This window comes from Gammaproteobacteria bacterium (assembly GCA_029882975.1).
Taxonomy (GTDB): Bacteria; Pseudomonadota; Gammaproteobacteria; order SZUA-152; family SZUA-152; genus JAJDNG01.
On record JAOUJW010000044.1, the window covers coordinates 1 to 40,647 of the forward strand.

Genomic DNA, 40,647 nt, shown 5'->3' on the forward strand with positions numbered 1-40,647 from the left:
AGCGGAGGTAGAAGCGGAGGTAGAAGCGGAGGTAGAAGCGGAGGTAGAAGCGGAGGTAGAAGCGGAGGTAGAAGCGGAGGTAGAAGCGGAGGTAGAAGCCGAGGTAGAAGCGGAGGTAGAAGCCGAGGTAGAAGCAGATACCGAAGCGGAAGTTGTCGCTGAGATTGAAACGGAAGTAGAAGTTGCAATGGATGCCCAGACAGAAGTGGAATCTGAGACAGATCTCATTGATGTGGGCCTGGAAAATCCGATCGAAACAACACACAAAACGGATTTCCTGGATGAAGAACCGGAAAAACCTCTAACAGTCTACAAAAAGGATGTTTTCTCCGTGTATCCTGCGGCTCCAGCAGAATCTCGAGGGATGGAAAAGTCAGAGGAACCGCTATCCACCGAAATCCCATCAATACCGGATTCACTCAAATACACGGTATTTGGCACGGAAGCGGTCAGGGAAGCCTTGTCCCAGGCTGAGGTGGCCTTCACCCAAGCACCGGCTCCCCTGGAGCTTGAACCACAGGAACCGGTTTTAGAACCAGAGCAATCCAACTCGTCGGTAACAGAAGTGCCAACTGTCCCGGAACCACAGAGTAAGCAGCCAAGCATTCCGGATTGGGGGCAAAACAAGTTTCAGTGTCTCAGCTTCGATGTAGGAGGAACCACCATGGCGGCTCCCTTAGATCAATTGGACAGCGTGGTGACATGTAAAGGCAAGGTTCATTTTGTTCCGGGTCAGTCTCACTGGTTTCGAGGAATGTACCGTAATCGGGGTCTTACCGTGCGTATTATTGATTTGGATCTTTTGATTAATCCCGAGGCTCAAGTTGATGAAAATATTAGATTTATAATGCTATTTGACCGGGGTCGCTGGGGTTTTGTATGTAACTCGGTGGATAGCATCTTTTCGTTGGAACCCGGCCAGGTTCGTTGGCAGCGTTCGACTCAAGTTCCTTGTATTTTGGGGACGGTGGTGGATCTGATGTGTCCCTTGCTGTGCCCGGACGAGCTGCGGCGAATGTTGGATTGATTCTTAGTGGTATGGATTGTGCAGCTTTTAAACTTGGAAATTCTTGTTCGATCTGACTTTGGTAAGGAATTATGGAAAATTCAGCGCAAAATTTTGCCGAAAACCCCATGGTCCGGTGGGTAACCTTCCACCTGGAAAATGAAAAATACGGCATAAATGTGATGCAGGTACAGGAAGTGTTGCGGGTGACGGAAATCGCACCTGTTCCCGGTGCCCCCGACTATGTTCTGGGGATTATCAATCTACGCGGTAATGTGGTCACGGTAATTGACTCGCGAAAACGTTTTGCCCTACCGGAAAAAGAGTCAGATGACGCAACTCGCATTGTGATTGTGGAAGTGGGCGAACAAGTGGTGGGGATTTTGGTTGACAGTGTTGCTGAGGTCGTGGAGCTGCGGCTGTCGGAGATTGAAACCGCACCCAATGTGGGTACGGAAGAAAGTGCCAAGTTCATCCAAGGTGTTGCCAGTGTGGATAGTGAGCTGCTCATCATTATTGATTTGAACAAGCTGCTAACTGACGAACAATGGATGGAAATGCTGGCCCTTTAGTTTTTCAAAGGCTTTAGGCGTAAGTGAGTGAAGTATGATGGAAATCGGGAAAGTAGACACAGGCTTAATCGTTCACAAAGTCGATCCTAAAATCAAACCGGATAACGAACGAAAGGAAAACAACAAACGGCAACAACCTCGAAAGAGGGATAAAGAGCCCTCAGCGGGAGTAGAGCCCTCAGCGGGAGTAGAGCCCTCAGCGGGAGTAGAGCCCTCAGCGGGAGTAGAGCCCTCAGCGGGAGTAGAGCCCTCAGCGGATAAAGCCCCTTCTGAAAACGGCGATACTCCGCACATCGATGATTATGTATAGGTGGTGATATGACAAATGTAGCTGCATCAGTACCCATTGGATTTCTGACAACCATCATGATTGTATTTTGCGTGCTATCGGTGGGCGCATTCAGTACGCTTATTTTTGTGTACTTGCGATTTCAGAAATTCGCCATGGAACAAGAGGCGGTAATCAATCGCCTTCACGATGATTTCAACGCCATGTGCGCGGCTGCAGTTGGGGTAGACAGTCACTTGGCGCGTCTGGAGGAACGAACCCGAACCCTATTACAACGCCAGGATCAACTGGAAATGCAAGAACCGGTGGGTGACAACTATCAGCACGCCATCAGTTTGGTCCGGAACGGCGCTGGTATTGACCAATTAATGAGTGATTGTGGTTTGGCTCGAGGCGAGGCTGAGTTATTGCTGTTGGCCGGTAGCATGGATCGGGTGAATTAAATCAAACAGTATTCATTACCGTCATACCAGAAAAAAAGTAATGCCAGAAAAAAAATGGTATACCCGGCGGGGCCGGGAAATTCGGGGTCCGTATCCGGAAGCGGAAATTCAACGCTTTCTGCTATTGGGAAGAATAACCCCTGAAGACAACATTAGCGTGGACCAATTCAATTGGCGCACCGTGGCGGATTTACCGCACCTGATTCCCGAAGAGCTGACACTGGACCTTAGTGTGGCGGAGAACCGCGAGCGTCTGGAAGCCCGTCGCAGAAAAGCCGATGAACGAGCAGTGGATCGACGCCAACAATATCGAGACCCCATAGCCGATCGTCGAACTGAAACCCCATCCCCCTCTCCAACAACCTTAATGGGGAAAAATTCTCCATCCCGCGAGCTGGTTATTTTCCGGTCTTTGTTTACCTTGTTACTACTGGGGGTTGGGGTGTATGCCGGCTTGGTGCTTACCGGAGCAGAGTCGCCTCAACCCGCTGATTGTTTTGTCCCTGCAGCTCCTGGTGTGAATTGGAGCTATTGTGTGATGGATTCTTTGCAATTAGATCATCGCAATTTACAGGGAATGCGCTTGGACCATGGTGTGTTCCGTAATGCGGATTTCTCCGGTGCGGATCTAAACGGAGCTGATTTGTCTCATAGCCACTTCACTGCGGTGAATTTTAATCTGGCCAATTTGAATCGGGTTCGATTGGCCGCTACTGTTTTAACCGCAGCAGATCTCTCCGGGGCAGATTTAAGAGCTGTGGATTTGTCCGGTGCCGTGTTACCGCAGGCGAATTTACGTCAGGCGGATTTGCGTGGTGCCGATCTGCGTGGGGCAATTTTGACGGGCGCGAAAATGGAATCGACTCTCCTGGATGGAGCGAAGCTGGACGGGGCAGTGTGGGTGGATAAGCGAGTCTGTGGCCCGAACTCAGTAGGAATTTGCCGGCTCATACCTGATGGTTGAAACTTAGAAAGATTCGGTCGTGTATCTGGACACCTGTATTTGTTTGGACCAGTAGTTGTCACTTAGACCGGCTTTGCGTTTTAAATGGATCCAGAATTGGCTTTTCTCAGGCAGTTGTTCCCAAACCGAGGGTAAAAATGTAGCTCGGTGACCGCCTGCCTCCAGGATTAAACCATCCTCTCCGGGATTTATTATTTCCAACAACTCTTGTTCCGAAGTAAACCGTAAGGCACAAGGCGGATTAAGGACCGAAATTTTTATGTGCAACAAGTCTCTTTCCGTTTGAGTCAGGGGAGGGAAGCGCGGATCCTTGAACGCCGCGCTGTGTGCATTATAAGCCACATCCAGAACCAAAGGTTGTCGGGCTTCCAATGTACCCATGCAACCGCGCAACTGTTGCTCGATTGTCAGGGTAACAAAACTGGCTCGGTGCTGTTGTAACGTTGGGTTGAAAGCGTTTAAATCCAGGTCGATACGGTGTTTGTGCCGCGATGCTAAACCGTAATCAATGGCGGCTGCGGCGGTGTGGAGTAAGTTTTCCCGGTCCTCTTTATCCACGATCTTTTTAACTCCACTCTATTGTGCTTCGACCACAAATGCTGCGTAACCCACCACCTCATGGCGTGGGCCGGCCGTATCACCGGAGTTTCGACAATCCACCAAAGTGGCTTTGAGCGATTTGCGTTTCAACAAGCACAGCAGTCCTTTCAGTGGAACCGCGCCGCAGGCATGTTGGGAATCAATCTTGTTTATGTCAAGGGACTCAATGGCTTGGCAAGTCACCGCATCCAACCGTTTGGCGGTTTCGTAGTCATGGTAATGGCTCAAATCAGAACTGATGACTATCAATGTTTCTTCTCCACCCCAAAGTTGCTCCAGCAGTATAGCCACTTGATCTTGAGGGCAGTCGCCCACTACGATGGGTACCAGACTGAAACGATCCAATGCCATTTGTAAAAAAGGTAAATGTACTTCAAGACTGTGTTCCAAGCTATGTGCTTGATCCATCACTTTCACAAAGGGTAGAGTCGTCGCGGATTCGATGGCCGCTTGATCCAGGGGGATGTCTCCCAGTGGTGTGGCAAACGCCGTTGCACCACTGCAAGCGCAGCCAAAAAGGGGGACGCGATGTGACGGGCCCAGCAACACCACCCGGGTAATGCTGGAGCGTACCGTCTCCAGACGTCGGTAGGCACTGGCGGCTACCGGTCCGGAATAAATATAACCGGCATGAGGGGCTATGATCGCCTTGGGAGCAACACTTTGCATCGATACCGGCTGCAACAGAGTTTGCAATGTCTGCCGTAATTGTTGCGGATCACCAGGATAAAACATGTTAGAAACAGCAGCTTGGCGTATCATCTTGGGTATCCCGGTGCATGTCGATTTTTAAGTAAGCTGTTGATGGAGAAATACTAAAAAAAGGTCGCAAAACCCATTATATTTAAAGTATAGGCAATTGTTACAACATAATGTTACAACAGGCGCGCATGCACAGTCATCACACAGTACCAACTCAATATTGGCATAAACTGGAGCAGGGGGATCGAGTCCAGTGCGATCTTTGCCCACGTTATTGCACACTCCACGAAGGCCAGCAGGGCTTGTGTTTCATTCGTGCCTGTCAAGACCAGAAAATTGTACTCACCAGCTATGGCCGCTCCAGCGGTTTTTGTGTTGACCCCATAGAAAAGAAGCCCTTAAACCATTTTTATCCCGGTACATCGGTGTTGTCATTCGGTACTGCCGGATGCAATCTCGCCTGCAAATTTTGCCAAAACTGGGACATGAGCAAATCTCGGGAAATGGATACTCTGGCAGGGACGGCCACTCCGGAGCAATTGGCACGAGCGGCACAGACACTGCGTTGTAAAAGTGTTGCTTACACGTACAACGACCCGGTTATATTTTTGGAGTACGCGGTCGATGTGGCACAAGCCTGCCATGAGGTGGGTGTTAAGTCCGTTGCCGTTTCCGCAGGTTATATTTGTGAAAAACCGCGGGAGCTTTTTTTCAAACATATGGACGCAGCTAATATTGACCTGAAAGCCTTCACTGAGCGTTTCTATTACAAACTTACCGGTGCCCACATGCAAAATGTGTTGGATACCCTGTTGTACATCAAACACCACACGCAAGTGTGGCTGGAAATCACCACCTTGTTAATACTCGGAGAAAACGACTCCGATAAAGAACTCCATGAACTTAGCAACTGGGTCCGTGAAAACCTGGGCTCGGAAGTCCCGCTGCACTTCACCGCGTTTCATCCCGACTGGAAAATGAAAGACCACCCGTCAACACCGGCCGCCACATTACTTAAAGCGCGAAACATCGCCTTGGAAAACGGCTTGCAGCATGTTTATGTGGGTAATGTCCACGCCGAGGCCGCCGACAGCACCTACTGCACAAACTGCGGCCACAAGGTCATTGGGCGGGATTGGTATGAATTGAAAGCCTGGCATCTCGACGTCAAAGGCTGTTGTGACAAGTGCGGCCATGTCCTGGCAGGACATTTTGACCCACAGCCGGGGGAGTGGGGGGCAAAGCGATTACCAGTGAGGATGGAGGATTTTGTGTAGGGGGTGCATGTTTTGTGCTCACTTGGGTGCTGAAGGTTAATTCGATGCTGGATTGGTACTTAATCAAAATTATTCCGCCCCCAAACCCAAACCCAAACCCAAACTTGATACTATCCCCCCCAACCCGGATAATCCCCCCTTAACCATCAAACCCTCTGGATACTACGTGTTTTTCGAAAAAGTCCTCAATTGCCTGCAAATCAACGACCCCCAACAAAAAACCCAAACTTGTGAGCAATTATGGCGGGAGTGGCAGTCAGGTCACTTTGGGAAGACCGATTTCCATCAACCTTTGGAACACAGCGAATATGAGGTAGGACACCCGCAAAAACCCCGCTTGGTTCATCCGCGCGAATTACCCAAGCGCAGTGTGCATACCCCACAGGGTATTGCCACCATGGTGCATGCATTTGCTCACATTGAATTCAATGCGATCAATTTGGCATTAGATGCGGTTTATCGATTTCGTGGCTTGCCCGCGCAGTATTATGATGATTGGCTCAGAATTGCTGCAGAGGAGGCTTATCATTTCAAATTACTGCAAGGAGCGTTGCATACTCGCGGATTCCATTACGGTGATTTTGATGCTCACAACGGTTTGTGGGATATGGCGATGCGTACAGCTCATGATCCTCTGGTACGCATGGCAGTGATTCCAAGGGGCTTAGAGGCTCGTGGTCTGGATGTTACTCCGGCGATTTTGGAAAAATTTCGTGCCGTGCAGGAGAATGACCTGGTGCAGATTCTGGAGATTATTTTGCGTGATGAAATCGGTCATGTACATTGCGGTACATATTGGTTCAATTACCTTTGCGAGCGAGATGGTGTGTCATCACAAGAGACCTTTGAGCGATTGGTGAGACAATACGGCAAGGAAGGGGTAAAATCCCCCTTACATCGGCAAGCCAGGATACAGGCCGGGTTTAGCGAAGCGGAGTTGCTTTTTTTGGAAGGGTTAGAAGGATTGGAATGAGTCAGCAAATACTAGAAACACAGCATAGATACAGCGGGTCCGGTTTAACTCACTGCACGGGTGCTACCTTGTTGTCGAGTGTGTTATTACTCGGTACGTTGCTACAAGGCTGCGGTACGGCAGGCACCAGGCAGGCCGAATCACCAAAGAACGAAGTGGCGGTGTTACGCTATGAGGTTCGAGAGCCTGGGCGGGATAAGGCGTATGTGAGCGAGATTTTGGTAAGCAAAACCCGAATGGTGATGTGGGAGCCGGGAAATGCCAAGGATTTCCTTATGTTTGACCGGCAAAGCCAAACCATTTACAGCGTGACATCGGATGACCAGACGGTGTTTGTCATAAAAGCCAAACCCGTGGCAGGGGAGCCGCCCATGGCACTGGAAAATGTGGAAGTCTCTCAGCCCAGTTCCGCCATGCCAAAAATACAAAATATGCCGGCCACCCACTATCGCTACGATGTCAATGGTAAACATTGCTACGATGTGGTGAGTTTACCTGAGAATTTTTTGCCTGACGTACGACAGGCGTTGGTAGAATACCGTACCGTGTTGGCAGGGGAACACGCAGCCGGTCTCGCAAACTCACCTAAAGATCAGTTGCAGGCCTGTGATTTGTCGATCAATATTTTTCATCCGGTCAAGCATTTACAGCACGGTGTTCCCATCCGGGAATGGGATCGCAAGGGCAAGCAGCGATTTATGGTGGATTTCCGTGAAAAATGGTTGGCCGATATGAGCCGCTTTGATCTGCCGCAGGGCTATCAACACTATTCGATCTATTAAAATCCTATTCGATTCGGCTGACATCAAGCCGACATGGGGACAGTCAGTAGTTCGCAGCCTAACTCATTACAGCGTAATACGCTGCCCTGGTGGTACCAGTCGCCCAGGACGATGCGTTGTACGGTTTTTGATTCGATGTGGAAACTGTGCACGCCAGGGCGATGGGTATGGCCATGGATGAGACGTGTAGCTTGGTATTGTTGCATGGTTTGCTTCACACAGTGTTGATTGACGTCCATAATGTCTTCGGTTTTATAGCGGTTCGCTTCGCTGCTTTGTTGACGCAACGATCCCGCGATTTGCAATCGTTCCTCCACCGTTTTGGATAACAACATGCGTTGAGTGTTGGGATCGCGAAACTGTTGCCGTAGTTTCATATATTCCACATCATCTATGCACATGGAATCCCCGTGCATTAACAATGTGGTTTCTCCCCAAAGCTGAATGACACTGGGGTCGTCGATAAGACGGCAGCCGCTGAGCTTTTCAAACTGAGAACCCAGGAGAAAGTCCCGGTTACCGTGCATGACGTCTACCGGACAGAGTGCACTGAATTGATTTAATGCCTGTAAGACTTTCTCCAAACCGGGTTCGATATAGTCATCGCCGATCCAGTACTCAAACAAGTCCCCTAATATGTACAGATGTTCTGTGTGTGCTGCCTGGTCCTGCAGAAACCGGCAAAACAAGTCGATCGTACCGGCTTGCTTGGCAGTCAAATGCAGATCGGAAATAAACAGAGTCGTCATGTCAAAAGGGGCAGATTATTTGCCTGCCCCAGGTAGTGAGTCGTGGGAATGGGCAATCTCGTTAACTACTGTTAGAGCATTTCCGCTTTTTCTATAACGATATCATCTACCGGTACGTCCTGATGGCCCATTTTGCTGGTGGTAGACTGGCCTTTGATGTTGTTGACGACATCCATACCATCCACTACTTTACCAAACACGCAATAGCCCCAGCCGTGCGTATCCTCAGAGGTGAAATTGAGGAAGTCATTTTTGGCTACATTAATAAAAAATTGAGAGCTGGCGGAATGGGGGTCGTTAGTGCGCGCCATGGCGATGGTACCTACTTCGTTAGTCAGGCCATTGTTTGCTTCGTTTTTGATGGGGTCATGGGTAGCCTTAGGTTGCATGCCCGCTTCCATGCCACCTCCCTGAATCATAAAACCGTCGATGACTCGGTGAAACAGCGTGCCATCGTAAAATCCTTCACTGACATAGCGCTCAAAATTCTTCGCGGTTACGGGCGCTTTGTCGTGGTCCACTTCAATGTCGATGTTTCCAAAGTTGGTTTGTAGTCTAATCATGAGTCGTCCTGTCAAAATGTTTATGGTTTTGCCGCGGGTTCGTCCGCCAGAATAGTGGCATTCAGAATGACTACCGGCGTATTGGGCACGTCTCGGAAAGGGCCTTGCATGCCTGTGGGGGTTTTTCGGATACGGTCTACCACATCCATACCGGATGCTACTCGACCGAATACGGTATATCCCCAACCACGAATACTCTCAGAACGATAGTTTAAAAATTCGTTGTTTACCACATTAATAAAAAACTGAGCGGTGGCAGAATGGGGTTGATTGGTGCGAGCCATGGCAACGGTGCCGCGTTCGTTTTTAAGGCCATTATTAGCTTCGTTACGAATCGGGTTATGGGTGGGTTTTTGTTGCATGTCTTCGGTAAAACCGCCACCCTGAACCATAAAGCCATCAATCACCCTGTGGAAAATAGTGCCATTGTAAAACCCATTTTTCACATAGGCCAAAAAGTTTTGAACCGTCATGGGTGCCCGGGTGGCATTGAGTTCCAGAACAATATTACCCATGGAGGTTTCCAGCTGAACTTTATACAGTTTATCAGCGGCCAATGCGGTGGTGCTGATGATACTGAAACACAACAGAGCCAGACCTGCAGCGGAGGTTTTCAAAGTTTTCATGTTCAGGGTTCCCCAAAAAATTGAACGTGGGGCAATAATACACTTTTTCCCCGGTGGGTCACAGTGGAAGTCCATGATTTTGTCTGGCTTTTCACGTCACCTAATTAATCGATGGGTGAGTCGGTATGGGAATGGAGTTGTTAACATCCAGGCAATGTAGCAATTGAAAATTGCAGTTATTATTAATGCCATTCACGGAATTAATCGGAGCTTCCCTAGGGTTTTCTCCCGGTAAATTTGTTACTATTCGCGAAAAATGAACTCATTATTTAACGACCAATCAAAAGGCTATAAGCGGACCATGTTGCACATCTATAACAATTTGAGCAAACAGAAAGAACCCTTTACTCCCATTGATCCGCAACGGGTGCGCATGTATGTGTGCGGTATGACCGTGTACGATTTGTGCCATGTGGGACATGCTCGTGCATTGGTGGTGTTCGACTTGGTGTATCGCTATTTGTGCCGCCTCTATGGTGCGGATCATGTGTCCTACGTTCGCAATATTACCGATATTGATGACAAGATCATCAAGCGTGCCGCTGAAAACGGCGAGCCGGTCGATCAGTTAACTCAGCGCTATATCGAGGAAATGGACCGGGATGCGGATGCCTTGCGGGTTTTGCGACCCAATGAGGAGCCGCGAGCCACCCACTATATGGACCAGATCATCGCCATGATTAAGGTGCTGGAACAAAAAGGCTTTGCTTATGCTGCAGCCAATGGCGATGTGTATTACTCGGTAAGCAAATTTGCCCACTACGGTCAGTTGTCGGGGAGGCAATTACAGGATTTACGCGCTGGGGAGCGTGTGGATGTGGATGAAGCCAAGGTCGATGCCCTGGATTTTGTCTTATGGAAAAGTGCCAAACCCGGTGAACCCAGTTGGGAGTCACCTTGGGGGTCAGGCCGTCCCGGTTGGCATATCGAATGCTCTGCCATGTCGACCCAGTGCCTGGGGGACCATTTCGATATTCACGGCGGTGGTTTGGATTTACAGTTTCCCCATCATGAAAATGAAATCGCCCAGAGTGAGGCGGCCACCGGTCGAAAGTTTGCCAACGTCTGGATGCACAATGGCCATGTGCGCGTGGATAACGAAAAAATGTCCAAGTCATTGGGTAACTTTTTCACTATCCGTGAAGTATTGCAGCAATACGATGCGGAAGTGATGCGATTTTTTATTCTCAATAGTCATTACCGCAGTCCTTTGAATTATTCCGATCAACATTTGGATCAGGCCAAGGAATCCTTGCGAACCCTGTATCAGACCTTGCGAGGCATCAGTCCGGAAGGGAGCATGAAGAGGGTGCAGGGAATGGACATTGCAACGGAAAGCCCATACGCACAGCGCTTTTACGCCGCCTTGGACGACGATTTCAATACGCCTAAGGCTTTTTCCGTTCTATTCGATTTGTCTCGAGAGCTTAATCGGGTGCGCGAAACGGACACGCAGCAGGCCAAAGCTCTGGGTGGAGAATTATTGGCCCTAGGGGGGTTGTTGGGTTTATTGCAGCAAGACCCGGAGCAGTATCTTCAAGGCGGGGAACATGCCGGAGGCCTGGACAACGAAGCGGTGGATCAGTTAATTCAGCACCGAAATGAAGCCAGGGCTACCAAAAACTGGGCCGAATCCGACCGCATCCGTGACTTGCTGGCAGCCGACGGCATCGTTTTGGAAGACGCAGCGGAGGGCACTCGCTGGCGCCGCGAGTAGATTCTACCAACGGTTCATGCTGCGAGATGGGCTGTTGGGACGGTTGGAGGACGTTGCACTCATCCAACCTACAATCGAGCCAATAGCAGTGGGCGAAAGGTGGAGTTTGCTTATGATCGGCGTCACCGCACCCGCAGCCACCTTATCTTATAGTCGGGTGTTGCTGTTCTGCCGCTTCCAGAGTGTTCTGTAACAGCGTAGCCACAGTCATAGGACCCACGCCACCGGGCACCGGGGTAATCCAAGCCGCTTTTTGGCTGGCGGCCTGAAAATCCAGATCACCCACCAGTTTGCCTTCGGCGTTGCGGTTGGTGCCCACGTCGATGACGATAGCGCCTTCCTTAATCCAGTCGGCATCGACAATGCCCGGTTTGCCCACGGCCACCACCAATATTTCGGCTCGACGAACGTGTTGTTCCAAATTTTTGGTGAAGCGGTGACAAGTCGTGACGGTACAACCGGCCAACAAAAGCTCCAGAGACATGGGTCGACCAACAATATTGGAAGCGCCCACCACCACCGCTTCTGCACCTTTGAAGTTTACCCCCGTGTGTTCCAGCAGGGTGATAATTCCTTTGGGGGTGCAGGGTCTGAGAATGGGTTGGCGTAAGGCCAGGCTGCCCACATTGTAGGGGTGGAAGCCGTCCACATCCTTATGGGCATCAATGCTGGCGATTATGGAACCAGAATCAATATGCTCCGGTAAGGGAAGTTGGACCAATATACCATCCACGTCGGGATTCCGGTTTAATTGATCCACCAGATTCAATAATGTTTCCTGACTGGTTCCTTCCGGCAAGTCATAGGCCAGAGAATGAAACCCTGCCTCCTCACAAGCCCGGCGTTTGCTGCCTACATAGACCTGGGAGGCGGGATCCGCTCCCACCAGTACGACGGCTAATCCGGGCGGGCGCAAGCCTTGGGTTTGGCGTTGCTGAACTTCTGCCCGGATCTGATTTCGAATCTCTTGGGCAATGGCTTTGCCGTCAATGATGTTTGCGCTCATGAAAAGTTGCTTCGGTGGTCAGTTTAGGAGTGCACATTATAAACCTTGGTTTTGTCGAAACAAGGATTTAGCTCAAATTCCGCAAGGTGAATCGGGGGATTCAGGTAATGGCTTATTTTTACTTGATAATTGCTCGCAACATCCGTAATATTCGCCACTCGTTGGCGGATTGACCATAGCGCATTCCCTATGGGGAAGTTATAATTGCCGCACCGGGGTATAGCGCAGTCTGGTAGCGCGCCTGCTTTGGGAGCAGGATGTCGGGAGTTCGAATCTCTCTACCCCGACCAAATTACTGCTAAAGTGCCACCTAAAATCGGTATGCACTGATGTATAAAGGTAACCCTTGCGCCCGTAGCTCATCTGGATAGAGCATCGGCCTTCTAAGCCGAGGGTAGCAGGTTCGAGTCCTGCCGGGCGTACCAAATAAGAGACCGGTGGGATAGATATTAGAACCGGTTGGTCAGTTTGGCCGGAGGCCAATTGGCCTTGTTGAAAGTTCGTTAACAATGTTAATTTGTTAATGCTGGTTTATTAACACTATTTTTTAACAATATAAAGTTAATGGTGGGCGTAGCTCAGTTGGTAGAGTCCCGGATTGTGATTCCGGTTGTCGTGGGTTCGAGCCCCATCGTCCACCCCATTTTATGACGAGTGGCACAGGCCTGTGTAACCCGTTCTTGGGCCATTAGCTCAATTGGTAGAGCAGTTGACTCTTAATCAATTGGTTGTAGGTTCGAGTCCTACATGGCCCACCATGCGTCAGCAGTCGAATTCCTCGAATTCGATTGAAGTAAATCGCTTTGATAACCAACAGTGCCACCTGTTTGTGTGACTACAAAGCACCACAAAAGCCCGACTCATGGGCTTTTTTTATTTTTTGTTCTGTTCGGCTGTTATACAATGGCCGATTCGGCGAAAGTGGCGGAATTGGTAGACGCGCTGGATTTAGGTTCCAGTGGGGTAACCCGTGAGAGTTCGAGTCTCTCCTTTCGCACCATATTATTAGAACCTATCTCAAAATTAAGATGCGTTTAGACGAGGGCTCACAGCGCAGGCTGGAGAGTGTTCCTAAAAACAAAGTTTACTCGCGATTTGTCGTTTTTACGTGGTTTTTGAGAATGGCAATAACGAAGTATGTATGTAAAAAATTGATTTTGAGATAGGTTCTAGAATCCCACATTTGAGTACTATGGAGATAAACCATGCAAGTTTCTGTTGAGACAACCTCTGGTCTGGAGCGTCGAATGACGGTAGAGATTCCCAAGGCGGATATCGATCAGGAGGTGCAAAAGCGATTAAAGTCCTTGGCTGGGAAAGCCCGGTTGTCTGGATTTCGACCAGGTAAAGTACCCTTCAGCGTGATTCAAAAACGTTATGGTGGCCAAGTACAGCAGGAAGTCATTGGTGATGTCATGCAATCCAGTTTTTATGAAGCGCTGACTCAAGAGAAACTGATTCCGGCAGGACGCCCTCAAATTGAACCAACGGAACAATCCGAAGAAAGCGATTTGCAATACATCGCAACTTTTGAAGTTTTACCCGAAATCTCCGTATCGGTAGACAGCATTGCAGTAGAAGAACCTCAGGTGGAAATATCCGATGAAGATATCGATAAAATGATCGAGGTGATTCGAAAACAGCAAAATGAATGGGAACCGGTGGAGCGTGAAGCCCAAGATGGCGATCAGGTTACCATCGACTTTACCGGCAAGATCGATGGTGAGGTCTTTCCAGGCGGTAGCGGCGAAGGAATGTCGGTGGTTATCGGTTCAGGGCGGATGATTAAAGGATTCGAAGAGGGTTTGGCGGGATGCAAAACCGATGAACAGAAAACCCTGTCGCTGCAATTTCCAGAGCAATACCATGCCGCCGATCTGGCTGGAAAGCCGGTGGAATTTGATATCACCGTGAAGAAAGTGGAACAAGCTGTGCTACCTGAAATAAATGATGAATTTGCAGCCAAAATGGGTGTCACAGAAGGTGGGTTGGTGGTGTTTCGCGAACAGGTCAAGGCGAATATGCAGCGGGAACTGGATCAGAATAAGCGCAGTAAACTCAAGCAACAGGTAATGGACGGCCTATACGAACACAATAAATTCGATGTCCCCAAGGTTATGGTGGAGAACGAAATCCAAGCTTTAATGCAACAAGCCGGACAACAAGCGCCGGGAATGGAGCTAAAAAGTGAAAACTTTGAAGAACAAGCTAGACGCCGGGTCGCAATCGGTCTAATTTTATCTGAGGTTGTTAAACAACATAATATCAAAGTGTCACCCACGAAAGTTCGGGAAATGGTTGAAAATTTAGCCGCAGGCTACGAAATGCCGGATGAAGTCGTAAAATATTACTATAGTAATAAAGAGAGACTGCAAGAAGTTGAGAATTTCGCCTTGGAAGACGAAATTGTGAATTGGGTCATGTCACAAGCTAAAGTGTCTCCCAAATCCAGCAGTTTTGACGAATTTATGAATCCCGGCAGGTAAAAAAGCCTGTTTCGGGTCGCAGTCGTGGGTATTTGTTAATTAATTGTAACTAAGGGAAAGGATTTTACACCTATGAACAATGGCCAATTCAATACGACGGTCGGATTAAACTTAATACCCATGGTTGTGGAGCAATCCGCCCGCGGTGAGCGTTCCTACGACATATATTCCCGCCTGCTGAAAGAGCGAGTGGTTTTTCTGGTGGGGCCCGTGGATGATCACACGGCCAATATTATTGTGGCGCAGCTGTTATTTCTGGAATCGGAAAACCCGGATAAAGATATTAGTTTTTATATTAACTCCCCCGGTGGGTCCGTAACCGCTGGGTTGTCTATCTATGACACAATGCAATTTATCAATTGTGATGTAAGTACCATGTGTATTGGTCAGGCTGCGAGCATGGGAGCTTTGTTGTTAACCGGCGGTACTAAAGGTAAACGCTTTTGCTTGCCACACTCACGTATGATGATTCATCAACCGCTGGGTGGGGTACAAGGGCAAGCCACGGATATTGAAATTCATGCCCGGGAAATCCTCAAAGTCAGAGATCGTCTGAATCAGATCATGTCACATCATACCGGCAAACCCATTGATAAGATTTCCGTCGACACAGACCGGGATAACTTCATGAGTGGGCAGGAATCGGTTGAGTACGGTTTAATTGACAAAGTATTACACACTCGGGAGACCATGGGCTCAGAGTGACGTTTGTAACTTATTGAATTAAAAAGGGAAGAAAAATCGCAGTTGCTATCCGAGCGCGTTTACAGTTAAAGTAAAGCTCGTTGTTAGACGATAACATTTTTAACTTCGCTGGGGGTACTGAGGGGTGTCCCTGCAATTTCTAAGTTTAAGAGGTCGGGTATGAGCGATGATAAACACAATAAGGGTGATGATAGCGGGAAATTGCTGTATTGCTCTTTCTGTGGCAAGAGTCAGCATGAAGTTAGAAAACTAATTGCTGGACCCTCAGTATTTGTCTGTGACGAGTGCGTCGAGCTTTGCAACGACATTATTCGCGAAGAAGTTGAAGACAAATCCTCTAACTTGGGTGGCAGTAAACTTCCCACGCCTAGAGAAATCAACGAAATACTGGACGAATATGTTATCGGCCAGCCCCGAGCCAAGAAAATTCTTTCCGTAGCCGTTTACAATCATTACAAACGATTGGAAGCCGGCCAGAAAAAAGACGATGTGGAACTGGCCAAAAGCAATATTTTGCTCATTGGTCCTACCGGTAGTGGTAAAACCCTGCTGGCGGAGACTTTGGCACGATTGTTAAATGTTCCTTTTACCATCGCTGATGCCACCACACTCACCGAAGCGGGTTACGTGGGTGAGGATGTGGAAAACATCATTCAGAAGTTGCTGCAAAAATGTGACTATGACGTGGAAAAAGCCCAAACCGGTATTGTCTATATCGATGAAATCGACAAGATTTCCAGAAAATCCGACAATCCCTCCATTACCAGAGACGTTTCCGGCGAAGGCGTACAGCAAGCTCTACTGAAACTCATTGAAGGTACCATTGCTTCCGTGCCGCCTCAGGGTGGGCGTAAACATCCACAGCAGGAGTTTCTCCAGGTCAATACGGCCAATATCCTGTTTATTTGCGGCGGTGCATTTGACGGTCTGGACCGTGTTATTCGCGATCGTTCCGAAAAGAGCGGTATCGGATTCTCAGCACAAGTGCAAAGCAAAGAAGATAAGAAAAGTATCGGCGAAGTACTGGAAAATGTCGCTCCTGAGGATTTGACCAAATACGGTTTGATTCCCGAATTCGTAGGTCGGTTACCGGTTTTGGCCACTTTAAAAGAGTTGGACGAAGATGCGCTGGTACGAATTCTTACCGAACCCAAAAACGCCATTACCAAGCAATACGGCAAGTTGTTTGAAATGGAAAGCTGCGAGCTGGAATTTCGCACTGAAGGCTTATACGCCGTGGCCCGAAAGGCTATGGAACGTAAGACCGGTGCTCGTGGTTTACGTTCCATCCTGGAAAGCGTGCTTCTGGATACCATGTACGATCTTCCGTCTATGGAAGGTTTGTGCAAAGTAGTTATCGACGAAGATGTTATCGAGAACAAATCCAAGCCGTTGTTGATGTTTGAAGGCGAGCAAAGCCGGGCTGCATCCGATTAAGCAGACAACTCTTCTTAAAACGAGGTAGATTTCCCATTAACATCAAGGGTTATCGGTTCCATCAATCTTCACACTTCCCCTTGAAGTTAGGTATGTGTGTCCACACATTAATTAACACGGTAGTAAACCGGAGCTTCGCGATTGGCTGAAAACTCCGGTTACAGTTCACTTAAAGGGGAAACGAATGTCTGATCAGGGTGCTATTTCCAATGTGATTAACGACCAAATGCAGGTAATGCCTGTGTTGCCCCTAAGGGATGTGGTCGTGTACCCCTACATGGTTATTCCGCTATTTGTGGGTAGAGACAAATCCATCCTGGCTTTGGAAACGGCCATGGATGAAGACAAGCAAATCTTATTAGTGGCACAAAAAAATGCCTCTCAGGACGAGCCCGAAGTGGATGATTTATACCGCATCGGTACCGTTGCTAATATTCTTCAATTGTTGAAACTGCCTGATGGCACTATCAAAGTCCTGGTTGAAGGCAACCAACGAGCAAAAATCCTCAATATTCTAAGCTCTGAAGAGTATTTCAGTGCCCAAATTTCTCTGTTTGATGTCCAGGATGACGAACAGCTGGATGAGCGCGAATGCGAGGTGTTGATGCGCTCCGTGCTGGCGCAGTTTGATCAGTACGTTAAATTAAGCAAAAAAGTACCCCCTGAAATACTCAGCTCTTTAAGCAGTATTGAAGAGCCGGGCCGCTTGGCTGACACCATCGCTGCGCATATGTCCTTAAAAATTGACGAAAAGCAAAAAATTCTTGAGATGGCCGATTTGCGCGAACGGTTGGAGCATCTCATTGGTTTGATGGAAGCAGAAATTGATTTGTTACAAGTTGAGAAGCGCATTCGTGGCCGCGTCAAACGTCAGATGGAAAAGAGTCAGCGCGAGTATTATCTTAATGAGCAAATGAAGGCCATCCAGAAAGAACTGGGTGACTTGGATGAAGGTCATAACGAATTGGACGATTTGGCCAGGAAAATCGAAAAAGCCGGTATGTCCAAAGAAGCTCAGACCAAAGCGGAGTCTGAATTAAACAAACTCAAAATGATGTCACCCATGTCTGCAGAAGCGACAGTGGTTAGAAATTATATCGATTGGATTGTTAATGTACCGTGGAAAAAACGTTCCAAAGTACGCCACAATCTGGTGGAAGCCGAAGATGTGCTTGAGGCGGATCACTACGGATTAGAGAAAGTTAAGGAACGCATTTTGGAATATTTGGCCGTGCAGCAAAGAGCCAAAAAGGTTAAAGGTCCTATTTTGTGTCTGGTTGGACCTCCCGGCGTGGGTAAAACCTCCCTGGGTAAGTCCATTGCTCGAGCCACTAATCGCAAGTTTATTCGCATGGCATTGGGTGGCGTGCGTGACGAAGCGGAAATCCGCGGTCATCGTCGTACCTATATTGGTTCCATGCCTGGTAAGATTATTCAAAACCTGTCTAAAGTGGAAACACGTAACCCACTGTTTTTGCTGGATGAAATTGATAAGATGGCAATGGATTTTCGCGGTGATCCGGCTTCGGCTTTGCTGGAGGTTTTGGACCCGGAGCAAAATCACACCTTTAACGATCATTACCTGGAAGTGGACTACGATTTGTCCGATGTCATGTTTGTTGCTACGGCTAATACCATGAACATTCCGGGGCCCTTGTTGGATCGAATGGAAGTCATTCGATTATCCGGTTATACCGAAGACGAGAAGGTGAACATTGCAATTCGCTATTTGGTGCCCAAACAACGCAAGTCCAACGGCTTGAAAAAAGAGGAAATCGAAATTTCCGAGGCAGCCATCCGTGACATTATTCGTTATTACACCCGCGAAGCCGGAGTGCGTAATCTGGAGCGGGAAATTTCCAAACTTTGCCGTAAGGTCGTTAAGGAAATTCTGTTGCAGGAGAAAAGTGGGGCCGAGGTTGCACAAATCAGTATTGATATCGATGGTTTGGAGCACTATTTGGGTGTGAAACGCCATCGATTCGGGTTGGCCGAAGAAAAGGATCAACTGGGTCAGGTTACCGGTTTGGCTTGGACAGAAGTGGGTGGGGATTTGCTCACCATCGAAGCGGTGATGCTGCAGGGTAAAGGCAAACATGTGATTACCGGCCAATTGGGCGACGTCATGAAGGAATCGGTTCAAGCCGCCATGAGTGTGGTGCGTAGTCGTGCGAAAATGCTGGGTATTAAATCTCCGGACTTTTATGAGACCAACGATATCCATATCCATGTGCCCGAGGGCGCAGTACCCAAAGACGGTCCCAGCGCCGGTGTGGGCATGTGCACGGCCATTGTGTCAGTGTTAACCGGTATCCCGGTTAGGGCAGACGTAGCCATGACGGGCGAAATCACCTTACGGGGTGAGGTGCTTCCCATCGGCGGATTGAAGGAAAAACTGTTGGCTGCCCACCGGGGTGGAATTAAAACGGTATTAATTCCCGAAGAAAACGGTAGGGATCTAGCTGAGATTCCCGACAACATAAAAGAAAGTTTGGATATTCGTACTGTTAAATGGATAGATCAAGTATTGGAACTGGCTTTAACAGCCCAACCCAAGCCGCTGGAGGATGAAGTCCCTTTGGAAAAGTCCTCCGGTCCGGAAGAAGAAAGTAATAGTTTACAAAGGCATTGATAATACTTGCCTGCCGTAGCAGGCAAGTAACAGCAAATGCCTCTCTCGGCCGGTCGCTATCGGCATCCGTGCCTGTCGCGACACTATCTCATCCGTGAGCGTCGTCCGCGGCCTTTGAGGCATAATGCCATCCATGGCAAAAAAAAGAGAGAGGGATGGGGGGTGGGGGTGCAGAGGCGGTTTTCTTGAGATTATCGAGTGACTCCTTGTTAACTTTTGGTTATTTCCTTGACAGATATTCACAGCCATTGGTATAAAGGCCTCCCGGTTTTGTTAGGTTGGAGCTTCGGGCTAACTATACTGTCCTCTGCGGATAGTACGGAGATTAGGCTCAACGACGCGAAGCTCGTGCCAGCGTTTTAAGAACCACCAGGGTAGGGGAAAGGGCTTGGATGCTTGTCGCTCACGTAAGCTACTCTTAATAAACTGTAAAAAAAGAGAGAGGTAACTATTTTGAATAAAGCTCAATTGGTCGATGCAGTTGCTGAAAGCGCAGATATTTCTAAAGCGGCTGCAAACCGTGCAGTGGATGGAATGATTGCCGCTATCTCCGGTGCTCTTAGTGGCGGCGAACAAGTTTCATTAGTAGGATTTGGTACATTTTTAGTACGTGAAAGAGCGGCCCGAACTGGTCGAAATCCAGCCACTGGCGAACCAATTTCTATCAAAGCGTCAAAAAATCCTGCATTTAAGGCTGGTAAAGCTCTCAAGGATGCCGTAAACTAGCGCGCTTTCAACGGTAGGGGGTGCTTAGCTCAGTTGGTAGAGCGTCGCCCTTACAAGGCGAATGTCGGGGGTTCAAGTCCCTCAGCACCCACCAAGTTAGGAGTGGTAGTTCAGTTGGTTAGAATACCGGCCTGTCACGCCGGGGGTCGCGGGTTCGAGTCCCGTCCACTCCGCCAAACTAAGAAGGCGTTCTGAAGCAGTTTGGAACGCCTTTTTATTTGAATAAATCTTTTATTAAAGATATTGGCTAAAGATCCTATTTTAAACTAAACGGTGAATCAGGCTTATGTTGTACGTCATTCGGGAACGCATGCAAGGTTGGATCGCTTGGGCGATTGTTATCATACTGATAGTACCGTTTGCATTGTGGGGTATACAAGAGTACTTCAATGAAGGTGGTCCCCAAGTGGTGGCCAACATCAATGGCGAAGAAATCAAACAGAGTGCCTATACCGAGGCTTTAAGCCAGGAACGCGGCCTGATGCAGCAACAATTGCAGCAGATGCGCCAGATTTTCGGTGAACAATACGAAATGCCCCTGTCGGATGAAGATATCAAGAAGCAGGCGATGGAAAAGCTGATCAACAGCGAACTGTTGCTGCAAAACGCCTCTGATATGGGTTTGCGAATTTCCGATGTTATGGTGGCCGGTCGAATTCGCTCCTTTGAAGCTTTCCAAGAAGACGGTAAATTTTCTCCTGAATTGTTTAAGAATTTCGCCTCTCGGCAGAATGGTGATTTCGGCCAGCTGGTGGCTAGGGATATGTTGACGCAGCAAATGCGTAACGCCGTAATGAACAGCGCCCTGGCGACCCCCAAAGACGTGGATCTCATGTTGCGTTTACAAGAACAAAAACGCGACGTAGAGTACTTCACACTCACAGCTGCCAAACACAAGCAAGATTCCGATGCCACTGACGAGGCAGTAAAGGCTTATTACGAAGCGCATAAAACAGAATTCATGAATCCTGAAAAGGTTAGCGTGGAATATGTGGAGCTGTCCGTTGCTGACCTGGGGCAGGCAGTGGAACCCAACGAAGAGGACTTGCGTGGTTATTACAAAGATCGCATGGGGCAATACCATGTGCCACCGGAAAGACGGACCAGTCATATCCTGATTTCTGTGGATGAAGGTGCTGATGAAGCCAAAATCAAAGCCGCAAAGGTTAAAGCGGAAGACATTCGCAAGCAATTACTAAATGGTGCTAAGTTCGAAGATCTGGCGAAAAAACATTCTGACGATCCCGGTTCTTCAAAGCTGGGTGGTGATATAGGTTTTTTTGGTAAAGGCAACCTGGACCCCAATTACGAAAAAGTCATGTTCGAAATGAAAAAAGGCGATCTGAGTGAGCCGGTGTTGAGTTCCTTCGGTTTCCATATCATCAAGTTGACGGATGTTCGTGAAGAACAAACCAAACCATTTGAAGCCGTTAAAGCCGAATTGGCCGCAGAATACAAAAAAGATCAAGCCAATAAAAAATACTTTGAAATGACTGATAAGCTCACCACTTTGGCTTACGAGGTGAATGATTCCTTGCAGGACGCCGCCGCCGCGGTCGGCTTGCCAATTAAAGAAAGCCCATTGTTTACTCGAAGCGGTATTCCATCCGATAAAATATTTTCCCATCCCAAAGTACTCAAAGCTGCATTTCAGGATGAGGTGTTAACACAACGTTATAACAGCGATCCTGTAGAAATCGGTGAGCATCATGTGGTTGTGTTGCGAATCAAGGCGCACGAGGAGAAAAGCCAACGTTCTTATGAAGAAGCCAAAGCCAGTGCAAAGCAAAAATTGCTGGTGGAGAAATCCAAACAAAACGCCAAAGAAAAGGGCGAAGCCGCCATTAAGAAATTGTTAGCCGGTGAAACCATGGATGCCATGGCAAAAATTCTGTCTTCGGAGGTTAAAAAAGAAGTTGGCCTGAAACGTACCGACCGTAAAATCGACATGAATATCGTTAAGCAAGCATTCAAACTCATAAAACCGCAGGCAGACAAAAAGTCCTACGACGGCTTAGTTCTTCCTAACGGCGACTATGTGGTCATGGCTGTTACTAAAGTTGAAGAAGCCGACCTGACAGCAATGGATGCAGCCAAGAAAACCAATACCCGACGTAGTTTGACTAATGTTGCCGGCGATACGGAGTTTGGTACGGTACTCACCAGTTTGAAGGATCGCGCTCGCATCCTAATCCTGGAAGAAAACTTATAAGCTTTGTAGAGTAGGGTGGGCAAGCTTTTCATGCCCACGCGGGCGAAAGGTGAGGTTACCCTTACCGTCTGGTTTTTATCGCTTCCTATGGAATCCCGATCAGTCTGCTCGGTGGAATACGTAAACTTTTCCACCTTACACAAACAATCGTGCCAATAGCAAAATTTACAGGGTCGGGAGGGTTTTTTGGGGAAGCGTTATGCCCATTCGCCCTGCATGTCGGCGAAAAACAAAAATGGCTGCTCGGTTCCCCCGGCAGCCATTTCGCATAACAGCCTTAAAAAAGCAAAATGAAACAGCTTATCCGAGCTGTCCCATACCCGTAATATTGTAACCACCATCCACGTACATAATTTCACCGGAAATCCCGGATGCCAGATCCGAACACAGGAATGCCGCGGCGTTACCTACTTCCTCTATGGTGACGTTACGTCGCAATGGGGTATTTTGCTCATTGTAATCCAGCATGGCGCGAAAATTCTTAATGCCGGAGGCGGCAAGGGTGCGAATGGGGCCGGCGGAGATGGCATTAACGCGAGTGCCTTCGGGACCGAGGCTGGCAGCCATGTAACGTACATTGGCTTCCAGGCTGGCTTTAGCCAATCCCATGACATTGTAGCCGGGCAGAACTCGTTCTGCACCCAGATAGCTCAGGGTGAGCAGTGAGCCGTTTTGGCCTCGCATCATTTCCCGACCGCCCTTGGCCAGTGCCGAAAAGCTGTATGAACTGATATCATGTGCAGTTTTGAAGCCTTCTCGGGTCACGTTGTCCAGATAGTTACCTTCCAGTTCTTCTCTAGGCGCAAAGGCTACAGAGTGTACAATAATATCCAACTTGTCCCAGTGTTTATTCAAACCTTCGAAGACCCCTTGGATTTCTTCGTCACTGACGACGTCACAAGGTAATGCGATTTGAGAGCCGCACTCTTCAGCCATTTTTTCCACTCTGGGTTTTAATTTGTCGTTTTGATAGGTGAAGGCTAAATTGGCACCTTCACGCTGCATCGCCTGGGCAATTCCCCAAGCTATTGAACGGTTACTGGCTAACCCTACAATCAGAGCTCGCTTGCCTTGCATAAAACCCATAGCTACTATCCTTCCTGTTAAGTGACAGGGGGCTAATTATACGCAAAGCGGGAGAAAAACTGTAGATGGGGTGCTGTGTTTGTCCCCATCGGCCGCAAGCCGGTCTATAATTACTGCCTATGGTGTTTACAGACCAATTACAAAAAAAATACTTAAGGGTTACGTCCGTGTTCCGTTGGCTTCAGTGCGTAGTTTTTGCACTAATGACTCTATTGCTTGGTTCCTGTACCGATCGTGCCTGGAACAATCCCTATCCTGGTGCCGACGACCGGGCCAATATTATGTACTCCTCATTTGCCAGCCGCCCCAAGCATCTGGATCCGGCTCAGTCCTATAGTTCCAATGAAATTACCTTTACCGGGCAGATTTATGAGCCGCCGTTACAATATCATTTTCTGAAGCGTCCTTATGAATTGATTCCCTTGACTGTGACACAAATGCCGCAGGTACATTATGAGGACAAAGACGGCAAGACGGTGTCAGAGAATTCCAAGAGCCTGGCTTACAGTGTTTATGAAATAAATATTCAAGCCGGAATTCAGTATCAACCGCACCCGGCTTTTGCCATTGATGAACAAGGTCAGGCGCGCTATTTCAAGGTGAGCAGGAAACAATTGGATTCCTTGCATACCATTTCGGACTTTCAGCATACGGGTTCCAAAGAATTGACGGCGGATGATTATATTTATCAGATAAAGCGACTGGCTCATCCCCGACTGCATTCCCCCATTTACGGTTTGATGACGGAATATATTGTGGGCTTAAAGGAGTTGGGGCAAACCTTAAAAGCGGCGAACACAGAGTTGGTAAAAGCACAGGGAGAATCGGCCTTTCTGGATTTAAATGCTTTTGATCTCGGCGGTGTGCAGCGAGTGGATCGATATACTTACCGAATTAAAGTATTCGGTAAGTATCCACAGTTTTTGTTTTGGCTGGCCATGCCTTTCTTTGCACCAGTACCTCAGGAGGTTGACCGGTTTTATTCTCAAAAAGGATTTAAGGAAAAAAATTTAACACTGGACTGGTATCCCGTGGGTACCGGACCCTACATGCTCACGGTGAACAATCCCAATTTGATAATGGTGATGCAAAAGAATCCCAATTTTCACGGAGAGCGTTATCCCAGCCAGGGAGAAGTCACTGATGCGGAACTGGGGTTTCTCAATGATGCAGACAAGCCGCTGCCCTTTATCGACAAGGTGGTCTACAGTCTGGAAAAAGAAAGCATCCCCAGTTGGAATAAATTTCTGCAGGGTTACTACGACGCCAGCGGTATTAATTCAGACAGCTTCGATCAGGCGGTACGCTTCAATAGCCAGGGGGAAGCGGGGCTGAGCGACGATATGAAGCAAAAAGGTATTCGTCTCATTACGGGCGTGGGGACATCCACTTACTACATGGGATTTAACATGCTCGATGAGGTGGTGGGTGGTTTGTCCGAGCAAAAACGCTATTTACGTCAGGCCATTGCAATAGTGATGGACTACGAGGAGTATATTTCCATTTTTGCCAATGGCCGTGGTATCCCGGCGCAAGGACCATTGCCCCCCGGTATATTCGGTTATCGGTCTGGTACGGAAGGAATGAATCCCTATGTGTATGAAGCCACGGAACAAGGCGCGATTCGGAGAAAAGCGGTTGACGAGGCCAAGCGGCTGTTAGCTTTGGCCGGTTATCCGGGTGGGCGCGATGCCAAAACCGGTAAGCCTTTAATCATTTATTTCGATACCACTGCAACAGGACCGGACGATAAAGCCCTATTGGATTGGTACCGCAAACAGTTCAATAAGATTGACGTACAACTGGTGGTACGTCCCACGGATTACAATCGATTTCAGGATAAAATGCGCAAGGGTACAGCGCAATTGTTTCGCTGGGGTTGGAATGCTGATTATCCGGATCCGGAAAACTTTCTGTTCTTATTGTACGGTCCCAATGGAATGAAACAAACCAGTGGCGAGAATGCAGCAAATTACAACAATCCGGAATTTGATCGTTTGTTTGAGCAAATGAAAACCATGGATAACACGCCGCAACGTCAGGCGATCATTGATAGAATGGTGGACATTGTTCGCAAAGACAGCCCCTGGATTTGGGGCTTGCATCCAAAAAATTTCAGTTTGTATCACCAGTGGTTCAGTAACGCCAAACCCAATTTGATGGCAAATAACACTCTTAAATACAAACGTATTGACGCGCAAACCAGATCCGGGCTGCGAAGTCAGTGGAATCGTCCTGTGTTATGGCCGGTGTGGCTGAGTTTTTTGTTGTTAATCGTGAGTTTGTTACCGGCACTGACTATTTACCGGCAACGGGTCAGGGCGACCGGGGTTTCGTCCACAGGGGATAGACAATGATTGCATATATTGTGCGGCGTATCCTCTATGCCATTCCCATTTTGATTGGGGTGAATGTATTAACCTTCCTGCTATTTTTTGTAGTGAATTCGCCGGATAATATGGCACGCATGCATTTGGGCGTAAAACGGGTCACGCCGGAAGCCATAGAGCGCTGGAAGCAGGATCACGGCTACGATAAACCGCTATTCTATAACAGTGCTCCGACGGATGGCGGAGTGTTTACCGATACCATTTTTTTCGAGAAATCGGTGAAGTTGTTTGCGTTTGAATTTGGTAATGCCGATGATGGCCGGAACATCGGTTACGATATCCGTCAGCGTATGTGGCCCAGCCTGGCCATTGCCGTACCGGTGCTTATATTTGGCTTGTTCCTGAACATTAGTTTTGCGTTGATCATTGCCTTTTTCCGGGCGACGTATTTTGATTATACCGCCGTGGTTTTGTGTGTTGTGCTGATGTCCATCTCCAGTTTGTTTTACATCATTGGCGGCCAGTTTCTTATCAGCAAGTTGTTGCATTTGGTGCCCATATCCGGTTTTGATCCTTCAGGGGTAAATGCTATCAAGTTCCTCATACTGCCGGTACTTATATCCGTGGCCGGCGGGGTGGGTTCCGGCACCAGATGGTATCGCACCATATTTCTGGAAGAAATCAACAAAGACTATGTACGCACTGCCAGGGCCAAGGGTTTAAGTGAGACCGTGGTGCTGTTTAAGCATGTATTGAAAAATGCATTGATCCCTATTTTGACCGGTGTGGTCGTAGTGCTGCCGTTACTGTTTATGGGAAGCCTGATACTGGAATCTTTTTTTGGTATCCCCGGCCTGGGGAGCTACACCATCGATGCAATTCAACAGCAGGATTTTGCCATTGTCCGGGCCATGGTGTTCTTGGGCGCGGTTTTGTACATCATCGGATTAATCCTCACGGATATTTCCTATACGCTGGTGGATCCTCGGATTCGCCTGGGGGCCGGGTAATGGGATTTAAACTGATACCGTTGTGGACGGATGTACTCGTGTACGTGCTCTTGGCTACTATAGCCGCGTTTGCCTACCAGGCTCGCCACAAAGAACATTTACGCGCTCCCTGGCGTCACGTTGCACGACGCAAGCTGGCCATGAGTGCCATGGTGGTGTTGCTGGTTTATGTTGCCATTGGAATCTTGGATTCCATCCATTTCAAGTTACCTTTACAACAGCAGCAGAATAACCTCTCGGGGGAAGTGCATTATGGCCCGGAGTTGAGTGTATTTGATTTACTCTGCGGTCCGCTGCGTACCCAAACAGAGAAAACCTACTCCGAACCTTTTGCCACCCGCTTGTTTGCCAAAGAGAACATAGAAACCCCATCAGGGCAGATTCGTGATTATCCAAGGCTACGTTTTGGCGGTGCGCATCTTAATAGTGAACAGGACAAGGCCCAGGATATTGTCTTGGGTGTATTATTTGCCTTTATTCTCGCCTTGCTGTCTGTGCTGATTATAAGCGCAGCCTTAAGCGCCTGGCTGGTATGGCGTCAACAAAGTTTGAAACAGAATTTTAATCAACAGTTCCTTTGCGTGCTCCAGGGTAAAACCGAAATCCCGTGGCAATCCATGTTGTTGACGTTGGGCGGGTTGTTGTTGGTTTTTTTCACTATCGTGGTCTTTGCCGGCAAGTATCATATATTGGGAACGGACAAAGTAGGGCAGGATGTGCTGTATTTGACTCTCAAGAGCATACGCACGGGTTTGCTGATTGGCACGCTCACAACACTGATTATGTTGCCCTTCGCTATTATGATGGGGATTATGGCGGGTTATTTTCGTGGTTGGGTGGATGATGTGGTGCAGTACATTTATACCACTTTAAACGCCATACCCGGTGTTTTACTCATTGCCGCGGCAATTTTATCACTGCAGGTATATATGGCCAATAATCCCGAGCTGTTTGACAGTGTGTCATCGCGAGCTGACATGCGCTTAGTGTTTCTATGTGCCATTTTGGGTGTGACCAGTTGGACCGGGTTGTGTCGGCTGCTGCGCGGAGAAACTCTGAAGTTATCTCAGGTGGACTATATTGAAGCGGCCCATGCTTTCGGAGTGGGCCACTTCAAATTGATGACCCGGCATATATTGCCCAATGTGATGCACATTGTGCTCATTGCCGTGGTTTTGGATTTTAGCGGTCTGGTGTTAGCCGAGGCAGTATTGTCCTATGTGGGGGTCGGGGTGGACCCGTCAATGATCAGCTGGGGCAATATGATTAACAGTGCCCGCTTGGAACTGGCACGGGAGCCGGTAGTTTGGTGGTCCTTGATTGCTGCATTTATTTTTATGTTTGTATTGGTGTTAGCGGCCAACTTGTTTTCCGATGCGGTGCGTGATGCATTTGATCCCAGAGTGAATCGGGCCACATGATATGAGCGAAATGTTATTAAGTGTCAATCAGCTCCGCACGGAATTTGAAAGTGGTCACCAACGTGCCAGGGTGGTGGATGGTATCAGTTTTAACATCCGCAAGGGCGAGACCTTTGCCTTGGTCGGCGAATCGGGTTGCGGTAAATCCATGACGTCCTTGTCCATCATGCGTTTGGTGCCGGAACCGGCCGGTCGCATTGCCTCCGGTCAAGTGTTATTAGACGATACGGACTTACTGCAATTACCTGAAACGGCGATGCGCGATATACGCGGTCGGCGTATTGCCATGATATTTCAAGAACCCATGACCAGTTTAAACCCTGTTTTGAGCGTTGGCACTCAAATCGAGGAATCGGTGCTGCGGCACAATAGTGTCAAACAAGGTCAGACTGCTCAAGAAAAAACCTTGGAGTTGTTGCAAGCAGTTGGTATTCCAGACCCGCAACTGCGTTACAAGGAGTATCCGCACCAGTTGTCCGGTGGTATGAAACAACGGGTTATGATAGCTATTGCGCTGGCGGGAGATCCCGATTTACTCATAGCGGACGAACCCACCACGGCCTTGGATGTGACTATACAGGCGCAGGTATTGGGTCTGTTAAAGCAAATTCAGGTGGATCGAGGCATGGCGGTATTGTTGATTACCCATGATTTAGGGGTAGTGGCCGGTATGGCAGATCGCGTGGCGGTAATGTATGCGGGGCAAATAGTGGAGATGGCGCATCGGGACGCTTTTTTTAGTCAGCCGAAACACCCATATTCAAGGAAATTATTCGATTCTTTACCCTCCTTGGATAAACGCCGGCATAACCTGGCGGTTATCAAAGGCTTTGTACCTTCGTTGAGCACACCGTTCAAAGGGTGTCGGTTTGAACCCCGATGTGACAGTGCTTGGGAGTTGTGTGCGCAGCAGGTACCCCACTGGTTGGAGTTAGATGAAACAACCGGGGTTCGCTGTCACTTACACGACAGTTCACTTGCCGGTCAAGAGACAAAAACTTCTTCCAAGGCTACCAAGGCTGACGTGGATTCATCTGATGTACAGCAGATCACGCAAACAAGCCCCAAAGCCTTGTTGTCAGTGCAGGGACTCAAGGTGCATTTTCCCATTCGCAAAGGTTTGTTTCAGCGTGTGGTGGGACAGGTGCGCGCTGTAGATGGTGTATCCATGGAAATTCGGGAAGGGCAAACCCTGGCTTTGGTAGGCGAATCCGGTTGCGGAAAGACTACGGCAGGTAAAGGTATTCTGCAGTTGTTGCGAACCACAGCAGGTTGCATTAACTTGGACAATGTGGATTTGGGTACCTTATCAAAGACGCAAATGCGGCAAAAACGCAAAGACATACAAATTATTTTTCAGGACCCATTTTCCTCTATGAACCCCAGAATGATGGTGGGGGATATAATCGAAGAGGGCATGATCGCCCAAAACGTCGGAGGTAATGAGGAGCAACGCAAACGTAAAGTGGAGGAGTTGCTGTCTCAGGTGGGATTGTCAGCCGAGATTAAATACCGTTATCCTCATGAGTTCTCGGGGGGTCAGCGTCAACGTATCTGTATTGCTCGGGCTTTGGCATTGGAACCAAAATTGATCGTTTGTGATGAACCCACCAGTGCGTTGGATGTTTCGGTACAAGCGCAAATTCTCAATTTGTTAAGACGCTTACAACAACAATATGGTCTGGCCTATTTGTTTATCACCCATGATTTATCCGTGGTGGAATATTTAGCTCACGAGGTGGCGGTGATGTATCTGGGACGCATAGTAGAGCAAGGAACGGTGCAGGAAGTTTTACGGGAGCCGTTACACCCCTATACCCGGGCGTTGTTGTCGGCCGTTCCCAGTACGGATGTCCATGCGTCTCGGGAATTGGTCTCGCTGCGGGGAGAGCTGCCATCGCCATCCAGTCCGCCTGTGGGTTGTCATTTCAATCCTCGCTGCAAACACGCTTTTCAACAATGTCGTAATGCGTATCCGCAGACTCGGCACATGAGTGAAAGCCATCGGGTCAATTGCTTTCTCTATGACGAATAACGGTGACTGCTACTATTTAATGACCATTTGATGTGCCACACCTATGGCGATGTTGATTTCACTTTTGGTTTCAAGCGTGTTGGGGTCGATTACCCATATCTTAGGTTTGAGGGTTACGCGAAAAATTTTTCCAACACTATATTTTTTCAGAAAAACGAGTGACATCCACAAACAAAGTCAGGTTCTGGCCCGGCTGTAAATAGTCGGTTCCGGATAAGGAATTCCATTTGCGCACATCTTTTATGTTGACCCGGAATACCTGGGAAATTCTACTAAGAGAGTCTCCCGATTTGACCCGATATTTGATTTTGCGTTTGGTGGCTTTGCTGGGTGGGGCCACGATTTTGGTGCGCTGTATGGGGGCACCGTTTTGGCCGTACATGGAATAATTGTTAGGGCGCAGTAATAGGGTTTCACCCGGCACAATGGTATCGTCAGGAAGGACGCCGTTCCACTTGGTAATGTCTCTGACCGTCACATCGAATTTATTGGCGATGGCCAGTAAAGTATCACCGGTTTGAACTTTATATTTAACTTTGCTGCGTTTACTTAAGGCCATATGTTGTCCGGCACGGGTACCAAAACGCTGAAATTTCTTCGCGGCAATAGGAATCACCAAGCTGTCACCACTGCGAATCTGGGCGCCAATATTATTGGTTTTCTCTATGGCCTCAACCGAAGCGTTGTATTTGGCTGCGATACTGCTCAGCGTGTCTCCTGCCTGAATTTTATGCCGCTTCCACTGTACCCGTTGTTGGGTGTTGAGCGTGACCAAGTTGCGCTGAAACTGTTGGGCACGATTGATGGGTATAAGCAAGTAGTGAGGGCCTTCCGGTGCCGTGGCCCAACGATTGAATGCCGGATTCAGAGAATACAGTTCCTGTACTTTCATACCGGCCAAGTCGGCAGCCAAGGCCAGGTCCAACTGGGTTTTGGTGGGTACGCGGGTAAAATAAGGCTTGTCCGGTATGGGCTTGAGTTTTATGTTATAGGAAGCCGGGTCGTCCACTAAGGCCGCAATACCCAATAACTTGGGGACGTAGTCGCGGGTTTCCCGCGGCAGTTTTAGAGACCAGAAATCCGTAGGACGACCGGCCTGGAGATTTTTACGAATGGCTTTTCTGACGGTGCCTTGACCGGAGTTGTAAGCCGCCAATGCCAGCAACCAGTCATTGTCAAACTGGTCGTGCAGGTCAATTAAGAATTCCAACGCTGCCTGGGTCGCCAAATAAACGTCTCGACGTCCGTCATACCACCAATTGAGTTTCAGTCCGTATTGTTTACCGGTAGGGGCGATAAACTGCCATAGCCCTGCGGCTGAACCGGGTGAGTAAGCAAAAGGCTGAAATGCGCTCTCCACCACCGGGAGTAGAGCGATTTCCGCAGGCATATTGCGTTTTTCAACTTCTTCAAGTATGTAATGCAAAAATGGAGTAGCTCGGTTGGCAACACGATTAATGTAGTTGGGGTGTTTTCGATACCAGTTGAGTTGAGCTTCTACTTTTGCTTGTTCGTAGCCGGACAGTTGAAATGAAGACCGTAAGCGGTCCCAGATGTTTTTGGTTCCCTGAACGAATTCTTCGTCCTTGGGTTGGAACTCATCAAAAGCGGAGGCTGCGTCACTGCCAGTGTTTAAAGGCGTCAGTTTCACCCACGGTGCAACGGAAGACTCATCATCTATGAGGGATTTATCTTTGGCCCAGGAAGGAGAACACACGGCCAAAATCAATAGAAATGGCAGTAAATGTGTTTTTTTACGGTACGAAAGCTCGACCGGTTGGGTCATTATCGTGACGCCCCTCGGATATTTAAAAATTCAGCAAGTTAACATACTGAATATTTTGTGTTTTTTCTTCATCTCTAACCGATTCCCTGGTGAAACAAGCCCCCTGGCTATTAAACTATTTTAGCGAATATATCCACGCGAGTTCAACGACCTTTGGCAATGATTATCAGTTTAGTTACAGAATATGTAAGCACTTATTATTCGGTTCTTGGATAAACGGGGGTGTAAAAGGATATACTAGGATTCTCTGGATCATATGAACGGCATTTATGACATGAAGCGTCAATTGCTATATGTTTTACCGGCTCTTTGAATTCTTCAGAGGTTCCTAAAAAATGACTAAGGGAATGGGTTAGCGGCAACTAATGTCTATTTTTAGTAAATCCAAAATGAGTTGGTCCCTCTGTGAAGGCGATACGGAAAAACAGCTGCGTCAGTGGTATGGGCAGTTTCCGGGGAAATGGTTGGTAAAACGCGAACGTCAAGTATTGGAAAGCGTGCTTGGGGATTTGTTTGGCTATTATCTGATGCATGTGGGTAATAACGATCGCTTGGATTACCTGGATTGCAGTCGAATTTCCTTGCGCATCATTATGAGTTCAAGTGTCGAAGATGTCGCTTTGGCATCCGAAAGCAGAGATCATTGTGTGGCTCTGACGGCAGAACCGGAGTTTTTGCCCGTTACCGCTGACAGTCTGGATGTTCTCATCCTAAACCACACCCTGGAATTTTCCAACAATCCGCACCAGGTGTTACGAGAAACGGACCGGGTATTAATTCCGGAGGGACATGTTATCATTCTCGGGTTTAATCCCTGGGGATTATGGATGTTATGGCGTTTGGCGTTTGGTTGGCGCAAAAAGCCGCCCTGGTGTGGTCGGTTTGTGCGAATAGCCCGCTTGAAAGACTGGCTGGAGCTATTGGGTTTCGACATTGTACGTACGCAAGTCTATTTTTTTCGACCACCCTTGGCCAGTCGTAAAGTGATGCAAAAATTGCGTTTCGTCGAGAAACTGGGGCAACGTTTCCAATTGTTTTTTGGTGCTGCTTATATGGTGGTGGCAAAAAAACGAGTAGCGACATTAACACCCATAAAACCACGCTGGCGTCCGCGTCGAGGGCGACTCGGGGAACCGGAGCTGGCCGGTAACTCGTCCGTGAGTAGTCGGCAAAAACATAGTGCAAATAATGCAAATGGCATAAAAGAAAGAAAAAACAATAAAGATGGATAAAACAGTGGAGCTATTTACCGACGGTGCCTGTCGCGGCAACCCTGGACCCGGGGGGTGGGGTGTGTTATTGCGCTACAAAAACACGGAAAAAACCTTACGTGGGGCAGAAGCCGATACCACCAACAATCGTATGGAGCTTACGGCTGCCATCAAAGGCTTGGAAGCTCTAAAATCGCGCTGTCGTGTGGATATAACCACCGATTCTCAATACGTAAAAAACGGTATCACTCAGTGGATCAATAATTGGAAGCGTAATTCCTGGAAAACCGCTGCCAAGAAACCGGTGAAGAACGAGGACTTGTGGCGACAATTGGATAGTTTGGTGCAGCAACATGAGGTTCGTTGGCATTGGGTCAAGGGGCATGCGGGACATGCAGAGAATGAGTTGGCGGACCAGTTGGCCAATCAAGCCATAGATGCGATGTTGGAGGGATAACGCGAATGCGGCAAATCGTGTTGGATACGGAAACAACGGGTTTGGAAACGGCTCAAGATCATCGAATTATAGAAATTGGTTGCGTCGAGTTACTCAATCGCCGCTTGACGGGCAATCATTTCCACCAATATTTGCAACCGGATCGGGAGATTGATGAAGGCGCTATTGAGGTTCACGGAATCAGTAATGAGTTCCTGATCGATAAACCGCGGTTTGAAGATGTGGTACAGGACTTTCTGGACTACATCCGGGGAGCTGAGTTAATCATTCATAACGCCCCTTTCGATGTTGGGTTTATCAATCATGAACTGCAACGCTGGCATCCAGGGTGCGAACCTCTGGAGAGTTTCTGTACCATTACCGATACACTTGCTATGGCCAGGCAGTTACATCCCGGACAGAAGAATAACCTGGATGCCTTATGCAAGCGATATGATGTAAACAACGCTCACCGGGAATTACACGGCGCACTGCTTGATGCGGAGATCTTGGCCGATGTCTACTTGCGTATTACCGGGGGCCAGGTTACGTTATTGTTGGATGGGCAGGCAGAAAATACCGAGGTTGGCGCTGAGCAGGGACTTCGACGGATTGTGTCGGATCGGCCGGCGTTAAGGGTAATACCGGCTTCTGAAGAGGAATTACACTCGCATCAACAAAGGTTGGAAGCAATTAACAAAAGCAGTGGCGGGGGTTGTGTTTGGTTGCTGCCCGATGAAGTGGCAGACGCGGCACTTGTTGATGCTTGAAACACTTTACGATCGAGTCGGGATCCTTTAGAGTCGGCCCCGGCTAACCGGCCCGCACAATGGGTTTGTACCCCCAGGGGGAGTTCAAAATCCATTGTTTTAATTCCTTGGCTTTTAAAGGTTTGCACATATAGTGGCCTTGGGCGACATCACAACCCAGTTCCAACAGCATTTCCCAAACGGTTTTGTTATCCACGCCTTCGGCAATGACGCTCAGTCCCATGTTGTGGGCTAAATCAATGGTAGATCGGACAATAACGGCATCACTGCCATCTTTGTGCATATCCATAACAAACGATTTGTCGATTTTAATATCCGATACCGGCAGTTTCTTCAAATAGGCCAGAGACGAGTATCCGGTGCCAAAATCGTCCACGGATATTCTTACACCTTGGTGGTGCAATTTTGTCAGCATCTCCATGGCATGGTCCGGGTTCGCCATGACCGCACTTTCTGTCAGCTCCAGCGATAACCATTCCGGTCCAATACCTGTTTGCGCCAATGTATTACTGACCGCATCCAGAATGGTGCTGTCTCCCAGACTGCGGGCGGAGAGATTAATTGCTACATGGATTTCGATACTTTCGCTGTGCCAGAGGGCGCAGTCAGCCAAGGCCTGTTCCAAGACCCAACAGGTCATGGCTTGTACCGCTCCTGTCTGTTCCGCCATGGGTACAAATTCATCTGGCGTTAAATAACCGCGTTGGGGATGGTCCCAGCGTATGAGTGCTTCCACTCCGGTGGTACGGCCGCTGCGTGTATCAATCTTGGGTTGATATAGCAGTTCCAGTTGATTTTTTTCAATGGCTTCGTATAGGTCTGCTTCCAAATTCAACTGAATCAGACTGTGCTTGTCCAAATAGCTTTCGTAGAATGTGTAACCTTCTCGGTTGTGTTTTGCATGGTACATAGCCATATCGGCTCTTTGCATGAGTTGGTGATTATCGGTGCCGTCATGTGGGCAACGAACAATTCCGATGCTGGTGCAAACCGTGAGGGTGTGATTGTCTATGTTGATGGGTTCATTAATGGTTTCCAGGATCTTGCGGGCAATGATTTCCGCTGCGGTCACATCGTCCACGCCTGTGAGTATTGCTGCAAACTCATCGCCGCCCAGTCGTGCGATGGTGTCGGATTTGCGCACGGATTCCTGCAAGCGTCCGGCGACTTCCTGTAATAACTGATCACCGATATGATGTCCCAGGGTGTCATTAACAAATTTAAATCGGTCCAGATCCAGCATCAATAACAAAAAGGGCGTGCCTTGTCGCTTAGCAGTGAGGGTGGATTGTTCCAGGCGGTCGTAAAACAGGGCTCTGTTGGGTAAGTTGGTGAGCGAGTCGGTAAAGGCCATGGTTTCCAGGGTTTGGTACAAAACATACAGCTCGCTGCTCATATCGTTAAAATCTTCAGCCAGTTCGGATATTTCCGTATTTCCGCTCACGGTAACTTTCTCACCTAAGTGGGTTTTGTCCTGGCGTACCCGGCGCAGCTGCTGAGTTAGATTGGCTAAGGGGTTTATGGCGGTTCTTTGCAATAAGATCAGCGCCAACATGGCGGTCACCAGTGTAGTCAGGCTGGCAGTAATGAGTATGATGGAACGGGTCTTTTCCAGCTTGGTATGTAAGCCGGTAATGTCAGAAGCGAAGGAAAATGTATACAAGGGTTCTCCCTTGTGAGTGGTTAAAGTGTAATTGGAAAAAATAATATTTTCCAAGGTGTGATTGGAAGGCCATAATGGAGATTTGTAGGCGGCACGTTCCATGCTCGGACGGCGTAATGTCAGTGGCATACCCAAAGCGCGTTCCACTTTGCTTAAGTTATTGGTGGGATCGGATACCACCATTAAATAGCCCTGAATGCGAATTCCGCCCACCGGTACAATGACGCTGATATGAGGTGTGTTATTGTTGGAGCATAGTCTCGACATGGTTTTAAGCCGGTGCGCTCCGGTGCGTATTTTGGCATCGGCGATCACGCCGGGACAGGGTATATTAGCTGCATTAAAGCCGGGCTCGCCTTCACTGGAGAGTCCGACCAGGTTAAACTCCGAATCGAAGGCGAATAACTTTTCCAATTTGATAATGGACAGAGTGACAAAATAGCGGTGGAATTGTTCATTTAGTTGAGTTTGGATAATACTACTGTCTTTGGCCTGTAATGCCGCACGAAATGGTTGGTTGGTTTGAATGGATAAGCCCAGTTCGGCGGTTTTTTGGATGGTTTGATCCAGAATGTCATCCACTTTGATTTTTGCCAGGCGTTCAAACGCTTCCAGCTGATTTTCCAGAGCCAGCTTACGGTAGATTTCTCCCGTCACCATCGCCAGTACCATACCCAGCAATCCCATGGCCAAAACAGTGAGGCCGAGGCTGGTACGCATGGAAGAGCGAATTTTAATCATTATTTTGCGCTATTCGTGTAGGTAGGGATATCCTTTCGCCAACCACTCCTCAAACCCCCCTCTAAACCAGTATGTATTTTTATACCCGCAGTCTATCGCAATCTTGACAGCTTTTGCACTGCGCCCACACTTAATACCATTACAATAAAACAGAGCCGCCTGTGTTTTCTTCGGTATCACTTTAGCCAGGCTTTGGCAGTTGGTGTCGATATCTGGCAAACTCACCGAACCTTCCAAGTATCCTTGCTTGCGGTCCCCTGGAATACGAGAGTCCACCACGATAACATCTGGGTTAGAATTGACCAATTCGATAAATTCCTCAGCAGAAACCTTTACGGTTCCCTTAATATTATCAGGTGAATTGTCGGATTGGGGTTTCGCCGGCACCGTAGTGGCAGCAATGGTCAAAACCATGGCAAATAGCGCTATCACTCTGAATTTATTTGAAAAAATCATTGTGCACCTGTTGAATGCTTGAGTTGTCGGGGGACGGGAGATCCCAATTCACGCGAGGCTACCAGGGTATATCGGACACTGTGTCCAATTATTTACAAAACCAAAGCCCAAAGCCAGGATTTTTAGCCGGGAATCAGAGAGGGGGTCCGGAAAACAGGCTGTTATTAAGCAGCCAGTGCACGTAAATACTGGCAGCGTAGCCCAGCGCAATAACGGGCGTCCATTTTAAATGACCAAAAAAGGTGTAATGGCCTTTGGCTTGTCCCATTAGTGCCACACCCGCGGCACTGCCAATGGACAATAAGCTACCGCCCACACCCGCAGTCAGCGTCACCAACAACCACTGCCCCAAAGACATATGCGGTTCCATATTTAAGACTGCAAACATGACTGGAATATTGTCCACAATCGCTGAGATGACTCCCACGGCCACATTGGCCGAAAAAGCTCCCCATTGTTGGTACATCACTTCCGAAGCCATGGCCAAATAACCCATATAGCCCAAGCCACCCACACAGAGTACCACACCGTAGAAGAACAACAGAGTATCCCATTCGGCACGGGCGACATTGCGGAAAATATCGTAGTTGTGGTCAGGATGATTGTAGATTGTATCTTCTTCGTTGTTATCGTCGTTCCAGCTGGCATCGTCCTTATTTTCAAACTCGTTGTAAGCCTCTGGACGAGCGCTGGAACCGATGTTTTGAATTGCGAAACTTTTTTTCAGGTAGAAACTAAAAAACTGTAAATAGGCCAGACCCGTCATCATGCCCACCATAGGGGGTAAATGGAAAAAATTGTGAAAACTGACGGCGGTGGCAATGGTGAGTAAAAATAACATCATGATACGTTTGGCACCACGGCGCATCCGTACCTTCTCGGAAGTGGGTTTGGGTTGCTCATCTGGGATGGCAAAATGCATGATAGCGGCGGGAACGACGAAGTTCACTACTGATGGAATGAATAAATAGAAAAATTGATGGAAATCCACGATGCCTTTTTGCCAAACCATCAGTGTAGTAATGTCCCCAAAGGGGCTGAAGGCGCCACCGGCATTAGCGGCCACTACTATGTTAATGCAAGCAATACCGATGAATTTAGGACTGTCGACGCCCACCGCCAGAACCACAGCACACATTAACAATGCTGTGGTCAGATTATCCGCCACCGGTGAAATGAAAAATGCCAGAATTCCGGTCAACCAGAACAGCTTACGATAACTGAAATTACGGCTCACTAACCAGGCACGCAGGGCATCGAAAATTTTCCGCTCTTCCATCACGTTGATGTAGGTCATGGCCACCAGCAGAAACAGCATGAGTTCGGCGAACTCCAGGATATTATGCCGTACAGCAATTTCCGCGGCGTGGTTGTGACCGGCGTTGGCATAAACTACCGCGATCATGGCCCAGATGACACCGGCGGCCAAAATTACCGGTTTGGACTTACGCAAATGGGTAAATTCCTCCGCCATTACCAGTAAATAAGCCAATGCAAAAATGGCCAGGGCAATGTAACCCACATTGTGGGTGGTAAGGTCCAGTTGCACTCCGTTCTCGGTTGCAAAGGCTGCTGTGGGCAGTAGCCATGCTAAGGCACAAAAGACGATAGTCGAGATGGTGAAGATGATTTTGTTCAAGATATAACCTCTACATTAGTCCTTGTATTAAACCGGCCTTGAAATGCAAATGGCAATGAAATAGAAAGTCATTTTAGCGGTTTATGCTGATAAAGGCGACACTTCCGATGGATGTGGTCGGATCTCAAGGAATCGATTATTGTTTAGCCCGAAGTTTATAAATCCGGCCTTGGTTCGAGAAACTCAAAAAGTACAGCTCACCCTCGTTGTCTTGGGCAAAGGACACGATTTGGTAATCCGTATCAAACAGCAGTTGGTTTTCCGCGAGGTCTGAGTAGGGGTTACGTAAACCCCACACTTTGCCAACCACAAAGTCTGCGTAGAAATATACTCCTTTGGCAGAAGGAATACGCTGTCCGCGGTAGACATATCCGCCGGTGACCGACGCGGCATGGCCATGACGGCTGTTGGGAACTGGAAATCGCTTGTAGTCCAGAACGGGTTTTTCATAGTACTCAGCAGGGTTGCAGGGTTTATTTCTGTAGTCGGCATTACCTTCGTAGCAGTTCCAACCATAGTTTTTCCCCAGTTCTACCCGGTTGATTTCCTCTCGGTTGCCTTGACCCACATCACCCATCCATAGTTGCCCCGTTTCTAAGTCAAAACTCCAACGCCAAGGGTTGCGAAATCCCCAGGCAAATATCTCCGGGCACCCCTTCTTGTCACTACAACTGCGGTTGGAGGAAAAGGGATTTTGTTTTGGGATTCGGTACTTTTTTTTGGCACTCGCGTTGCGTACATCTATTCGTATCATCGAACCTAATATTGTCGATGTGTTTTGAGCGTTGTTATTCGGGTCCCCCCAACTACCACCATCACCAAACCCGGCATATAGAAACTTATCCGGTCCAAAAGCAATATGTCCGCCATTGTGGTTGTTCCAAGGTTGATCCAAACTGAATATTATCAGCTCCGAAGACGGGTCAAGGCCAAGGTTCTCTGCATCAGCCCGGAATCGGGAGATTCTGGATATCAGCGTTTTACTATTGTCTTTTTGCGGCTCAGAACTGCTGGTGTATGACAAATAAACAAAGCGGTTTTGAGAAAATTCAGGATCAAATGCCATGCCGAGTAAACCACCTTCAAAGGAGTGGTCGACTCGGGAGCTGATGTCTATATAGACATTTTTGACCTTGGTATCGGCGGCGTTCGCAAAAGAGTAGACAATACCGGATTTCTCCGTCAGGAACCAACGTTGCCCATTCGAGGGTTCCTGTAATAAATAGGTAGGGTTATTGAAAGACAAGTAATTAAATGCCAGGTCATAAGAAATATTGGATTCACTTTGTTCTGTTGCGGTGGCGATTGAACTGAAAAAAAACACCGCTATTGTAGACATTTGAGTGCGCATCAGTTTGAACTTGAAAAAGTTTAGTCGGTGACACTGTAGTAATCTTTATACCAATCCACAAAGGCCTTCACACCCTGCTCAACACTGGTGTCGGGTTTGTAATCCACGTCTTTAACCAGGTCCTGTACATCGGCATAGGTGTCCGGGACATCACCCGGTTGTAGTGGGAGGAAATTTATCTCGGCCTTTTTACCCAGGCAGTTCTGCAGCACTTCAATATAGTGCATCAAATCTACCGGCTGGTT

General features: G+C 48.3%; 35 protein-coding genes and 7 tRNA genes. 29 read left to right on the forward strand and 13 right to left on the reverse strand.

Annotated features, from left to right (window positions below):
• The 5 genes from OEY58_21300 to OEY58_21320 form a co-directional block, all read left to right on the forward strand.
• Positions 1–1,027, forward strand: a 1,027-nt coding sequence (locus OEY58_21300; protein MDH5327998.1) for a chemotaxis protein CheW, incomplete at its 5' end; no start/stop codon positions are given.
• A gap of 71 nt (positions 1,028–1,098) precedes the next feature.
• Entirely contained in the window at positions 1,099–1,578 is a 480-nt protein-coding gene (locus OEY58_21305; GenBank protein MDH5327999.1) for a chemotaxis protein CheW, read from the forward strand.
• 34 nt (positions 1,579–1,612) lie between these two features.
• Positions 1,613–1,888 carry a hypothetical protein gene (locus tag OEY58_21310; protein MDH5328000.1) on the forward strand — a complete coding sequence of 92 codons (276 nt, stop codon included), beginning with the start codon at positions 1,613–1,615 and terminating at the stop codon, positions 1,886–1,888.
• Between the two features lie 8 nt (positions 1,889–1,896).
• Complete coding sequence (locus OEY58_21315; protein MDH5328001.1) at positions 1,897–2,310, forward strand: DUF2802 domain-containing protein; 414 nt, start codon at positions 1,897–1,899, stop codon at positions 2,308–2,310.
• Positions 2,311–2,350: 40 nt separating this feature from the next.
• On the forward strand, positions 2,351–3,274 hold the full coding sequence (locus OEY58_21320) for a pentapeptide repeat-containing protein (protein MDH5328002.1): 924 nt from the start codon (positions 2,351–2,353) through the stop codon (positions 3,272–3,274).
• A gap of 3 nt (positions 3,275–3,277) precedes the next feature.
• On the opposite strand, the gene amrA is transcribed toward OEY58_21320, so the two are convergent.
• Both amrA and amrB read right to left on the reverse strand, forming a co-directional pair.
• Positions 3,278–3,832 carry an AmmeMemoRadiSam system protein A gene (gene amrA / locus OEY58_21325; GenBank protein MDH5328003.1) on the reverse strand — a complete coding sequence of 185 codons (555 nt, stop codon included), beginning with the start codon at positions 3,830–3,832 and terminating at the stop codon, positions 3,278–3,280.
• Between the two features lie 18 nt (positions 3,833–3,850).
• A complete protein-coding gene (gene amrB, locus OEY58_21330; protein MDH5328004.1) occupies positions 3,851–4,636 on the reverse strand; it encodes an AmmeMemoRadiSam system protein B in 786 nt (261 codons plus the stop codon).
• Between the two features lie 128 nt (positions 4,637–4,764).
• Between amrB and amrS the strand changes: the two genes are divergently transcribed.
• Genes amrS through OEY58_21345 form a run of 3 tightly spaced genes read left to right on the forward strand, consistent with a single transcriptional unit; the run spans position 4,765 to position 7,608 of the window.
• Positions 4,765–5,853 carry an AmmeMemoRadiSam system radical SAM enzyme gene (gene amrS / locus OEY58_21335; GenBank protein ID MDH5328005.1) on the forward strand — a complete coding sequence of 363 codons (1,089 nt, stop codon included), beginning with the start codon at positions 4,765–4,767 and terminating at the stop codon, positions 5,851–5,853.
• A gap of 52 nt (positions 5,854–5,905) precedes the next feature.
• A complete protein-coding gene (locus OEY58_21340; protein MDH5328006.1) occupies positions 5,906–6,826 on the forward strand; it encodes a ferritin-like domain-containing protein in 921 nt (306 codons plus the stop codon).
• On the forward strand, positions 6,823–7,608 hold the full coding sequence (locus OEY58_21345; GenBank protein ID MDH5328007.1) for a hypothetical protein: 786 nt from the start codon (positions 6,823–6,825) through the stop codon (positions 7,606–7,608). The genes OEY58_21340 and OEY58_21345 overlap by 4 nt, the downstream gene beginning before the upstream one ends.
• Positions 7,609–7,631: 23 nt before the next feature.
• Here OEY58_21345 and OEY58_21350 read toward each other — a convergent pair whose 3' ends face one another.
• The 3 genes from OEY58_21350 to OEY58_21360 form a co-directional block, all read right to left on the reverse strand.
• Complete coding sequence (locus OEY58_21350) at positions 7,632–8,357, reverse strand: UDP-2,3-diacylglucosamine diphosphatase (protein ID MDH5328008.1); 726 nt, start codon at positions 8,355–8,357, stop codon at positions 7,632–7,634.
• 71 nt (positions 8,358–8,428) lie between these two features.
• Positions 8,429–8,920, reverse strand: a complete 492-nt coding sequence (locus tag OEY58_21355) for a peptidylprolyl isomerase (protein MDH5328009.1) — start codon at positions 8,918–8,920, stop codon at positions 8,429–8,431.
• A gap of 20 nt (positions 8,921–8,940) precedes the next feature.
• Complete coding sequence (locus OEY58_21360; GenBank protein ID MDH5328010.1) at positions 8,941–9,546, reverse strand: peptidylprolyl isomerase; 606 nt, start codon at positions 9,544–9,546, stop codon at positions 8,941–8,943.
• A gap of 301 nt (positions 9,547–9,847) precedes the next feature.
• Here OEY58_21360 and cysS point away from each other — a divergent pair, with 301 nt between their 5' ends.
• Positions 9,848–11,263: a cysteine--tRNA ligase gene (gene cysS, locus OEY58_21365; protein ID MDH5328011.1), complete on the forward strand. Its 1,416-nt coding sequence runs from the start codon at positions 9,848–9,850 to the stop codon at positions 11,261–11,263.
• Between the two features lie 142 nt (positions 11,264–11,405).
• On the opposite strand, the gene folD is transcribed toward cysS, so the two are convergent.
• Positions 11,406–12,269: a bifunctional methylenetetrahydrofolate dehydrogenase/methenyltetrahydrofolate cyclohydrolase FolD gene (gene folD, locus OEY58_21370; protein MDH5328012.1), complete on the reverse strand. Its 864-nt coding sequence runs from the start codon at positions 12,267–12,269 to the stop codon at positions 11,406–11,408.
• A gap of 213 nt (positions 12,270–12,482) precedes the next feature.
• Here folD and OEY58_21375 point away from each other — a divergent pair.
• The 13 genes from OEY58_21375 to OEY58_21435 all read left to right on the forward strand — a co-directional run bounded on the left by OEY58_21375 (position 12,483) and on the right by OEY58_21435 (position 22,467).
• Positions 12,483–12,559 (forward strand) — tRNA-Pro (locus OEY58_21375).
• Positions 12,560–12,617: 58 nt separating this feature from the next.
• A tRNA-Arg gene (locus tag OEY58_21380) sits at positions 12,618–12,694 on the forward strand.
• Between the two features lie 142 nt (positions 12,695–12,836).
• Positions 12,837–12,912: transfer RNA gene (locus tag OEY58_21385), tRNA-His, on the forward strand.
• A 39-nt stretch (positions 12,913–12,951) separates the two neighbouring features.
• Positions 12,952–13,027, forward strand: a tRNA-Lys gene (locus OEY58_21390).
• A gap of 157 nt (positions 13,028–13,184) precedes the next feature.
• Positions 13,185–13,269 (forward strand) — tRNA-Leu (locus OEY58_21395).
• Between the two features lie 205 nt (positions 13,270–13,474).
• A complete protein-coding gene (gene tig, locus OEY58_21400) occupies positions 13,475–14,755 on the forward strand; it encodes a trigger factor (GenBank protein MDH5328013.1) in 1,281 nt (426 codons plus the stop codon).
• 72 nt (positions 14,756–14,827) lie between these two features.
• Positions 14,828–15,460 carry an ATP-dependent Clp endopeptidase proteolytic subunit ClpP gene (clpP, locus tag OEY58_21405; GenBank protein MDH5328014.1) on the forward strand — a complete coding sequence of 211 codons (633 nt, stop codon included), beginning with the start codon at positions 14,828–14,830 and terminating at the stop codon, positions 15,458–15,460.
• A 159-nt stretch (positions 15,461–15,619) separates the two neighbouring features.
• Positions 15,620–16,897, forward strand: coding sequence for an ATP-dependent Clp protease ATP-binding subunit ClpX (gene clpX / locus OEY58_21410; GenBank protein MDH5328015.1), 1,278 nt, complete (start codon positions 15,620–15,622; stop codon positions 16,895–16,897).
• A 184-nt stretch (positions 16,898–17,081) separates the two neighbouring features.
• Positions 17,082–19,529, forward strand: a complete 2,448-nt coding sequence (gene lon, locus OEY58_21415) for an endopeptidase La (protein MDH5328016.1) — start codon at positions 17,082–17,084, stop codon at positions 19,527–19,529.
• Positions 19,530–19,982: 453 nt separating this feature from the next.
• Positions 19,983–20,255: an HU family DNA-binding protein gene (locus OEY58_21420; GenBank protein MDH5328017.1), complete on the forward strand. Its 273-nt coding sequence runs from the start codon at positions 19,983–19,985 to the stop codon at positions 20,253–20,255.
• Positions 20,256–20,273: 18 nt separating this feature from the next.
• Positions 20,274–20,349, forward strand: a tRNA-Val gene (locus tag OEY58_21425).
• Between the two features lie 5 nt (positions 20,350–20,354).
• Positions 20,355–20,431, forward strand: a tRNA-Asp gene (locus tag OEY58_21430).
• 110 nt (positions 20,432–20,541) lie between these two features.
• Complete coding sequence (locus tag OEY58_21435) at positions 20,542–22,467, forward strand: SurA N-terminal domain-containing protein (GenBank protein MDH5328018.1); 1,926 nt, start codon at positions 20,542–20,544, stop codon at positions 22,465–22,467.
• A 300-nt stretch (positions 22,468–22,767) separates the two neighbouring features.
• Here OEY58_21435 and OEY58_21440 read toward each other — a convergent pair whose 3' ends face one another.
• Entirely contained in the window at positions 22,768–23,553 is a 786-nt protein-coding gene (locus tag OEY58_21440) for an enoyl-ACP reductase (protein MDH5328019.1), read from the reverse strand.
• A gap of 203 nt (positions 23,554–23,756) precedes the next feature.
• Here OEY58_21440 and OEY58_21445 point away from each other — a divergent pair, with 203 nt between their 5' ends.
• Genes OEY58_21445 through OEY58_21460 form a run of 4 tightly spaced genes read left to right on the forward strand, consistent with a single transcriptional unit; the run spans position 23,757 to position 30,349 of the window.
• Positions 23,757–25,910 carry an ABC transporter substrate-binding protein gene (locus OEY58_21445; GenBank protein ID MDH5328020.1) on the forward strand — a complete coding sequence of 718 codons (2,154 nt, stop codon included), beginning with the start codon at positions 23,757–23,759 and terminating at the stop codon, positions 25,908–25,910.
• Positions 25,907–26,893: an ABC transporter permease gene (locus tag OEY58_21450; protein ID MDH5328021.1), complete on the forward strand. Its 987-nt coding sequence runs from the start codon at positions 25,907–25,909 to the stop codon at positions 26,891–26,893. The genes OEY58_21445 and OEY58_21450 overlap by 4 nt, the downstream gene beginning before the upstream one ends.
• The gene (locus OEY58_21455; GenBank protein ID MDH5328022.1) at positions 26,893–28,314 is read left to right on the forward strand and encodes an ABC transporter permease; all 1,422 of its coding nucleotides are present in this window, start codon (positions 26,893–26,895) and stop codon (positions 28,312–28,314) included. The genes OEY58_21450 and OEY58_21455 overlap by 1 nt, the downstream gene beginning before the upstream one ends.
• 1 nt (position 28,315) lies before the next feature.
• Positions 28,316–30,349, forward strand: a complete 2,034-nt coding sequence (locus OEY58_21460) for an ABC transporter ATP-binding protein (GenBank protein ID MDH5328023.1) — start codon at positions 28,316–28,318, stop codon at positions 30,347–30,349.
• A gap of 136 nt (positions 30,350–30,485) precedes the next feature.
• Here OEY58_21460 and OEY58_21465 read toward each other — a convergent pair whose 3' ends face one another.
• Positions 30,486–32,135 (reverse strand): LysM peptidoglycan-binding domain-containing protein, encoded by a 1,650-nt coding sequence (locus OEY58_21465; protein ID MDH5328024.1) that lies wholly within the window; start codon positions 32,133–32,135, stop codon positions 30,486–30,488.
• A gap of 389 nt (positions 32,136–32,524) precedes the next feature.
• Here OEY58_21465 and OEY58_21470 point away from each other — a divergent pair, with 389 nt between their 5' ends.
• From OEY58_21470 to dnaQ, 3 genes are read left to right on the forward strand one after another with little or no spacing between them, the layout of a single operon-like run.
• Positions 32,525–33,367, forward strand: coding sequence for a class I SAM-dependent methyltransferase (locus OEY58_21470; GenBank protein MDH5328025.1), 843 nt, complete (start codon positions 32,525–32,527; stop codon positions 33,365–33,367).
• Complete coding sequence (rnhA, locus tag OEY58_21475) at positions 33,360–33,803, forward strand: ribonuclease HI (GenBank protein MDH5328026.1); 444 nt, start codon at positions 33,360–33,362, stop codon at positions 33,801–33,803. The genes OEY58_21470 and rnhA overlap by 8 nt, the downstream gene beginning before the upstream one ends.
• A gap of 5 nt (positions 33,804–33,808) precedes the next feature.
• Positions 33,809–34,552: a DNA polymerase III subunit epsilon gene (dnaQ, locus tag OEY58_21480; GenBank protein MDH5328027.1), complete on the forward strand. Its 744-nt coding sequence runs from the start codon at positions 33,809–33,811 to the stop codon at positions 34,550–34,552.
• A gap of 43 nt (positions 34,553–34,595) precedes the next feature.
• Here dnaQ and OEY58_21485 read toward each other — a convergent pair whose 3' ends face one another.
• From OEY58_21485 to OEY58_21505, 5 genes are all read right to left on the reverse strand, one after another.
• Positions 34,596–36,956: an EAL domain-containing protein gene (locus OEY58_21485; protein ID MDH5328028.1), complete on the reverse strand. Its 2,361-nt coding sequence runs from the start codon at positions 36,954–36,956 to the stop codon at positions 34,596–34,598.
• A gap of 9 nt (positions 36,957–36,965) precedes the next feature.
• A complete protein-coding gene (locus OEY58_21490; protein MDH5328029.1) occupies positions 36,966–37,412 on the reverse strand; it encodes a rhodanese-like domain-containing protein in 447 nt (148 codons plus the stop codon).
• Between the two features lie 133 nt (positions 37,413–37,545).
• Positions 37,546–38,994, reverse strand: coding sequence for a sodium:proton antiporter NhaD (gene nhaD / locus OEY58_21495; protein ID MDH5328030.1), 1,449 nt, complete (start codon positions 38,992–38,994; stop codon positions 37,546–37,548).
• Positions 38,995–39,187: 193 nt separating this feature from the next.
• Complete coding sequence (locus OEY58_21500) at positions 39,188–40,390, reverse strand: PQQ-dependent sugar dehydrogenase (GenBank protein MDH5328031.1); 1,203 nt, start codon at positions 40,388–40,390, stop codon at positions 39,188–39,190.
• Between the two features lie 32 nt (positions 40,391–40,422).
• The coding region (locus OEY58_21505) for a capsular biosynthesis protein CpsI (protein ID MDH5328032.1) at positions 40,423–40,647 on the reverse strand (225 nt) is incomplete at its 5' end.

Coding starts and splice junctions, on each gene's coding strand:
- lon (MDH5328016.1), top strand. CDS start 17,082: ATGTCTGATCAGGGTGCTATTTCCAATGTGATTAACGACCAAATGCAG.
- OEY58_21435 (MDH5328018.1), top strand. CDS start 20,542: ATGTTGTACGTCATTCGGGAACGCATGCAAGGTTGGATCGCTTGGGCG.
- OEY58_21320 (MDH5328002.1), top strand. CDS start 2,351: ATGCCAGAAAAAAAATGGTATACCCGGCGGGGCCGGGAAATTCGGGGT.
- OEY58_21460 (MDH5328023.1), top strand. CDS start 28,316: ATGAGCGAAATGTTATTAAGTGTCAATCAGCTCCGCACGGAATTTGAA.
- amrS (MDH5328005.1), top strand. CDS start 4,765: ATGCACAGTCATCACACAGTACCAACTCAATATTGGCATAAACTGGAG.
- OEY58_21440 (MDH5328019.1), bottom strand. CDS start 23,553: ATGGGTTTTATGCAAGGCAAGCGAGCTCTGATTGTAGGGTTAGCCAGT.
- cysS (MDH5328011.1), top strand. CDS start 9,848: ATGTTGCACATCTATAACAATTTGAGCAAACAGAAAGAACCCTTTACT.
- OEY58_21310 (MDH5328000.1), top strand. CDS start 1,613: ATGATGGAAATCGGGAAAGTAGACACAGGCTTAATCGTTCACAAAGTC.
- OEY58_21500 (MDH5328031.1), bottom strand. CDS start 40,390: ATGTCTACAATAGCGGTGTTTTTTTTCAGTTCAATCGCCACCGCAACA.
- OEY58_21345 (MDH5328007.1), top strand. CDS start 6,823: ATGAGTCAGCAAATACTAGAAACACAGCATAGATACAGCGGGTCCGGT.
- OEY58_21355 (MDH5328009.1), bottom strand. CDS start 8,920: ATGATTAGACTACAAACCAACTTTGGAAACATCGACATTGAAGTGGAC.
- OEY58_21315 (MDH5328001.1), top strand. CDS start 1,897: ATGACAAATGTAGCTGCATCAGTACCCATTGGATTTCTGACAACCATC.
- tig (MDH5328013.1), top strand. CDS start 13,475: ATGCAAGTTTCTGTTGAGACAACCTCTGGTCTGGAGCGTCGAATGACG.
- dnaQ (MDH5328027.1), top strand. CDS start 33,809: ATGCGGCAAATCGTGTTGGATACGGAAACAACGGGTTTGGAAACGGCT.
- OEY58_21360 (MDH5328010.1), bottom strand. CDS start 9,546: ATGAAAACTTTGAAAACCTCCGCTGCAGGTCTGGCTCTGTTGTGTTTC.
- rnhA (MDH5328026.1), top strand. CDS start 33,360: ATGGATAAAACAGTGGAGCTATTTACCGACGGTGCCTGTCGCGGCAAC.
- OEY58_21490 (MDH5328029.1), bottom strand. CDS start 37,412: ATGATTTTTTCAAATAAATTCAGAGTGATAGCGCTATTTGCCATGGTT.
- OEY58_21470 (MDH5328025.1), top strand. CDS start 32,525: ATGAGTTGGTCCCTCTGTGAAGGCGATACGGAAAAACAGCTGCGTCAG.
- clpP (MDH5328014.1), top strand. CDS start 14,828: ATGAACAATGGCCAATTCAATACGACGGTCGGATTAAACTTAATACCC.
- OEY58_21305 (MDH5327999.1), top strand. CDS start 1,099: ATGGAAAATTCAGCGCAAAATTTTGCCGAAAACCCCATGGTCCGGTGG.
- OEY58_21450 (MDH5328021.1), top strand. CDS start 25,907: ATGATTGCATATATTGTGCGGCGTATCCTCTATGCCATTCCCATTTTG.
- amrB (MDH5328004.1), bottom strand. CDS start 4,636: ATGATACGCCAAGCTGCTGTTTCTAACATGTTTTATCCTGGTGATCCG.
- OEY58_21465 (MDH5328024.1), bottom strand. CDS start 32,135: ATGACCCAACCGGTCGAGCTTTCGTACCGTAAAAAAACACATTTACTG.
- folD (MDH5328012.1), bottom strand. CDS start 12,269: ATGAGCGCAAACATCATTGACGGCAAAGCCATTGCCCAAGAGATTCGA.
- OEY58_21350 (MDH5328008.1), bottom strand. CDS start 8,357: ATGACGACTCTGTTTATTTCCGATCTGCATTTGACTGCCAAGCAAGCC.
- OEY58_21485 (MDH5328028.1), bottom strand. CDS start 36,956: ATGATTAAAATTCGCTCTTCCATGCGTACCAGCCTCGGCCTCACTGTT.
- OEY58_21445 (MDH5328020.1), top strand. CDS start 23,757: ATGACTCTATTGCTTGGTTCCTGTACCGATCGTGCCTGGAACAATCCC.
- OEY58_21455 (MDH5328022.1), top strand. CDS start 26,893: ATGGGATTTAAACTGATACCGTTGTGGACGGATGTACTCGTGTACGTG.
- clpX (MDH5328015.1), top strand. CDS start 15,620: ATGAGCGATGATAAACACAATAAGGGTGATGATAGCGGGAAATTGCTG.